Source organism: Arthrobacter sp. Hb9-2 (assembly GCF_059091165.1).
Genome location: NZ_JBNHGJ010000007.1, coordinates 1 through 56,268, shown reverse-complemented (window position 1 = coordinate 56,268; position 56,268 = coordinate 1). Strand labels below are relative to the sequence as shown.

The window sequence follows — 56,268 nt, the reverse complement described above, 5'->3', positions numbered from 1 at the left end:
ACTCGAAGAGCTTGACGCGACCATGAAGCGGCTCAACTCTTCCCTGCCGGCCGGCACCACGATCCTGCTCACCGCGGACCACGGCATGCTGGACGTTCCTGAGCAGCAGCGCATCGATTTCTCCGCTGAGCCTGCCTTGGTGGAAGGGGTCCGGCATACCGCAGGGGAGCCGCGAATGGTCCATCTCTACCTTGAACACGGTGCAGGGGAGGACGTCCGGGACCGCCTGCTCTCGGCATGGCAGGCACGCTTCGGAGGGCAGGTCTGGGCATTCACCCGCGAGGAAGCACTCGCTGCGGGCCTGTTCGGCACGGTCCGTCCCGCCGTCGAGGGCAGGATCGGCGACATCATGATCGCGGCGAGGGACGCCGTCGCCCTGTACGACACACGCCGCGTCCGTCCCAGCGCCATGGAAGTGGTGGGCCAGCACGGCTCGCTCACCAAAGCCGAGCGGGAGGTCCCCCTGCTCTGCTTCACGGCCGGCGGCAAGAGTTCCCGCCGTGGCTGAACTGGTCTTTTTCTCCGGCACCATGGACTGTGGAAAGTCCACCCTGGCCCTGCAAATGGACCACAACCACCGGGCCAGGGGACGCGGCGGAGTGCGCTTCAGCCGCAACGACCGCGCCGGTGAATCGCGCATCTCCAGCCGCCTGGGCCTGCAGACTGACGCGGTGGAAGTGGTGGACAGCACCGACTTCTGGGAGGAAGTCATGCTGCGGCGCACGCAGGGGCAGCGGGTGGACTACCTGATCTGCGACGAGGCCCAGTTTTATACGCCCGAGCAGGTGGAACAGCTGGCGAAAGTCGTGGACGAGATCGACGTCGACGTGTTCGCGTTCGGTATTACTGCCGATTTCCGTACCCGGTTATTTCCCGGTTCCCAGCGGCTTGTGGAACTTGCGGACAGGGTGCAGGTGCTGCAGGTGGAGGCGCTGTGCTGGTGCGGCCGGCGCGCCACCCACAATGCCCGGACGGTCGACGGCGTGATGGTCACCGAAGGTGCGCAAGTTGTGGTGGGCGACGTGGACATGGCGGGAGACTCCGCCGCGGCACCCGTCGGCGGCGACCACGTCCCCGTTGTGGGCTACGAAACGCTCTGCCGCAGGCATTACATGCGGCGTGTCACCGCGCATGGCGCCGCTTTGATGGGCCAGCAGGACCCGCTGTTGCCGTTCGAAGTCGACGCCTGCCTGTGGCGTGGATCGGGCGGAGCCGGACCTGCCGGGGCTACCCGGGCTTAGAGCCGGAACACGGTTGCGCTTCTGGCACCGGCACCTGAGGCAGGTCTGACGCCACCTCCTGCCCGCTGGGAGTTGCTGAGCTTTGGTACCAGAGCCATTTTGCCGCTTGCTGCTCCTTCGTCGCTCCCATCCAAGCTACCCAAATGACCACGGCACCTTCGCTGGACTTCGGGCGAGGCCAGCTGCGGCCTGCGGGCCACGCCGCGACGCGCGGTTACTGGCTGCCTTGACGCGCCGTTTCCCTAGAAAAATCGGAAAGTTTTTTCCTGAGCCCTGGGTAGGGCCCTGTTTTGTCAGACCCCCTCGCCAGGACGGGGGTATGGAAACGAACGTGGCAGTGGTGCAGGCGGAGGCGGCCCTTGTGGCTGCTGTCGCTGCGTTTGTTGCGGTGCTCGCTGGTGGCGATACTGCTGTTTCCGGTGCCGCTGATCCCGGGTCTGCCGCTGGGTTTGATGATGATCCGTTGCAGCGGGTTGCTGATGGGGCTTTGGATGTCCTGGCAGCGGTGGCCCGGTCAGAAGCGAAGCTGGCGGCCCTGAAGGCACAGGCCGTGGCAGTGTTCGCGGAAGCCACGAAAGCGTTGAACGCTCCTGCTTCGTCTCCGTATGAGGCGACGGCGCAGGAGCGGAGCCTGGTCGCGGAGGTGGGGTGTGTGCTGGCAATCGGTGACCGGGCCGCCGGTGCCTTGCTCGCCGACTCCCATGCCCTCACCACTTCCCTGCCCCGGACCCTGGCTGCTTTGCAGGCCGGGACGATTTTCTGGGCGCACGCCCGGACCATGGTGGACCAGACCGCAAGCCTAGACCGTAACGGGGCGGCTGCGTTGGAGGCGCACTTCCTGGACCCGGACACGCCGAAACCGGGAGCAGCCGCCACGGTCGGGGAGATGCCGGCGTACCGGTTCAAAGCCAAGGCCCGGGCCTGGCGGGAACGCCATCACCCGGAGAGCCTGGAGAAGCGGCACGCCAAGAGTGTGGCGGACCGGCGGGTCGAGTACTGGCTTGATGGTGACGGGATGGGTTGGGTCGCCGCCGCGTGTCTGCCCGCGGACCAGGCGTTGGCGATCTGGGACCGGCTCACGGCGGCAGCGCGGGGCTTGCAGGGCCCTGCCGAATCCCGGACCCTGCCCCAGCTCCGGGCGGATGTGGCTGCCGGCTGGCTTCTGGGCACTACCACCCAGGTCCCCGCACCCCGGGCACAGATCCTGGTCACCGTGCCCGTGTTCTCGTTGCTGGGCCTGACCGATGAGCCGGCGGTGCTGGACGGGTCCGGCCCCATCCCCGCGTCGATGGCACGGAACCTCGTCGGTAACGGAGCGGACTCGTTCTACCGGGTACTGGTGGACCCCCGGGACGGGGCACCGTTGGAGATCGGCCGGACCAGCTACCGGCTGACCAAAGCCATGCGGAACTGGCTGCGGCTGCGGGACGGCAAATGCCCGTTCCCGGGCTGCAGCAACAACTCCCTGGACAACGAAGCCGACCACCTCCTCGCCTGGCACCAAGGCGGCACCACCGGAATATCCAACCTCGGCCAGCCCTGCCGCAAACACCACAAACTCCGCCACACCAGCGGCTGGAAACCAACACCAGCCACCACAACCGAACCACCGGGCTGGACCTCACCCACCGGCCGGCACTACAAAAGCGAACACCAGAACTGGGAACCACCAGTGTGGCCGGAATGGCTGGCGCCGGAGTGGATGGCGGACGGGCAACACGCTGATGGCGGCGTTCAACGCCAACGAATGTCTCATCCGGCTTTGCCCCATCTGGACCTCGAGCTATCCAATATGTGTAGCAAAAATCCAGGCCTGCCGGAACAAGGCATGCCTTCTTCCGAAACCGAATATCAGGACCCGCACCTTGAGGACCTGCCGGACTTCGACATTCCTGAGGACCCCGGCCTGCCCGAAGGCGAACTGCCCGAAGACCCATTCGCCGAGTGGCACCTGATGCTGGCCTTAGCGGCCCACGCCTAGTCAGGAAACACAGAACCCATTGAAACCTCAGGCTCCGACATTTTGCAGCTGGAGCGCTAGTCGCCCCGCGTACCGAAGACGATCTCGTCCCAGGAAGGGACGCTGGAGCGCTTGGGTCTGCCCGGCTGGCGCTCAGGGGCGCCCGTCTCCGGAAGCTGGCCCGTAACAGGGGAGTTGTCTTCGTTGCGCGGAGCTTGCCGCCGAGGATTCCCGCCCAGCAGCTCGTTCAAGCCTCCGCCACTAACAGGACTGCCGTCGGTGTTGCCACTGCCATCACGGGTGCCGCTGGCGTCCGCGTCCCCGGTTTCGGGGCTGCTGCCGGAAGGCCTGCGGGGGGACGCCACAATGGTGATTTCGCGTGTATCAGTACTCACGCCGTCGTGCAGCTTCAAAGCGTCTTCCATGGCGTCCCGGTGCGGGGGAATGAGGCTAAGCCGGGACAGCATCGAAGGCCTGGCGTCGCGGCGTCGGGTAAAGGAGTTGGCCTGCGCGGCAGGGGCTTCGGGGGTGTCATCCTGCGACTCGTCGCCGGACTCTTCCGGTTCAGGTGTTACTTCCGATGGCCTGGGGTGGGCAGCGGGAACGCCGTGGGTCAGGAGCAGGGCCAAGGCGTCGTCAGAATCCTCGTCGACGCCCAGTCGCTGCCCGCGGCGCGAACGGAGCATGTCCAGGAGTCCGTCCGATTCCTTGCCGTCCGCCGGCTCGGCTTCGGGACCAGGCCGGGGTGAAGAGCGCGCAGAGTCGGCGTCGGCTTCGAAGTCGAAGGGGCGGTCGGAGACTGCAGAGAGCCTGCGGGCGGGGACGGGTCCATCCAAGGGCTCGAGTTCGCTGAGCTGCTGCGCCCACCGGTTCGCGTTCTGCAGGGATCTCCTGCCAGGACTGAAAGTCCACAGGGCAGGCGGCTCCTCACCGACGCCGGCCGTACCGCCGGTGTTGGCCTCGAAGCTGGCTGAAACCGTCCAGGTTCCGTCCTGGCGCCGCCAGGAATCCCACTCCACAGTGGACGGATCAATGCCATGGGCGGACAGCCGGTGCGTCACCATGTCACCGAGCGACGCCGGATTGTCCCCAAAAGCGGACCGGTAGATGTCGTGACCTGGCGAGGGCGAGGCGACCTCGACCTTCCGTGCCTGCTGGGCGACGTACTCGCGCTCCGCCAGGACGGGTCCCTCGTAGCGTTCCACCTTGGCCAGCGGCAGGCCGGAGAGTTCCGCCACGTCCGCAGCAGTCGCACCTGCCCGGATCCGCGCCTGGATGTCCCTTGGCGACATGGGAACGGGAGACCGCTCGGCCGGCGGCCTTCCGGCCGACCTGGTCGCGGTCCTCAGCGCTTCGTCGATCGGCAGCTGGAACATCTCGCCGCCGGCACCGCTCAACAGGAGATGCGCCCCGTCGTCGTGTACGCCTACAAGCCGTAGATCCTGCATACAAATCCTCCACCCTGGCATTACTATCAATCGAAACTCTGCCACCCGCTGATCCCGTTTTGGCTCAAGGGGCAGGGCGCGCCGCGATATTCCGGACCGGGCATGGCTATAGGGGCTTGCCCGAGGACGGGAGGGATCCGCCGCGGCCGGGCACAAACCAGGGACATCCGGCGTTATGAAGGGTTGTTCACAGGCAGGCAAAAGGAAGAGGGATACGGCGACCATGGCCACCGATTACGATGCGCCGCGCAAATCTGAGGAAGAGCTCGGAGAGGATTCCATCGAAGAGCTGAAGACCCGGCGCTCTGACAAGCCCGTTGCGGTGGTGGACGAGGACGAAAGCGATCTTGCCGCCGGCTACGAGCTGCCCGGCGCAGACCTTTCCGGCGAAGAACTGACGGTTCAGGTGGTTCCCGCCCAGGCAGATGAGTTCACTTGTTCTTCCTGCTTCCTTGTTCGGCACCGCTCCCAAATCGCCCGCGAAAAGGATGGGCGCTTCTACTGCAAGGAGTGCGAAGGCTGATCCCTGAGCAGGATAAAAGCAGCAGCCAGCAAGTCGAGTGAGCCGGCAAGCCGAGGTGGATTTATCACGACGGCGACATGCGGCCTGGCGGGCGGGCGGGTCACCGGCGTGACAGCGCCGCAGTCACTTCATCCGGGTGCCGCGTGGAGGTCAGCCAGTATGGGGTCTGGTCCGCGGGATCCGTAATTTCGATCCTGACCACGGGATCGATCCACCCGCGGATGCAGAGGTAGGCCAGGGCGTTCAGCCGGGTCCCGCGTTCGGCTGTTGCTTCCGGACCACGGAACGCCTCAACGGCACCCACGAACCTGCGCTCGATGGTGGCCCGGCCAACCGACAGGGAGTCGTCCGTGACCACGATGGCCGGGGTGGACAGGATCAGGAGAACAGCCATGATGGCGAACAGCACCCCGGCGGCCGTGAAACCTGCTGCTGTGCTGATGGGCGCAAATACCAGGATGCCCGCTCCTGCCACACCCGCAGCAATGATCCAGATCCATACGTTGGGCCAGAGCTTCTCCCTATAGATCACCGCAGCCCCGGTAGACGGTTTCGGGGGAACGGGCGCAGAGGAGCTTGATTCGGGCATATGCCCAGCTTTCCATCTTTGTCCAGCTATTTCATCTTGGGTGGAAGCGCTCCTGTGCCGCATCCCGTTCCCCGGCGCTGCCGCTACCGGGAGCTTGCCCTAGGACTGATTTGGGGGCGCGGGTTAGAGTGAGTGACTGTGACTGATCATCCCGCCACAGTAGATACTTTCCACGTTGAAGCCACCGCAGCCGGCACCGCTGCGCCCGCCGTGGCTTCAAGTGCTCCCACCCTGCAGGTCCAGCTGAAGATGCTGGATCCGGACCTGGAGGCCCCGTCCTATGCCCACCCGGGCGACGCCGGCGCTGACCTTCGTGCCCGCGTGGACGTTGTACTCCAGCCGGGGGAGCGGAAGCTGGTCCCAACGGGAGTGGCCATCGCCCTTCCTGAAGGCTTCGTCGCACTGATCCATCCCCGTTCGGGCCTGGCCACGAAGCACGGGCTTACCATCGTGAACGCACCTGGAACCGTGGACGCCGGCTACCGCGGCGAGATCGCTGTCACCCTCCTGAACACGGATGCGAAGCAAAGCATCGAACTGGCCCGCGGCGATAGAATTGCGCAGATGGTAATTCAGCGCGTGGAGTACGCGCAGTTCATCCTCGTCAACGAATTGAGCGAATCGGTACGTGGCACTGGAGGTTTCGGCTCCACCGGCGGCTTCAACCTGCCGGAAGCCTGACCCTTATCTCTTCCCTCACCCGTTCTGCCGTGCCGGCGCTTGCACGCCGGACGGCAACAGAGCACGACGGCGGGACCCCCACGGGCCGGACCGGCAAAACTTCACACATAAGGAGAAACCCCAATGGTCTTTGGGCTCGGCAGGAAAGCCAAGAAGGAACAAGCAGCCGAACCGGACGAATTGTCCGCTGAGGCAGAGACTGCGGAAGAGGCAGTGGACAGTTCCGGAAGCCGCTCGAACGGCCCTTTCGACGAATCTGAAATTAGCAGCCGCGATGGCTATGTTGACTTGGGCGCGCTCCTGATCACCCCCAGCGAGGGACTCCAGCTCCGGCTCGAAGTGGAAGAGGCCACGCAGCGCGTCGTCGCGGTCACCCTGGACCTCAACGGCTCCAGCCTCCAGCTCCAGGCCTTCGCAGCACCCAAAAGCGAGGGGCTCTGGGACGAAATCCGCGAGCAGATCGGCCAGTCCGTGGGAGTCCAGGGCGGACAGGTCGAGGAGGTCGAAGGCACGTTCGGAACCGAACTCGTGGCCAAGCTGCCCGCCGGACTGCCGGACGGCAGCCAGGGCTACCGGGTGGCACGCTTTATTGGAGTGGACGGCCCCCGCTGGTTCCTGCGCGGCGTACTGGGTGGACCCGCGGCACTGGAACGCCCTGCGGCCGAACCCCTCGAAGCGCTGTTCCGCCAGGTGGTTGTGATCCGTGGCGACAGCCCCATGCCGCCGCGCGACCTGCTGCAGCTCCGGCTGCCCAAGGACGCCACCACCACGCCACCGCCTGCTGCCCCCGCACTTCAGGAACCTGAACGTGGTCCTGAAATTACACAGATTGGCTGACAACGCGCCCGGGGGAGCTCCGCTGAACGGAAGCGACGATGTTCCACTCAGCCGGCTGCCGGACAAAGGCCGTGTGGTCTGCCGGGGCCGCATCGAATCCGTGACCTATGTTCCGGCGGACCAGACGGCGGCCTTCAGCGCCATGGTCTCTGACGCCGATCCCCGCGACGCGGAAGCCGGGGCCGCGGCCAGTCCCCGGGGGCGGCTTCGTGTGGTGTGGCTGGGGCGGCGGCGCGTGCCGGGCATCGACGCCGGCACCGAAGTGCGGCTCAAAGGGATGCTGTCCCGTGTCGACGGGCTGCCCACCATGTTCAATCCACGCTACGAAATACTGTCCCGCCAGGAGAACGAATGACTGCGTCTGAGCCCAACCCGTCCTCCGGTGCAACAGGTCCGAACGGCGCAGCCCCTCAGGGCACCGGTCCGAAAGGCGTTGACCAGGACAAGCTGCCGGACGGTGTGGGCCAGGAACCCTCCCCTGTAGCTGGCCTCGCTGCAGACTACGCCGCAAAAGCAGGGCTGCACCGGACCCATGACGGCCGGGTGGATGTGCTGCGCAGCGCCGGCGGTGTCCAGGGCATTGCCGAAAGCATCCTTCCGGGACTGCTGTTCCTCGTGACGTACACCATCACCCAGGACCTCACAATCTCGCTCGTGGCTGCGCTGGCTATCGCCGCAGTGTTCACTGTGGTCAGGCTGGTGCAGCGGCGTCCCCTGACACAGGCGCTGGCCGGCGTCGTGGGTGTGGGCATCTCCGCCTGGCTCGCCAACACCACCGGAAAAGCCGAGGACTTCTACCTGCCGGGCTTCTTCACCAATGCGGCTTACATCGTGGCAATGGTGATTTCGATCCTCGTAAAGTGGCCGGTGGCCGGTTTGCTCTTCGGGTTCATCCGCAACGAGGGCCTGGACTGGCGCAAGGACCCGGCCCGGCTCAAGGCGTACCGGCTGGGCACCTGGATCATCGTGGCAGTCCTGGTGCTCAGGCTTGTGGTGCAGGTTCCCCTCTACCTCATGGGACCGGAAGGGTTTGCGGCGCTGGCCACCACCAGGCTCCTTATGGGTGCGCCCCTGTACATCCTGGGAATTTGGATCGCATGGCTCGTCACCAAGCCGGCCCCGGTTGACGAGGCGGCGGACGGCGCGCCTGCGAAAGGCTAGCCGCCTACCCGTCGAACCCGTCGTCCTCGGGGCCTTGCTGCTCCAGGTGCCCCGCGTCTTCCGCAGGCCTGGGCTGCGGAGCTTCAAAGGATTCGGGGGAGAGTAGTCCCCGCAGCTCGTCCTCGGCGGCGATAGTGGTGACGAAAAACAGTTCGTCACCGCCGTCAATCACGTCGTCCCGGCTGGGCGTAATCGGGGCGTGGTCCCGAAGGATGGCTACCAGCGTGGAGTCCTCCGGCCAGCGGATGTCCCCTACGGTCCGCCCGATCACGTGTGAATCATGCGGAACGGTGAACTCCACCAGCGAGGACACACCCGTTTGGAGGGTGAGGAGCCGGACAAGGTCGCCGATCTCCACAGCTTCCTCCACCAGGGCCGTCATCAGCTGCGGCGTGTTGACCGCGACGTCCACGCCCCAGGAATCGTTGAACATCCAGTCGTTCTTTGGATTGTTGACCCGGCCCACGGTTCGGCCAACGCCAAATTCGGTCTTGGCCAGCAACGAAACAACAAGGTTCACCTTGTCATCACCGGTGGCCGATACCACCACGTCCGCGTCCTCAACCCTGGCGCCCTGCAGCGTGCTCAGCTCGCACGCGTCGCCGACCAACCAATGGGCGCCGCGGAGTCCGCTCCGTCCAATAACCTCCGGCTTCAGGTCGATCAGGAGGATTTCATGCTTGTGCGCCAGCAATTCCCTGGCGATGGACGAACCGACACTGCCGGCCCCCACGATCACGACTTTCACTGAAACTCCTTGGCGGGGGCTTTGGCCAGGATCTGGGCCACCTGGGCGCTGCGGTCAACCTGCAGCATTGCGTGCACGGTATCGCCGTCCTGGAACGCGGTACCGGCGTCGGGCAATAATCCTTCGCCGAACCGGGTGAGATAGGCAATGCGGATGTTCGCCGCTTTTTCGATGCTGCTGATCCGGTGGCCGATCCAGCCGGCGTCGAGGTCAAGCTCGGCGAGCACCAGGCGTCCGGAAGGCTCCCGGAAGTCACCGGCCAGGTGCTGTTCCGGAAGGATGCGGCGCAGCACCTGGTCCGCGCTCCAGCGGACCGCCGCCACCGTGGGAATCCCCAGGCGCTGGTAGATCTCGGCCCGGCCGGGATCGTAGATCCGGGCCACGACGTGCGGCACGTGGAACGTCTCCCGGGCAACCCTGGTGGCCAGGATGTTGGAATTGTCGCCGCTCGAGACCGCGGCAAAGGCGTACGCGTCGGCCACGCCGGCCTGCTTCAAAGTGTCCCGGTCGAAACCGACCCCGGTTACCTTGCGCCCGGTGAAACCCTGGCGGAGCCTGCGGAAAGCGCGGTCGTCCTGGTCAATGATGGCTACGGAGTGCCCGGCGTCTTCGAGCGTATGCGCCAACGTCGCCCCCACCCGGCCACATCCCATGATCACGAAATGCGCCACCAGTATCTCCTCTGTATCTTTCCCCACGGTCCTGCCGCTAGAACTCTACCGTCAGCGTCCCGGATCCGGCTGTCCACAGGCTGTCATGACACAGCCCGGGAATCAGACTAGCTTTGTGGAGTGCTGACAATATTGAACGCCGCGAAGCGCGTGCTCGTGGGCAGGCCGTTCCGGAACGACCGGATGGCCCATACGCTGCTTCCCAAGCGGATCGCACTTCCGGTCTACGCATCCGACGCACTGTCCTCCGTTGCGTACGCGCCCGATGAGATCCTGCTCACCCTGGCGCTGGCAGGTGTCAGCGCAGTGGCGTTTTCCCCCTGGGTGGGACTGGCCGTCATGGTGGTCCTGCTGACGGTCGTAGCCTCCTACCGGCAGAACGTCCACGCGTACCCTTCCGGCGGCGGGGATTATGAGATCGCCGGCGAAAACCTGGGGAAGTACGCCGGCCTCACCGTGGCATCGGCCCTGCTGGTGGACTACGTCCTGACTGTGGCGGTCTCAATGTCCTCGGCGGCCTCCTATGTCACCACGGCCATCCCGGCCCTTCACGGTCAGCAGGCCCTGATCGCCACGATCGGTGTGGTGATCCTTGCGCTGGTGAACCTGCGCGGCGTCAGAGAAGCCGGCAGCGTGTTCGCCGTACCCACCTACATCTTCATGGCATCCATCCTGGGCATGACGGCGGTGGGCATTTTCCAGGCGGCCACCGGGCAACTGGGGGAAGCACCCTCCGCGGCATTCACCATTGTTCCGGCGCCCGGCTTCGACGAAGGACTGGTGGGGCTCGCAGGCGCCTTCCTCCTGCTGCGTGCCTTCTCGTCCGGCGCCGCGGCACTCACCGGTGTGGAAGCAATCAGCAACGGCGTGCCGAATTTCAAGCCGCCGAAAAGCAAGAATGCGGCCACCACGCTGCTGCTCCTGGGCGTGATCGGCGCATCCATGCTCGCAGGCATCATGTACCTGGCCAACGCCACCAAGGTCCACATCGTGCTTGACCCCGCCACCGAGTTCCTGCTGAACGGCAGTCCGCTTCCTGAGGGCTACATCCAGACCCCTGCCATCAGCCAGATCGCCCAGACCATCTTCGGCCCCGGATCCGTCCCGTTCTACATTGTGGTGGCCGCCACCGGCATCATCCTGGTGTTTGCCGCGAATACCGCCTTCAACGGCTTTCCGGTGCTCGGCTCCATCCTCGCCCAGGACGGCTACCTTCCGCGCCAGCTGCGCACCAGGGGCGACAGGCTGGCCTTCAGCAACGGCGTCCTCGCCCTCGCCGCAGGCGCGCTGGTGCTCGTCCTCGCTTTCAACGCGGACGTCACCAAGCTCATCCAGCTGTACATCGTGGGCGTCTTCATCTCGTTCACGGCCAGCCAGCTGGGAATGATCCGGCACTGGGGCCGCCAGCTTAAGCTGGCCAGGGACAAAGGCGTCCGACGGCGGATGTTCAAGTCCCGCGCCATCAACAGCATCGGCTTCGGCATGACCGCCCTGGTCCTGGTCATCGTCCTGGTCACCAAATTCGAGCAGGGCGCCTGGCTTGCCCTGCTTGCCATGTTCGTCCTCTTCCTCATCATGTGGAGCATCAGGGCCCACTACGACAACGTGGCCAGGGAACTGGCGGTGGATGAGGACTCGTCCCCGCGTGCACTGCCCACCCGGGTGCATGCCGTGCTGCTGGTGTCGCATGTTCGCAAGCCCGTTCTCCGGGCCCTGGCCTACGCGCGGGCGTCCCGGCCGTCAAGGCTGGATGCGGTGACGGTGGACATCGACCCCGAAGAAACCGCAGGCACGGTAGCCGACTGGGAGAAGCTTGACATTCCCGTGCCGCTGACTGTGCTGGCCAGCCCCTACCGCGAGACAGTCACCCCCATCATGGAGTACGTCAAGCAGATGCGGCGTGACTCCCCGCGGGACCTGATCGTGGTCTACATCCCCGAATACGTCGTGGGCAAGTGGTGGGAACAACTCGTCCATAACCAGACCGCACTGCGCATCAAGACCCGGCTCCACTTCGAACCAGGCGTTATGGTCGCCAGCGTTCCCTGGCAGCTGAAATCATCCGAAGAAGCAAAGAACCTGCAGGACATCCAATGATTGCAAAGACACAAACCCAGCCGGCACTGACCGGAGAAGCGGGCACGGAAGTAGTGCTCGACGTCGGACCGGTGGCTCACGGCGGCCATTGCGTCGCCAGGCACGAAGGCCGCGTCATTTTTGTCCGGCATGCCATCCCGGGCGAAAAAGTGCGGGCGCGGCTGACGGACGCCGACGACAAGGCCAAGTTCTGGCGCGCCGACGTTGTTGAGGTGCTCGAAGCCTCACCGGACCGCGTGGACCACTTCTGGCGCCCTGCAGATTCGCGCCGCGCCTGGAGCCACGGACGTCCGCCTGTCGGCGGTGCGGAGTTCGGCCACATCACCCTGGCCCGCCAACGCAGCCTCAAGGCAGACGTGCTTGCTGAACAGCTCAAGCGGCTCGCCGGCGTCGAACAGCTCCCGGACGGCTGGGACGGATCGGTGGAAGCCGTGGGCCGCCCCACCCCGGCGCCGGATGCAGGGGCCGAGGCAACAGGCGCCGGCCGCGACGGCCTCCGCTGGCGGACGCGGGCAAGTTTTTCGGTCACCCCCGGCGGCAAGCTCGGTATGCATGCGCACCGGTCGGGGCACATCATCCCCATCCATGAGATGCCGCTGGCCATCGACGCCATCAACAACCTTGGCCTGTGGGACCTCGACCTGCAGGGCGTTGACCGCGTCGAGGTGGCCGCACCGGCGAATGGTTCGCGGCCTTTGGTGCTGCTGGCAGCGGCCGAGGGAACCAGGCCCAAACGCCTGAGCGCGATTGCGGCCCAGCTTCCGGCTGACGTTTCCGTTGCCTCCTTCGACCCCACCACCGAGGAGGTGCAGCAGGTGCGGGGCCGGTTGTGGGTGCAGGAATCCGCCGCAGGCCACGAGTACCGCGTGACCGGCGCCGGGTTCTGGCAGATCCACCGCGACGCGCCCGGGACCCTTGTGGGGGCTGTCACAGAATTCCTGCAGGGCGGCGGCTTTCTCCACCCCGGCGCGGTGGTGGCCGACCTTTACGCGGGAGCCGGCCTCTTCACTGCCGTCCTGGCCGATGCGGTGGGGGAGACGGGTTCCGTCCTCTCTGTGGAGGGCGCTCCCGGAACTAGCCGGGACGCGCGGAAGAACCTGCACGCGGCACCCCAGGTGGAGATTGTCCAGGGCCGCGTCGAGCGGGTCCTGCGCCAGAAACCGCGGGACTTCGACGCCCTGATCCTGGATCCGCCCCGGGCCGGCGCAGGAAAGGCCGTGGTGAACCAGCTGGTTGCGGCGCGCCCGCGCGCCATTGCCTACGTGTCGTGTGATCCGGCGTCGTTCGCGCGGGATGTGGGTTACTTCCGGCAGGCAGGTTGGGAGCTTGCAGGCCTTCGGGCCTTCGACCTTTACCCCCACACCCACCACCTGGAGACAGTTGCGCTGCTGACTCCAGGTCCCTGATACCGGAACCGGGATCGACTACTATGGCGGTAGTAGTCCCACGTCGCGCTCCGTAATCACGGCCGGCCGTGTGCAATTTTCAGGCCCCGCACTAATTAGGGCCTCCTAACTAGCAGGCGGTCAACCGCGCGACAAAGATGAAACTGTTGCGAGAGGAGTCCTGCGATGAGCACTGTGGACAGCTTCGGTTCAAAAGGCAAACTTAATGTAGCCGGAACCGATTATGAAATTTTCCGGTTGAACTCCGTTGAAGGTTCAGAAAACCTTCCGTTCAGCCTCAAGGTATTGCTTGAAAACCTGTTGAGGACCGAGGACGGCGCGAACATCACTGCCGATCACGTCCGCGCCTTGGCAGGCTGGGATCCCAACGCCCAGCCCGATACAGAAATCCAGTTCACGCCAGCCCGCGTGATCATGCAGGACTTCACCGGCGTTCCCTGCGTGGTTGACCTGGCGACCATGCGTGAAGCGGTCAAGGAACTGGGCGGCGACCCCAAGCGGGTGAACCCCCTGGCACCGGCAGAGATGGTGATCGACCACTCGGTCCAGATCGATGCCTTCGGCAACTCCGGCGCGCTGGAGCGCAACATGGAGATCGAATACCAGCGCAACGGGGAGCGTTACCAGTTCCTGCGTTGGGGCCAGACGGCGTTCGATGACTTCAAGGTGGTTCCCCCGGGAACCGGCATCGTGCACCAGGTCAACATCGAGTACCTGGCCCGCACCGTGATGACCCGCGAGGTTGACGGCGCCCTGCGCGCCTACCCGGACACCTGCGTTGGCACCGACTCACACACCACCATGGTCAACGGCCTGGGTGTGCTCGGCTGGGGCGTCGGCGGCATCGAAGCCGAGGCCGCGATGCTGGGACAGCCCGTCTCAATGCTGATCCCGCGCGTTGTGGGCTTCAAGCTGACCGGATCCATCCCTGCCGGCGCCACCGCAACCGACGTGGTGCTCACCATCACCGAACAGCTCCGCAAGCACGGCGTCGTGGGCAAGTTCGTGGAGTTCTACGGCGAAGGCGTGGCCGCTGTGCCGCTCGCCAACCGCGCCACCATCGGCAACATGAGCCCGGAATTCGGTTCCACGGCTGCAATGTTCCCGATCGACGACGTCACCCTGGACTACCTGCGCCTCACCGGCCGCTCAGACCAGAACGTGGCCCTTGTTGAGGCTTACGCCAAGGAACAGGGCCTCTGGCACGATCCTTCCCGCGAGATCAAGTTCTCCGAGTACCTCGAACTGGACCTGTCCACGGTTGTTCCGTCCATCGCCGGCCCCAAGCGCCCGCAGGACCGGATCGAACTGACCGAGGCCAAGGACGAGTTCCGGCACGACCTGAAGAACTACGTCTCGCACGAGGCCGACGCCGGTACCCTGGACGAATCGCTTGAGGAGACCTTCCCGGCCTCCGACTCGCCTTCCTTCACCGCCGGAACCACGCACATCTCCGACACAGACCGGGAGCCCCCGAAGTACTCGGCAGGCCACGGGGGAGCGGGCCGCATCTCCCAGCCCGTTCCGGTCAAGATGGCTGACGGCCGCGAGTTCGAGCTGGACCACGGTGCAGTCACCATCGCATCCATCACGTCCTGCACCAACACGTCCAACCCGTCGGTCATGCTGGCCGCCGCGGTCCTGGCCCGCAACGCCGTCGACAAGGGCCTCACGTCCAAGCCGTGGGTCAAGACCTCTGTTGCACCGGGCTCCAAGGTTGTAACGGACTACTACGAGAAGTCCGGCCTGACCCCCTACCTGGAGAAGCTCGGCTTCTACATCGTGGGCTACGGCTGCGCCACCTGCATCGGCAACTCCGGCCCGCTGGAAGCCGAAGTGTCGGAAGCCATCCAGGCGAACGACCTCGCCGTCGCGGCTGTCCTCTCGGGCAACCGCAACTTCGAAGGCCGCATCAACCCGGACGTCAAGATGAACTACCTGGCCTCCCCGCCGCTGGTCATCGCCTACGCCCTGGCGGGTTCCATGGACTTCGACTTTGAAACCGACGCGCTGGGCCAGGACCAGGCCGGCAACGATGTCTTCCTTAAGGACATCTGGCCGAACCCGGTTGAGGTCCAGCAGGTCATCGATTCCTCGATCGACAAGGAAATGTTCGCCAAGGGCTACGAGGGCGTCTTCGAGGGTGACGACCGCTGGAAGGCGCTCGACACGCCCGCCGGTGACACCTTCGCGTGGGATCCGAACTCCACCTACGTCCGGAAGCCTCCGTACTTCGAGGGCATGCAGGCACAGCCTGAGCCGGTCAAGGACATCACGGGCGCCCGCGTGCTCCTGAAGCTGGGCGATTCGGTCACCACCGACCACATCTCCCCGGCCGGTTCCTTCAAGTCCGACACCCCTGCCGGCCAGTACCTGCTGGCCAACGGCGTGGAGCGCAAGGATTTCAACTCCTACGGTTCCCGCCGTGGCAACCACGAGGTCATGATCCGCGGAACGTTCGCCAACATCCGCATCAAGAACCAGATCCTGGACGGCGTCGAAGGTGGCTTCACCCGCGACTTCACCCAGGAAGGCGGCCCGCAGGCCTACGTCTACGATGCCGCGCAGAACTACCAGGCAGCCGGCACCCCGCTGGTGGTCCTGGCAGGCAAGGAATACGGTTCCGGTTCCTCCCGTGACTGGGCTGCCAAGGGTACCGCCCTGCTGGGCGTCAAAGCTGTCATCGCCGAGAGCTACGAGCGCATCCACCGCTCCAACCTCATCGGCATGGGCGTCCTGCCGCTGCAGTTCCCGGCCGGCGAATCCGCTGCCACCCTGGGCCTGTCCGGCACGGAGACGTTCTCGGTTGAGGGCGTGACCGCCCTGAACGAGGGCACCACGCCGAAGACGCTCAAGGTCACCGCAACTGGCGAGGACGGCAACACGACGTCGTTCGACGCCGTCCTGCGTATCGATACCCCGGGTGAAGCGGATTACTACCGCAACGGCGGCATCCTGCAGTACGTGCTGCGCCAGATCTCCGCGAACTAGCGGTAACTGCTTAGCAGGCACCACCTTCCGAAGCCCCGGCCGGTCACCGACCAGCCGGGGCTTCGGCTTTGCTGGTGCGTCTGGTCCTGCGGACCGAGGCGTTAGAGTTAAACGGCACGTCTACCACCCGAAGGAGGGGTCATTGGGAATCTTGGACACCATCCGGAATCCGCAGGACCTGAACGAGTTGTCCGAAGAACAGCTGAAACAGCTGGCTTCGGAGGTCAGGGATTTCCTGATCACGAACGTCTCCCAGACGGGCGGGCACCTCGGTCCCAACCTGGGCGTGGTGGAACTGACGCTTGCCGTGCACCGCATCTTCGACTCGCCCCGCGACAGCATCGTTTTTGACACCGGCCACCAGTCGTATGTCCACAAGCTGCTGACCGGCCGCCAGGATTTCAGCACCCTGCGCCAGGAGGGCGGCATCTCCGGCTACCCGTCCCGTGCCGAATCCGAGCACGACATCGTGGAAAGCTCGCACGCCTCATCGTCGCTGTCCTGGGCCGACGGTATCTCCCGCGCCCGCCAGCTCACCGGTGAAGGCGACCGGCATGTCGTTGCCGTCGTCGGAGACGGTGCCCTCACCGGGGGCATGGCCTGGGAAGCGATCAACAACATCGCCGCGGACAAGCGGCGCCGCGTGGTCATCGTAGTGAATGACAACGGCCGCTCTTACGCCCCCACAGTGGGTGGCTTTGCCGACTACCTCGCGTCCCTGCGCCCCACCATTGATTCCTTCCGCACCACGCCGGCGTACGAACGCGCCTTGGACTGGTGGAAGAAGAAGCTCCAGGACGGGGGCCCAGCGGGCCAGTTCACCTACAAGAGCCTGCATGCCATGAAGAAGGGCATCAAGGACTGGTGGGCGCCGCAAGGCATGTTCGAAGACCTCGGCATGAAGTACATCGGCCCGGTGGACGGCCACAATCTCGAGGCCATGGAGCACGCACTGGCCACGGCAAAGCACTACGCAGGGCCCGTGATCGTGCATGCCATGACCGAAAAGGGCCACGGCTACGCTCCGGCGCGCGCGCATGAGGCGGACCAGTTCCACGCTGTGGGCATCATCGACCCCGAAACCGGGGAACCCACCGGCACCGCCGGGGCCCAGTCCTGGACCTCCGTTTTCGCTGACGAGATCGCTGCGATCGCCGATGAGCGGAAGGACGTCGTCGGCATCACCGGCGCCATGCTCATTCCCGTGGGCCTGCACAAGTTCGCGGCCCGGCACCCGGACCGGGTGATCGACGTCGGCATCGCCGAACAGCACGCCCTGACCTCCGCGGCCGGTATGGCCTTCGGTGGCCTGCACCCCGTGGTTGCCGTCTACGCCACCTTCCTGAACCGGGCCTTCGACCAGCTCCTGATGGACGTTGCCCTGCACAAGGCCGGCGTCACTATCGTCCTGGACCGCGCAGGCGTCACCGGGCCGGACGGCGCCAGCCACCACGGCATGTGGGACATGTCCATGGTCCAGATTGTCCCGGGCCTCCACTTGGCCGCACCCCGTGACGCGAGCAGGCTGCGCGAGGAACTCCGCGAAGCCGTGGCAATCAGCGACGCTCCCACAGTGGTCCGCTTCTCCAAGGGATCCGTCGGCGCCGAAGTCGAAGCGCTGGAACGCCTCAGCGACGGCGTGGACATCCTGTCCCGCAGGCCCAGCGGTTCCACGGAGAATGACGTCCTGATCATCTCCGTGGGCGCCATGTCCGAGCTCGCCCTCGACGTAGCCAACCGGCTTGGCGCGCAGGGCATCAGCACCACGGTGGTGGACCCGCGCTGGGTTCTTCCCGTTCCGCGGTCCATCATCGCGCTGGCATCGCACCACCGCCTGGTCATCTGCATCGAGGACGGCGTGCGTGCCGGCGGCGTGGGTTCACGGATCCGCCAGGAGATGCGTGCAGCCGGCGTGGACACCGCCCTGAACGAGGTGGGCCTGCCGGTTGAGTTCCTGGACCACGGCACCCGCAGCCAGGTCCTGGAACGTGTGGGCCTGACTGCCCAGCAGATAACGCACGACGTCGTTGCCCAGGTTCTCGGGACAAAGGTCCCCTTTGCGCGTCCCCTGCCAGGCCAGCAGCACCCCACCACCGGCAGCCTTCCGATCCTGTGAGGGGCGAGGACCTACTGAAGTATCCGGGTGTGGTGGCCGAGCCGGAAGCTGAGGACCAGGCCGGACCAAGCCGCGAACCGCGGCACCTTGAGCCCGGCCAGCTGGTGGTCGCCCGGAACCGGAAATGGAACGGCAAGGCGCACTGGGTTGTCCCCGGGCGCTACCTGGGCGAGGACCGCCACGGCTGGTGGATCTTCCAGGGAACCAACGAATTCTGCTCCCGTCCCGGTGCCGCCTTCTACACCAGGTCCGACGCCGTCCTCCTGGTCCCGCGCGAAGGCGACTGGGTGGCCACGTTCTATGACGACGCCCACCCCGGCGGTGTACGGATCTACATCGACCTGGCCGTGGCACACGAATGGCACCGGATCCGGCCGGGCGTCACGGAGTTCCACGTGATCGACATGGACCTGGACGTGGTCCGGACAACAGGCCGCGGCGTGTTCATCGACGACGAGGACGAGTTCGCCGAACACCGCGTGTCCATGGATTACCCCGCAGCCCTGGTGGAAACACTCGAGGCCTGCGCGGACCAGCTTTACCAGGCCGTCGAGGCACAGCAGGCACCCTTCGACGGCACCGACGTCGAATGGTTTACAAAGGGACGGTCATGAGCGGCATTGTAAGGGTCTACAAACGCGACGAAGAGGGCACCCTCCATTTCCGGGAGGCCTGGTTCGATGAGGATTACAACCAGTTCGTGATGAATTACGGGGCTGTGGGGCACCAGAGCAAAACCGAGGAGACCGACGTACCGGACCCGGAGGCAGCCGAGGGCCTTTTGGACGCATTTGCAGTCCAGTGCGCTGAGGACGGCTACGCGGAAATTCCGGACGAGGAACAGTTCTGGGTTGTGGCCCAGTTCGCGCTGAAAACCCGGGAGGGCACCGACAGGGACCGCTACCTCGAAGAAAAGGCAACGGACGCGCTGATCAGCCATCTCGCCTGGCGTGGACTCGGCACGGTGGAACGCTCTGAATTCACTGACTACAAACTCAACATCTTTTGTCTCTGCCCGGACGTCAACAAGGCAGTCGCCGCCATCAAGGTCTGCAGCCGCGGCGAGGACCTGGACTTCACCAAGCTCAGCATCGGCGCAGCGCCCTACAGCGATCCGCAAAACTTCAAGCTCAAGCACTCGGCCAAGCCCGCCAACACCTTCAGCCTCTAGGAGCGTATGTGACCACCTACCGCCGCGTCGGAAAGTCCGGCCTCACCGTCTCCACCGTCGGGCTGGGCTGCAACAACCTGGGCCGTGCGAACACTGCCACCGAGACGCAGGGGGCCACGGACGCGGTGGTCCGCGCGGCGGTGGATGCCGGGATCACCCTGTTCGACGTCGCCGACACCTACGGCCGGGAGCCTGGCCTCAGCGAAACGATGCTCGGCAAGGCCCTCGGCACCAGGCGGGCCGAGGTCGTCGTGGCCACCAAGTTTGGCATGGACATGAAGGGGGCCAGCGGCCCGGACTTCGGTGCCCGTGGCTCGCGCCGCTACATCATCCAGGCGGTGGAGGCCTCGCTGCGGAGGCTGGGCACCGACTGGATTGACCTTTACCAGTTCCACACCCCGGATCCGCTCACTCCCATCGACGAAACCCTGTCCGCCCTGGATGCCCTGGTCACCAGCGGCAAGGTCCGCTACATCGGACACTCCAACCGGGCCGGCTGGCAGATCGCGCAGGCGGAGTACGTGGCCCGCGAAATGGGTAGCGCCCGCTTCATCTCCACCCAGAACCACTACAACCTCCTGGACCGCAGGGCCGAGCTTGAGGTAACGCCGGCCGCAGCGGAGTTCGGACTGGGCGTCCTGCCGTATTTCCCCCTCGCCAATGGCCTGTTGACCGGCAAGTACGCGCCCGGCCACGCCCCGGACGGCTCCCGGCTGAGCCACACCCGCACACATTTGGTCCACGACGCCGACTGGGACCAGTTGGACAGCTTCAGCAGCTTTGCCAGGGAACGCGGACTGACCGAGATCCAGGTTGCGTTCTCCTGGCTGGCAGCACAGCCGGCCGTGGCCAGCGTCATCGCGGGCGCCACAAGGCCCGAACAGGTCCGGCAGAACGCGGAATCAGCGGACTGGCTTCCCACGGAAAAGGACCTCGCCGAGCTGGACAGTATTTTCCCTGCCGCCCCGAAGGTAGCTCTGTTCTAGGACCGTCATGACCGCCTTCCTGCTGGACGTGGACACGGGTATCGACGACGCCCTGGCCCTGGCCTACCTTGCCGCCCTGCCTGACGCCGAGTTCGTCTGCGTCACCGCCACCCCCGGAAACGTTGACGTGGACCAGGTGGCGCGCAACACCCTGGCCCTGCTGGAAATTTGCGGCCGCAAGGGAGTGGAAGTGGCCATAGGTGCGCGCGAGCCGCTGGCCATTGAGCTGCTGACCACTCCCGAAACGCACGGTCCGCAGGGCATCGGCCACGCCGTCCTGCCGGAACCGGCCGGCCAAGTCTCGGAGCGGAACGCCGTCGACCTGTGGGTGGAGCACGCGAGGGCCCGTCCGGGGGAGCTCACCGCCCTCATCACCGCACCCCTGACCAACTTCGCGCTGGCCCTGCGGAAGGAACCCCGGCTGCCGGAACTGTTGGCCAAAGTGGTGATCATGGGCGGCAGCTTCTACCACCAGGGCAATACAACGCCCACCGCGGAATGGAACACGCACGTGGACCCGCACGCGGCCAAGGAAGTCTATGCCGCGTTCCAGGGCCGGCCGCTGGAAAAGCTTCCCATCGTCTGTTCACTGGACACCACGGAGCGGATGGAGCTCCACCCCGCGCATGTCCGCCAACTGGCTGAGGCGGCCGGGGCAACGGTGCCTGAACTGGTGCTGCCGGAACAGCCCGAGGGCCAGCCCAGCACGTCGGACAACACCTTGATCCGGCACCTGTCCGATGCGCTGCGGTTCTATTTCGAGTTCCACCGCCACTACGACCAGGGTTACCTGGCCCACGTCCACGACTACTTCGCCGCAGGAGTTGCCGCCGGCACGCTCGACTTCGAAGCCCGTCCGGCAACTGTGGACGTGGAAACCGGCTCCCGGATGCTGATCGGCACCACCGTGGCTGACTTCCGCGGGCTCTGGGGCCAGCCGCCAAACGCCCGTGTGGTGTCCACCAACTATCCGGAAGCTGCGTTTCGGGAGCTGGTGTCCGCCGTCGGGGGCCTCGCCCGGCGTCTGGGCTGAGCCCAACAACTTCGTAAAGCCCCCGGACTGCCGCGGTAGAATAGTCCGCGGACCGGACAGGCGCAGCTGCCTGGCGGCAGCTGCCGAGGTGACATAGGCAGCGTTCCATTCCGGCCCCGGATTCCCGGGCCGGCCGTGCGCACCCCGAAGGAACTCCATGTCATCGCTCTCCCTGACGCTTCCATCTCCGGCACCGGCCGCCGCCCGCAAACGCCGGCTGCTGGAAATCCTCGGTGCCCTGGCCATCGCCGGCACCTACATCTACCTGGTCCTCAACCAGCCCACCGACATCACTGGCGGGCCGGGAAGCGCCTCCGCCCTGATCGCCCTGTCCGGTTTCCTCGTGGGCGCCGTTCTGCTCATCGTTGCTGTCCTGCCGGCCCTGCCGACGTCCACCGTGGTGCTGATCCCCGTTGCCCTGGTGCTGAACATCGTGCTCGGCCAGTTCGTGGGCAGCACCCTGGTCCCGTTCTACCTCGATGCGATCGGTACCGTACTGATCGCGGTCCTCGCGGGGCCGGCGGCCGGCGCGGCAACCGGCGCGTTGAGCAGCATCGTCTGGTCCTTCTTCAACCCGACGGTGCTGCCCTTCGCCGCCGGTGCCGCACTTATCGGCTGCCTCGCGGGCGTGGCTGCACGCTACGGACTCTTCCGCCGTTTCTACCTCGCGCCCGTAGCCGGATTCGCTACCGGGATCATCGGCGGCGTCGTGTCCGCCCCGGTGGCGGCCTTCGTCTTCGGCGGCACGTCCGGGGTTGCCACCGGAGCCATCGTCAGCGCCTTCCGCTCCATGGGGGACACCCTGCTCGCCGCCATCACCAAGCAGGCCCTGATCTCCGATCCCATGGATAAAGCCATCGTGTTTACCGTGGTGGCCGTGCTGGTCTACGCCCTGCCCCGCCGTGCAACGCTGCAGTTCCCGTTTGTCCGGCGGCACCGTGTGCTGGCCGGACGGACTCCCGGACAGGACTCCTGACCTCCTGCCCATGCGACTGCATCCGCTGACGTCCCTCGCGGCTGCCGGCAGCACGGCGGTGATGACGACGGCGGCAGCCAGTTGGCCGCTGTCCCTCGCCGTGATCGCGGGCGCCCTCGGCCTTTCGGCCGTGGTAGGCACGCTCCGGCGGCTCCTGCCTGCGGCAGCTGCCGTGCTGGTGCCGCTGTGTTTGTCGTTGCTGGTCCTGCACGGCCTCTTTTTCCCGGAAGGGCAAATCATCCTCGCCCAGTGGGGCCCTGCGCGCGTCACCGCTGAAGGGCTTTCCTTTGCATTTGAGCGGGCGGCGCAGGTTTCGGCTGCCGTCCTGGCCCTGCTGGTGTTCTCCTTCAGTGTCAGCGTGCCGGACCTGGTCGCGGCGCTCTCCGCGAAAGGCGTGCAGGGCCGGTTTGCCTTCGTGCTGGCGTCAACCCTGACCCTGCTCCCGGCCATCACGTCCCGGCTGGACCGTATCCGGCAGGCCCAGGAATCCCGGGGGCTGGTGATCCGGCGCGGCCTGTTGCACCGGGTCGCCGCATTCCGGCTCCAGGCGGTTCCGCTGGTCTCTGCTTTGGTGGAAGACGCTGCCGTCCGCGGCGCGGCCCTGGAAGCACGCGGCTTCGGCGGCACCGGCCACCGCACCAGCTACCGGGACGTCCCGGATCCGGTTGTGGAGCGTTGGCTCCGTGTCCTGCTGGTGCTGGCCGCGGCGGCTGCCGTGGCGGCCCGGTTGTGGCTGGCGGGTGGCTAGGTGAAGACCTCCAGTGCCCTCGCCGCCAGCATCCGGAGTTTTGCCTTCCACGACGATGACGTGCCAGTCCTGCGCGGCGTGGACGTCTCATTTGCCCCCGGGACGTACACCGCGATCCTCGGCAGGTCCGGAAGCGGTAAGTCTACGCTTGGCCGGCTCCTTGCGGGCTGGTTGTCTCCCGGGGCAGGCGGAAGCCTGGCAGGACACCTCGAACTCGCGGGAACCCGCCTGCACTTCAACGGAACCGCGCACGACCCCCGCATCGACCCTGCCAGGTGGGGTGAGCGGGTGGGTTTCGTTCCGCAGGACGCCTCCACCACCCTTTCCACGGTCCGCGCCACTGTGGCCGAAGAACTGGCGTTCGGCCTGGAGAATGCCGGTAGGGGCCGGGCCGCCATGCGCGAAGCCGTAGATCGCACCGCGGGGGTGCTGGGACTTGCCGGGCTGCTGGAACGTCACCCGGGCACGCTTTCCGGCGGCCAGCTGCGGCGCCTGGCAATCGGCTGTGCAGTCATACTGGAGCCCGCGGTGCTGGTCCTGGACGAGCCCTTTGCCTCCCTTGACACAGCCGGGGCGGGCGAGCTAGCGCTGCTGCTCCGCAAGCTCGTGGACGGCGGGACCGCCGTCGTCGTCCTGAGCCAGGCGATCGATGAGGTGCTGCTCGAGGCCGACGGTTGGATTGTCCTGGACGCGGGCACCGTCGCGGTGAGCGGCGCACCCGCAGAACTGATGACGGCGCCGGAGCGTCTGCCAGGCGGCATTCGGCGTCCGGTTGCGAACAGGAATTTCAACATGCCGGCCTCCCGGGCAGCCGCCCGCCAGGTGAGGGCTGCTGCTGCCCCTGTCCTGGAGCTCCGCGGCGTCCTCTTCTCCTACCCGGCCACAGCAGGCCGCGGCAGGAAAGCCCGGGCAATCAGTGGTAAAGCCGGCGGGCAACAGCACGGCACCGTGCTGCAAAGCATCGACCTTGTGCTCCAGCCGGGGGAGATCGTTGCCGTGACCGGACCGAACGGTGCGGGTAAATCCACGCTCTTACGCCAATTCAACGGACTGCTGCAGCCCACGTCCGGCTCCGTCCTCGTTAACGGGAAGGACATTGCCGGACTGCCGGTTGGGGAGGTGGCCGCTTCCGTGGGGCTTCTCTTCCAGAACCCGCGCGACCAGCTCTTCGAACGGACTGCTGCCCGTGAGGTCCGGTTCGGCCTCGACCGCCGGTTCGGTGCAGGCGAGGCGGCGGAAAGAACCGCTGCTGCCCTGGCCGCCGTTGGTCTCTCCGGGGCTGCCCAGGACCACCCGGCCGAGCTGCCGGCCTCCGGGCAGCGGCTGCTGGCGCTGGCCACGGTCCTTGCCCGCAGGCCGTCGGTTATCGCCCTGGACGAGCCCACGGTTGCCCTGGACGGTGACGGCCTGGCTGTGCTGGACAAGGCAGTACGGTCCGCCGCAGCGGCGGGTGCCGCCGTCGTCCTGGTCACACACGACGTTCCCTACGCCCGCACCGTGGCGGACCGCCTGTTGACGCTCGAGGGCGGGCGGCTGCCGGGAGGCTGACGCGGTCAAGGCAAGCGGCCCCGTCCAAGGCAAGGGGCTCCGTCCGGAAGAACCGGACGAAGCCCCTGCGCTGGTGAACGAACTCCTGGGCGGGGCAGGCCAAGCTCAGCTGGCGGGCCGGCCTGCTGGGGTCCCGGCGGGCCGGGACGCCACACCCGGCGGAAGGAACCGTTTGCCGTTGACCCGCTCGGAGGCGCCCACCCGGTCAAGGTAGGGTGTGATGCCGCCCAGGAACATCGGCCAGCCGGCGCCGAGGATCATGCAGAGGTCGATGTCTTCCGGCCCTGCCACCACCCCTTCCTCCAGCATCAGGCCGATTTCCTCGGCGAGGGCATCCTGGGTGCGGCGCAGGACTTCGTCGGCGCTTGAGGGGCTGGTCCCGAAGGACATCAGTGACAACGTGGACTGTGGAATCTCCTGTGCGCCGTCCGGACCGGGGGCCCACAGGCTCTTCACTCCGTTGTCGATCAGTTTCTGCAGGTTGGCAGAAACGGTAAACCGATCACCAAACGCGGCGTGCAGCGACTCCTGGACGTGCTGGGCAACGGGCAGCCCCACCATGGCGCCGAGCGTGAAAGGCGTCATCGGCAGGCCCATGGGCCGCAACGCGTTGTCCGCCACCTCGGCGGGGGTTCCCTCATCAAAGGCGGCCGTCACTTCGCCCATCAGCCGCAGCAGAATCCTGTTGACGACGAACGCCGCGGCGTCCTTGACAAGCACCCCGGTCTTTTTGAGGGACTTGGCCAGCTCAAAGGCGGTGGCCAGTACGGCGTCGTCGGTCTTGGGGGCGCGGACGATTTCCAGCAGCGGCATCACGGCCACCGGGTTGAAGAAGTGGAAGCCCACCAGCCGTTCCGGGTGCCGGAGGTCCTCTGCCATGGCCGTGACGGACAGGGAGGACGTGTTGGTGGCCAGAATGCATTCCGGCGTAACAATGGCCTCGAGCTCGGCGAACACCTGCTTCTTGACGTTCAGCTCTTCAAATACGGCTTCGATCACGAAGTCGGCATCGGCGAAAACGTCCTTGGAAACGGAACCTGTGACCAGCGCCTTCGTGCGGTTGGCGGCGTCCTGGCTGATCCGCTTCCTGCCCAGGAGCTTGTCCACTTCGGCGTGGACGTAGCCCACCCCTTTGTCCACCCGGGCCTGGTCGATGTCTGTCATGACCACCGGCACCTTGAGCTGGCGGGCGAAGAGCAGTGCCAGCTGGCTGGCCATCAGGCCGGCGCCAACGACGCCCACCTTCGTGACGGGCCGGGCCAGCTTGCGGTCGGGGGCGCCGGCCGGGCGCTTGGACCGCTTCTGGACCAGGTCCAGGAAGGCGTAAACGGTGGCGCGGAACTCGTCGGTCTGCATGAGTTCGGCGAGGGTTTCGCACTCCAGCGCCGCGGACTCGGTCTGGCTCATGGTGCGGTTGGCTTCGAGGATGTCCAGGACCCTGGCTGGCGCCGGTGCTGCGTTGGACGTTTTGGCTTCAACCAGTGCCCGCCCGGCAGCTACGGCCGCCGCCCAGCGGGCTGCGGTGTCCGGATCTGCGGGGTCGACGGCGTTGGGGCGTTCCGCCGCCACCTCGCCTGTGATGACTTTCGCGGCCCAGGCGAGGGACTGCTCCAGGAAATCCGCAGGCTCGAACATGGCGTCGGCGATGCCGAGCGAGAAGGCTTCCGGGCCGCTGAGGGTCCTGTTGTTGCTCAGGGGGTTTTCGATCATGACCTTCACGGCGTTTTCCGGGCCGATCAGTCGGGGCAGAATGTAGACGCCGCCCCAGCCAGGCACCAGCCCTATGAAAGCTTCCGGCAGCGCCAGTGCCCCCGCTCCCGTGGACACTGTGCGGTACGTGGACTGGAGGGCTATCTCCAGGCCGCCGCCCAGCGCTGCGCCGTTGATGAAGGCGAAGCTGGGCACGCCCAGGTTGGCCAGGGTGCTGTAGACCTCGTGGCCCAGCTGCGCCATCCACAACCCGTGCTCGCGTTTGTCCAGGGTCTTAACAGTAGAAAGGTCGGCGCCGGCCACCAGGTAATAGGGTTTGCCCGTGACACCCACTCCCACGATGTCGCCCCGGCGTGCCCGCTCCCGGAGTTCCTCGAGCACCGTGCCCAGTTCCACCAGCGTGTTGGGCCCCAGTGTGGTGGGCTTGGAGTGGTCCAGGCCGTTGTCCAGCGTAATGAGGGCGAACGTGCCGGGGCCGGGCTTTCCGGCCGGGCCCGGGAGTTCGATGTCCTGGACATAGGAGTGCGTCACGGTTTCATGGGGGAAGAGGTCGGCAAGCTTGGTGAAATCTGCGGCGCTCATGCTGCTCCTTCGGAAACGGCTTCGGTGATGGCGGATTCCGCTGGCCGGGCTCCGCTGTAGTCGGCGTGGTGCGGGTTCTCCCAGATAACAGTGGCACCCATTCCCAGTCCCACGCACATGGTGGTAATCCCGTAACGGACCGAGGGGTCTTCCTCGAACTGCCGGGCCAGCTGGTTCATGAGCCGCACTCCGGATGAAGCGAGGGGGTGGCCCACCGCGATGGCTCCGCCGTAACGGTTAACCCGGGGATCGTCGTCGGCAATGCCGAAGTGTTCCAGGAAGCTCAGCACCTGGACGGCGAAGGCTTCGTTGATTTCGAACAGCCCGATGTCCCCGATGGAGAGCCCCGCATTCTTCAGGGCCTTCTCCGTGGCGGGAACAGGACCGATGCCCATCACCTCGGGCTCAACGCCGGCGTAGGCGTAGCTAACCAGGCGCATGCGGACCGGCAAGCCCAGTTCGACGGCGGCTTCGGCCGATGCCAGGATGGCCGCAGTGGCGCCGTCATTCAGGCCTGCCGCGTTTCCTGCGGTGACACGGCCGTGGGCGCGGAACGGGGTGCGGAGGCTGGCGAGGTCAGCCCGGGTAGTGCCGGGGCGCGGCGGCTCATCCACCGTGTTCAGGGTCCAGCCCTGGCCGGGCTTCAGGGTTGCTACCGGCACCAGGTCCGGCTGGATCTTGCCGTCGCGGCGGGCTTCTTCAAACTTCTCCTGCGACGCCACCGCGTATGCGTCCGTCCGTTCCTTGGTGATGGAGGGAAAACGGTCGTGCAGGTTCTCGGCGGTGTTGCCCATGTTCAGCGCTGCCGGATCGACCAGCCGCTCGGACATAAACCGCGGGTTGGGGTCCGCCCCGGAGCCCATGGGGTGGTTGCCCATGTGCTCGACGCCGCCGGCGATCACAACGTCGTAGGCGCCAAAACCGATCCCGCCTGCGGTGGAGGTTACGGCCGTCATGGCCCCGGCGCACATGCGGTCGATGGCAAACCCCGGAACAGTACGGGGGAGTCCCGCGAGAAGGGCCGCTGTCCGTCCGAGGGTCAGGCCCTGGTCCCCGCTTTGGGTGGTGGCCGCGATGGCCACTTCGTCGATGCGTGCCGGCGGCAGCGAAGGGTTCCGGCGCAGCAGCTCGCGGAGGCACTTCACTATCAGGTCATCGGCCCGGGTGCCGGCATAGATGCCTTTTTCTCCCGCCCGGCCGAAGGGCGTGCGGAGGCCGTCGACAAAAACGACGTCCCGGACAGTGCGGTTGGACGCGCTGCTTCCGTTGTTGCTCACGTGTAACTCCTCATCGAGACGTAGGCGTCAGTGCGCGCCGCATGGCGGCAGGCAGCTGAACGGCAGTACCCCCGATGTTACTCGCGAGTAACTTAGGCCGCAAGGCCCGGCATTTAAAGGACGCTCTCGCGCTTAATGCACAATTTTGGCAAACGCTCTCCCACTCTCTTTGAGAAAGTGAGAGAGCGCTGTCAATATTTGTGCATCAACTGAGAGAGCGTTTGGGTTTGGAGGGCCGTGGCCGTCAGCGGGACCTATTGGCGGGCTGCCGGAGCGGCGTCCGGTTTGGGTTCCTTCGGCGGCAGCGGCTGCGGGTTGAGGAAGGCGTGCGTGATCAGTGGCGCCGCAAGTTCCACCTGCCATGCGCGTGCGCCGAGGGCACGCAGTTCCGCCGCTACTGATTTTTCGCTGATCTCCGCAGGGGGCCGCCACGCCACCCGGCGCAGGTAGTCGGGGGTCAGTAGGTTCTCCAGGGGAAGGTTCAGCTGGTCGGCTTTCTCCTGCAGCAGTGGCCGGGCGGTGGCCAGCCGTGCAGCAGCCTCAGGGTCGCGGTCGGCCCAGACCCGTGGCGGCGGCGGCGCATTAGTGGCCAGGTGCAGCGGCGGAAGCTCCTCCAGGTCCCGGGCCGTCGCGATGCAGCGCAGCCACCGGGGAGCTTCGCGCTGCGCCGCCCGCCCGTGGAAGCCCTTGGTGCCCAGCAGTTGGGGCACCGTGGACGGCATGGCCTTGGCCGCAGCCACTAAGGCAGAGTCCGGGATGAGCCTTCCAGGGGCAACGTCCCTCTTCTGCGCCAGGGAGTCCCGTTCCAGCCACAGCTCCCGGACGGCCGCCAGCTGCCGCCGGTCGCGGATCTGGTGAAGGCCGGACGTTTTCCGCCAGGGGTCCACGCGCGGCGGAGCGAGTCCGGCATCCAGGATCGCGGCGAACTCCTGCTGCGCGTACTCCAGTTTGCCGTCGGCCTCCAGCAGTTCAATGAGCTCTTCGCGCAGTTCGGTCAGGACCTCGACGTCCAGTGCGGCGTACCGGAGCCAGGGTTCGGGAAGGGGCCGGGTGGACCAGTCGGCGGCCGAGTGCTCCTTGGCCAGCCCGAATCCCAGCAGCTGTTCGATGACGGCGGCAAGGCCTACCCTGGGCAGGCCTGCCAGGCGGGCGGCCAGTTCGGTGTCAAAAAGCTTGTCCGGCCACATGCCGAGTTCAGACAGGCAGGGCAGGTCCTGGCTCGCCGCATGCAGGATCCATTCGACGCCGCGGAGGGATTCGTTGATGATGGCCAGGTTGTCGAACGGTTCGGGGTCGATCAGCCAGGTTCCGGCGCCTTCGCGGCGGATCTGGACGAGGAAGGCACGCTGCCCGTAGCGGAAGCCGGAGGCGCGCTCTGCGTCAACGCCGGCCGGACCAGTCCCGGCGGCGATGGCGGCTGCGCACCTCTCCAGCCCGGCTTGCGTTTCGATGACCAGCGGAACGCCGTCGCGGGGCGAATCGAGCTCGACGATTTCGGGGATGGAGCTGTCAAAGCCTTCCACCGTGATCTGGGGTGCGGTATCAGCAGCCGGAGCGCCGGCCGTGGTGTTTTCCGGATTGTTAGGGGTCATGATGCCTTTAGTTTACCGGCCGGCCGGTTCCGGACTGCCTTTCGGACCGCGCCGCGCCCGCCACTGGACATCCGGCTAGTTCCGGCGCCGGTGCGGGAGCGGGGTGACACCCTCGGGGAGCGGCGGTAAACCGGCGAAAGTGCACACCATGTCGGACCAGGCTTCGAGGTGTGCCGTCACGTCCGAGGTCGCGGGGGTCCAGGAGGCGCGCAGCTCGATGTCGATGGAGCCGGGCCGCTCCGCAAGTGTTCCGAAGCTCTCGGACAGGACCCTGGTGGCTGTGCCGCCGGCCGCTCTGTACGGTGCCTTGTGGTTCTCGAGCGCCTCCACCAGCCACGTCCATGCCACCGTTCCCAGCATCTCGTCGTTGCCCATCTCCGGCTCCAGCTGGGCCCGGATGTAGGTGACGATGCGGAACTCGCCGTCCCAGACTGCAGAGCCTTCGGGGTCGTGGAGCAGGATGAAGCGGCCCGTGGCCAACTCCGTGTCGTCGTCGTCCGCTGTTCCCGACGCGGCCGCCAGCGCCATGGCGGCCGGGCCGTGCAGGGGAGTCGCGGTGCCCGGCCCCGGTGCCAGGACTTCCGCGCCAAGCGCTACGGCGAAGGGCGCCAGCCGTGCAGGCGCCGGAATCTCCGCCAGGTGGAGTTCCCCGCGGCACTGGGCTTTCCTGAGGGTTCCCAAGGCGTGGAGAAATTCCGGGGGAACCTTGTCAAGTGCGTTCACCTTCGCAGGTTACGCAACCATGCTGGTGACGGCGGGAAGGCTCGCCGTCACCAGGCGCCGTCTAGCTGGACTGCCCGCTGCCGTCAACGCGGAGCTCATGGCGGATTGCTGCCACGAAGGCATCAATGTCCTCCTCGGTGGTATCGAATGAACACATCCACCGGACTTCTCCGGCGGCCTCGTTCCAGTCATAGAAACGGAACGATTTCCGCAGCCGGTCCGCCACCCCTTCCGGCAGGATGGCAAAGACGCCGTTGGACTCGGTTTTCTGCGTCGGCTGCACGCCGTCAATGGTGTCGACGGCGTTGCGGAGCCTCGTGGCCATGGCGTTGGCGTGGGAGGCGGACCGCAGCCAGAGGTCACCTTCCAGGAGGGCGATGAACTGGGCAGACATAAAGCGCATCTTCGACGCCAGCTGCATGTTCATCTTCCGCAGGTACACCAGCCCATGGGCGGCCTCCGGGTTCAAGGCCACCACCACTTCACCGAACAAGAGCCCGTTCTTCGTGCCGCCAAAGGACAGAATGTCCACGCCGGCGTCGCGGGTGAAGGCCCGCAGCGGGACCTGGAGGTGGGCCGCCGCATTGGCCAGCCGGGCGCCGTCCATGTGCAGCTTCATCCCCTTGGCATGTGCGTGGTCCGCGATGGCCCGCACCTCTTCCGGCGTGTAGCAGGTTCCGAGCTCCGTGGTCTGCGTGATGGAGACGGCCAGCGGCTGGGCGCGGTGCTCGTCGCCCCAGCCCCAGGCCTCACGGTCGATCAGTTCGGGTGTGAGCTTGCCGTCCGCGGTGGGGACATGCAGGAGCTTGATGCCGCCAATCCGTTCCGGCGCGCCGTTCTCGTCCATGTTGATGTGGGCGGTGGAGGCACACACCACGGCGCCCCAGCGGGGGAGCAGCGACTGCAGCGACAAAACGTTGGCGCCCGTTCCGTTGAAGACCGGGAAGCATTCGATGCCGGGCCCGAAGTGTTCCTCCATCAGTTCCTGCAGCCTGGCGGTGTAGTCGTCTTCCCCGTACGAGACCTGGTGGCCGTCGTTGGCGGCGGCAAGGGCCGCGAGGACCTCCGGATGTACCCCGGAGTAGTTGTCCGAGGCGAATCCGCGGATGGTGGGATCGTGCAGCCGGGTTCCGGCGGCAGTTTCTGCTGTTGTTGTCATGGCTTTGCTCACGCTTTCAGTCTAAATACAGTCGGGCGCCCTGCAGGCAGGGAACCGACTCTCAGGGGGCCAGCACGAGCCGGCTGCCGTTCAGGCCGCCGGCCGGGGTGTCGAAAAGTCCGACGACGGCGCGGGCCAGGTCTTCGACGTCAGTTGCGCCGGGAAACTTCCGCTCCGGGTGGTTCCGGCGCATCTCATCGTCCACGAGGGCCTTGACCACCAGGACGACGGCGGCCGCCTCCCCGCGACCGGTGTTCCCGGCAGAAGCGTTGGCGGCAGGGTCATTGCCGGCAGTCTCCTTTCCGGCAGCGGCGTTGGCCCGCCGGAAGCCGTCCGCCATGGCCATGGTCCACGCTTCGGCTGCGGCCTTGGCAGCAACGTAGCTGGCAGAGGCCGCCGTCGGCTTGGCCACGGCGGTGGAGGACACCATCGCGAAGCGGCCGTAAGGGGAAGCAGCGATATCGTCGAAGAAGATGCGGGACACGTTCCGGAGCGTGGTGATGGCGCCGCGTTCCAGGAAATCCCAGTCCTCGTCTGTCTGGTCGGCAATGCCTGTGGCGCCACGCCAGCCGCCCACCAGGTGGATGACGGCGTCAATGGTGCCGGCAGAGGATGACACGTCCTTGCGCAGTTGCCGCACGTCCTCCAGCCGGGACAGGTCGCACACAAGGCCCGTGACGCCGTCGCCCGCCTTTTCCGCCGCGGCGTCGATCCTTGCCTGGTCCGAACCCACGGTGAAGACCCGATGGCCGGCGGCGTGAAGCGCCCGGGCGACGGCGATGCCGGACGCTCCGCTGCCGCCGGTCACCAGGACGTTCAGGCGCGGGGCACCAGGCGTCCCGGCTGCAGTCCCGTCCGGTGCCTGGTTCCCCGACTCTTCTGTCACAGTGCGGAAGCTCCGGTGATGCCCGCAGTCGACTCAATGACAGGGCGCATCTTTTTCTCCAGTGCTTCGTAGAACATGGACAGCGGGAACTCGTCATCCAGCACCTGGTCCGTCAGGCCGCGCGGCGGACCGGCCAGGGCCAGCGCGTCAGGGCCCTTCGCCCAGACGGAAGCCGGGTTGGGCGTAACGGTAGCCGAAACCAACTCGTACGCCGCAATCCAGTGCGCAGTTTTCGGGCGGTCGATGGAGCGCCAGTACAGTTCGTCGATGCTGGCACCCAGGGCGATGACGGCGTCAGCTACTTCGTCCCAGTCGATGGTGAGCCGGGTGTCGGTCCAGTGCAGGACATGCTGCTGGTGTAGCCAGGCGAACAGGAGCTGGCCGCCCAGTCCGTCGTAGTTTCGGACCCGGCTGCCAGTAATGGCAAAGCGGAAAATCCGGTCGAAGATGATGGCGTACTGCACCAGCTTGGCATGGCGGCGGGCTTCCGGATCGGCGTCCTCGTCCTTCTCGATGCGGACAGATTCACGGAAGGCCGTCAGGTCGCAGCGCAGCTCTTCGAGGGAGTACAGGAAGTAGGGCATCCGCTGCTTGATCATGAACGGATCGAACGGCAGGTCGCCGCGCATGTGGGTGCGGTCGTGGATGAGGTCCCACATCACAAAGGTTGCTTCCGTCAGGTCCTGGTCGGCGAGCAGTTCCGCGGCACCCTCGGGAAGTTCCAGGCTGGTGGTCTCGGCGGCCGCCTTGAGCACGCGGCGGAACCGGGCAGCCTCGCGGTCAGCAAAGATGGCGCCCCAGGTGAAGGTGGGGGTTTCACGGACGGCAACGGTTTCGGGGAACAGCACCGCGGAGTTGGTGTCATAACCTGCGGTGAAATCCAGGAACCGGATGGGGACGAACAGCTTGTTCGAGTATTCCCCTGCCTCCAGGCCGGCGATGAACTCAGGCCAGATCACCTCGATCAGGACTGCCTCGACCAGCCGGTTGCTGCTCCCGTTCTGCGTGTACATCGGAAAGACCACCAGGTGCTGGAGCCCGTCGCGGCGCTGTTCCTGCGGCTGGAAGGCCAGGAGCGAAGACAGGAAGTCCGGGACGTTGAAGCCGTTGGCTTCCCAGGCGGAAAAGTCCGCGCAGACTGCGTCCAGGTAGGCGGCATCATGCGGAAAGGCGGGGGCCAGGACGCGGACGGCGTCCACGATGTCACCCACGTACCGGGAGGCTTCTGCATGTGCGCCGGCGTCAGGGATGGAGCCATCCTTAACCTGCAAAGACTGGAGGGAAGAGGCCGCGGCCTTAAGCCGGAGCCAGTCCTGGTTGTCCGCGGTTATGCCGGTGGGGGCGGTGATTAGTGTTTCGGTCATCGTCGGCTGCCTTTCTGGTCGCTTGCTAGCTACGGTGAGCGTAGCAAGCAACCAGCAGGACTAATGTCAAAAGGCGCTTAGCCTAAGAAAGCCTTGTGCTCGAGAGACTCTGGACGGCTTGCAGGCCCAGCGTTCAGCAGTGTCAGGCTTCCGTACCCGCGCCGCTGGCCTGCGGTTTTTCCTGCGGGACGAGTTTCAGGGAGACGGAGTTGATGCAGTAGCGCTGATCCGTGGGCGTGCCGTACCCCTCGCCGTCGAACACGTGCCCCAGGTGGGAATCGCAGGTGGCGCAGCGGACCTCCACGCGGTCCATGCCCAGGGTCCGGTCATGGATGTAGCGGACGGTGCCTTCAGCCAGTGGTGCCCAGAAGGAAGGCCAGCCGCAGTGGGAATCGAACTTTTCGTTGCTGGTGAAGAGTTCGGCGCCGCATGCGCGGCACTGGTAGACGCCCGCCGTATGGGTGTCCCAGTATTCACCGGTGAAGGGGCGCTCAGTCCCGGACTGCCGGAGCACGTGATATTCCTCCGGCGTGAGCTCCTCGCGCCACTCGGCGTCGCTCTTTTGCACGGTGGGCTCGGCGGCGGGGGACCCGGGAGCCGGATCCGTGGCCTTGTTACCGAAGATGCTGTTTCCCAGGATGTTGTTACCGAAGATGCTCATAGCCTTGTCAACGCTCAGGAGTCGCCGATAAATCCCGAACCTGCGTACAGGTGCAGGACGGGGAGGCCCAATTGGTCCTGTGCCTTATTGGCCCAGTCGGTGTGGAAGGTATCTGCCACTGCGTGCGGCCTGGTGATCACCACGGCCTGCGCGGCGCCGGTTTCCTTGACTTTGGCTACCAGGCCCTGGACCGCCCCGCCGTCCACTACTTCGCCCGTGACGCCTCCGCCCAGTCCCGCCAGCGAGGCCAGTGACACTGCCAGCGTTTCGGCTGCCTGCGCCCGTTCCGTGGCGGGGTCCGGAGCGTGGGATGTCAGCTCCCGGAATGCCTTGGCAATGTCCAGCATGGAGAGGTTTTCGAGGAAGTCCACCAGCAGGTGCCGCTCAGTGTTTGCCGGTACCAGCACCACGAGCCGGGTGTCTGAACCATCCACCAGGCGCTCGATGTTCAGGCGGTCGTCCGCCCCCAGGGGTTCTTCGGTCAGGATGACGATGGGATCACTCATGGCCTTAGCCTAGTCCCGTGCCCGTGGTGCTGCACTCCTTCGCCGGTGCAGGCAATTGCCACCGGGCGACCGGAAATACGGGCTCTGGGTGGTTGGACGGTAAGAATAGTTTCATGGCAATTTTTCAGCAGACCGGTCCTGCCCCAGCTCCCCGTACCCCGGATACCGGGGCGGGCATGTCGCTGCGGACGAAGTGGGCTATTGGCGGAGCCATCGGGGGCGGGGCATTGGCGGGGTTGCTGGCCACCGGATCGTCGGCGTTGGCCGTGTATTTCGCCCGCCGCGTCATCACGCCGGCCAGGCAGCGGGCATCGGACCAGGAAGTGCTGGCCGTGATCCGCGACGGCCAGAGGCAGCAGGTGATCCTGGCTGCCAATGAGGACACCACCGTTGACGGTGTGTACGGATTCTTTTTCGACGGCGGCAAGGGGCACGCGCGCATCGGCCGCATCGTCTCGTACTCGCCGGCTGAACGTACGGTGTTGCGCGAAGTTGAAGCGGTCTACGCGGGAGACCTCACTGCCGCGCGCTGGGGGTGGTGGAGCGGCGCCGTCTACCCGGACCCCGCCGCCGCCGGACTTCCGGCAGAGGACGTGGTGATCGAAGTGGACCGGGGGCAGGCACCCGCCTGGCTGGTCCGCGCCGGTGGCACCGCACGCACCTGGGCTGTGATGGTCCACGGACGCGGGGCCAGCAGGCAGGAGGCGCTGCGCGCCGTCGGGCCCGCGCTGGAGCTGGGCCTGACCAGCCTTTTGGTGTCCTACCGCAATGACGGGCTCGCCCCATCGGCCGACGACGGGCGCTACGGCCTGGGTTCCACGGAATGGCGGGACATCGAGGCAGCGATTGAATACGCACTTGCCAACGGGGCCGAGGAGATTGTCCTCTTCGGCTGGTCCATGGGCGGTGCCATCTGCCTGCAGGCTGCTGACTTGTCCCGCTACCGCCATTTGATCCGGGCCATGGTGCTGGATGCACCGGTCACCGACTGGGTCAATGTGCTCGCCCACCACGCGCAAATCAACAGAATCCCGTCACTCGTTGGCCGCTACGGGCAGCTTATGCTGGGGCACCCGCTCGGGCGCCGGCTCACGGGACTCTCCGCGCCGGTGGACCTGAAGGTCATGGACTGGGTTTCGCGTGCAGTGGAACTGCGGACTCCCACGTTGATCATCCACAGCGTGGACGACGAGTACGTGCCCTACGGGCCGTCCGCGCTCCTGGCTGAGCGGAATCCGGACATGGTGACCTTTGAGGCTTTCAACCATGCGCGGCACACGAAGGAGTGGAACGTTGATCCTGCACGGTGGGAGAGCGTGGTGAAGGCATGGCTGCGGCAACAGCTTGCGCCCCGCCTGAATCCGGGTGGGATCCAGGCGGGATAAGGCAGGGGTCCGAACCGGCAAGTGCTGGAGGACAGCTTCCGTAGGTGCCTTGGGTTCTTAGACGCCGAGTCCTACGAGGCGGACAGCGAGCTGATGGGAGCGGTGACGGCGTCAGTGAGGCGAATGAGGTCGGCAGGTGCGAGCTCGATGTCCAGGCCCCGCTTACCACCTGACACCAGAAGCGTTTCCAGCGCCAGCGCGCTGTCATCAAGCACGGTAGGGGAGGGAAGCCGCTGGCCGAGCGGCGAGATGCCGCCCAGCACATAGCCGGTGCGGCGCTGGGCTGCAGCGGGGTCGGCCATGGCGGCCTTCTTGGCTCCCAGTGATGACGCAAAGGCCTTAAGGTCCAGGGTGCCGCTGACGGGTACGATTCCGACCGCTAGCCTGCCCTCCACCTCGACCATCAACGTCTTGAAAACCTTCGACGGATCAATGCCCAGCACCTCGGCTGCTTCCGCCCCGTAACTGGCAGCGGAAGGGTCGTGAGCGTAGGGGTGCAACACAAAGGGAACCCCGGCTGCCGCCAGTACGGCGGTGGCCGGAGTTCCCTGTGATGCGTTTTTGCGTGCCATTGATGCCCTGCGTGGCTAGGAGCGCACCGCGGACGAAGCCGCGACCTTGCGCTTGATCCTTCCCAGCATTGCCGTCATCCCCCGCATCCGCAGCGGGGTGATGGCGCGGGTAAGGCCCAGCAGTTCAGGCATGTCATCAGGCACCGAGAGGATTTCCTCGGCGGACAGCCCGTCCAGGCCTTCGTGCAGGACGCCCGCAAAGCCGCGCGTGGTGGGAGCCTCTGCAGGAGCCTTGAAGTAGAGCCGAACGGTGCCGGACGTGCCTCCGCTCTGCTCCGTCTCGATGGTCAGGAACAGAGGGGACTGGCACTCCACCACCTGCTCGAGCAACTCGGGGTGGTCCTTGAGCCGCTCGGGCAGGTCCGGCAGTCCCTGGGAGAACTCGAGCAGCAGCTGCAGGCGCTCGGGCTCGGACAGGGCCTGGAAGTCGTCCACAATGGCCGCCAGGGCGGAAGGCAAGGCTTGAGTAGTCATCATTCCAAGTCTACGCAGGTAGCGCTGGCCGTGCGCCGTCAGACCCCGACGGCAACGGGAAAGGATCCCCGTTCCGCGCCCTTGGCGATGGGCACCCGCACGGCATTGCCCCACTCGGTCCACGAACCGTCATAGTTGCGGACAGAGTCAAAGTCCAGGAGGTACTTAAGGGCGAACCAGGTGTGGCTGGAACGCTCGCCGATGCGGCAATAGGCCACGACGTCGTCGCCCTCGCTCAGGCCCGCCTCACCCAGGTAGAGGGCTTCGAGTTCTTCACGGCTGCGGTAGGTTCCATCGGGAGCGGCTGCCCGCGCCCACGGAATGGAGGCAGCAGTGGGAATGTGGCCGCCACGCAACGCACCTTCCTCAGGGTAGGCCGGCATGTGGGTGCGCTGGCCGGTGTATTCCTCAGGGGAGCGGACGTCGATAAGCGGCTTGCCCAGGTGGGCCAGGACATCTTCCTTGAAGGCGCGGATCGGAGCATCGTCGCGCTCAACAACCGGGTACTCGCCCCTGGCCGGAGCGGGCTTCTCGGTGGTCAGCTCCCTGCCCTCGGCAATCCACTTGTCCCGGCCGCCGTCGAGCAGCCGCACGTCCTGGTGGCCGAAGAGGGTGAAGACCCACAGTGCGTAGGCAGCCCACCAGTTGGACTTGTCACCGTAGATGACCACGGTGCTGTCGCGCGAGATGCCCTTCGACGCCGCCAGCTCAGCGAATGCGGCGCCGTCCACGTAGTCGCGGGTCACTTCATCGTTCAGGTCGGTGTGCCAGTCGATCTTCACTGCGCCGGGGATGTGTCCGGTTTCGTACAGGAGCACGTCTTCGTCAGACTCCACCACGATCAGCTGGCCGCTGGCCACGGCTCCGTTTTCGATGGCCGCAGCAAGCCATTCAGTGGAAACCAGGCGCTCGGGGTGCGCGTAGGCTGCGAACTTCTCGTTTTGTTCAACTGGGTAGGACATATCTTTGCCTTTCATCGAGAACACGGCTGATCCGCGGGACCGGCATGGGGACCTCCTCCCACCCTAGCCACGGTCCACGGCGATGTCCGTTTTCAGTTAACAGGAGGAAATGTTGCCTTCGTCACGCTGGCCGGCCGGGTAGCTCCACGCCACCCGAAGCGGGGGTTGGTTGCCGGTATCCTTTCTGGGGACGAACCACCAGCAGAACGGACCACCTTGGTACAGATCGAACAGCTTGCCGCCCGAACTCCGTCAGTATCGGTGGATGAGCTCCTGAAGGGTTTCTTTCCCTCGCCGCGTTTCGGCCAGGTCTCCTTTGCGAGTTACCGCCCGGATCCCAAGCAGCCCAGCCAGTCCCATGCAGTCCGGGCCCTTGAAGGATTTGCCGGCGGCGTCGGGGCAAATGACGGAGGGGGACTGTTCAAGAAACTGTTCGGCAAGAAGGACACGTCCCGTGCAGGGATCTACCTGGACGGCGGGTTCGGCGTAGGAAAGACGCACCTGTTGGCCTCCCTATGGCACGCATCTCCGGGGCCCAAGGCTTTCGGCACATTTGTGGAGTACACCAACCTGGTAGGCGCCCTGTCCTTCCGCAAGACCGTGGATGCGCTGAGCGGTTACAAGCTCGTTTGCATTGACGAATTTGAGCTCGATGATCCGGGCGACACCGTGCTGATGTCGCGGCTGATGCGCGAACTTGCCGACGCCGGCGTCAAGCTTGCTGCCACCTCCAACACCCTGCCTGGCTCGCTGGGTGACGGCAGGTTCGCCGCGGTGGATTTCCAGCGCGAAATCCAGGTCCTGGCAGACCAGTTCGACGTTATCCGTATCGATGGGGAGGACTTCCGCCACCGCGGACTGCCGGCAGCCCCGGCGCCCCTTAAGAACAGTGAGCTGTCCGCGCACATGAAAGCGGAGTTCGACGGCAAGACGGTGGCGCAGGACGAGTTCAGCACCCTCATCGCCCATCTGGCCGGCGTGCACCCCAGCCGCTACCGCCAGCTGATCGACGGCATCGACGGCGTGGTCTGGCGCAACGTGGCAACCATCACCGAGCAGGCCGTGGCACTTCGGTTCGTGGTGCTGGCTGACCGGCTCTATGACAAAGACGTGCCCATCCTGGCCAGCGGTGTTCCGTTCGATCAGCTGTTCACCGAGGAAATGATGACCGGCGGCTACATGAAAAAGTACTTCCGCGCTGTCTCCCGCCTCACCGCCCTGGCCCGGGAGGGGCAAAACCACGAACCGTCCTAGGGTTGCCGGCGCCAGCCACCGGCCGCCGTCGTCCGTTCCGTAGACGGAAGCCGCTGCTCCATAGGTGGGAAACTGTGCCGGACGGTGCGGCCTTAAACGCCAAAGGTGCGGGTGCCGCCTCCCGGCGGGACCCGCACCCCCTTGACGTACTAGGGCAAAGCCCTGGCCAAATCCTTTTTACGGAGCCTTGTCAACCGGCGGAACCGGGTTGACCGGCGGAACCGGCCCGGGGGCAGGTGCCTGGCCCGGAGTTCCGTTCTGGTCAACGAGCTTGGAAGCGCCATGCTGGATCTTGTTGACGTGACCTGAGTACTTGCCTCCGGTCTTGGTGTCGACGAAATCGCCGGCCTTGGTGATGCCGTTCTTGATGACCTGCTCGTTACCGCGGATAAGACCCTGAGCCTTGCCCTTTAGGTCGCCAATCAGTCCCACGAGCACCTCCCTTCAATCGCGGAGCCAGGTCGCTCCTCCGCATCCGATCCTAGCCCTGCAGGCGGAGCCGTGCCAAGGAAATCAGGGGCTTTGGGCGTTCGCCCGCAGCGGATCGAGTTGCTGCCTCCTGTGCGGGGCAATGGCCGCAGGGCAAGAAAAAAGCAGCTCCGGGGAGCTGCTGAATGTGGGCGATACTGGGATCGAACCAGTGACCTCTTCCGTGTCAGGGAAGCGCGCTACCGCTGCGCCAATCGCCCGGAACCGGAAGCCCGGCTTATGGGATTGTAAGGAGTAAGAGAGCGGACGACGAGATTCGAACTCGCGACATCCACCTTGGCAAGGTGGTGCTCTACCAGCTGAGCTACGTCCGCATATGAAGTACGTTCCGGCCGGGGCCGGTCGAACTGCATGAAGCAAGTTTCCTTGCTTGGTGGGCGATACTGGGATCGAACCAGTGACCTCTTCCGTGTCAGGGAAGCGCGCTACCGCTGCGCCAATCGCCCATGTTTATCCGGAACACACCGGAAACCATGGTTTTCACCGAGGTGGGTACGGGATTCGAACCCGTGTATACGGCTTTGCAGGCCGCTGCCTCGCCTCTCGGCCAACCCACCGTGTAAGCGCCGATTCAAAAGAACCTTTGCCGTGACAGTGTCCTGCGAGCGGACGACGAGATTCGAACTCGCGACATCCACCTTGGCAAGGTGGTGCTCTACCAGCTGAGCTACGTCCGCATTTTGGAGGGCCGATTCGCTGCCGTTCCCGGCATTTCCTCGCTTTCCAACGAGTAAAAACAATATAGGAGGTTCCGGGATTCTCCAAATCGCGCCAGCTTCATGAATGGCCAATGGCGCTGGTTCCCTGCAATGGCGCGGAATTCGCTGAGTTACAGACGTGTAATTCCCGACGGCGACCGGTGGTGCTGGGTGCGATGGCTGAGGTTGGACAGGGCTGGCATGCGAATCACCCTGCGCAGGCCTGCCCCCTTTTGTCCTGTCCGTTCACGGCTTTGGTGCCTGGCCGGGTGCCCCTTTTGCTGCCGGTTTGCGGTCGGGTGGTGCCGATTTCCGAAATGGCTGCAGGGTCGGCTAACATTCAAATGCATCAGGGCGATTGGCGCAGTGGTAGCGCGCTTCGTTCACACCGAAGAGGTCACTGGTTCGAACCCAGTATCGCCCACCGCATATTGGTCCGTTTCCGCTCATCTGCAGCGGAAACGGACCTTTTTTGTGCGCCTGGACACGATGTCAGCCCCCTGTGAAAGAGTCTTTCCTATGACTGCTCCACTTCTTGCCCACGCCACGGAATACGGGCGGATGTACGCCCGGTCCACCTCCGAGCATTACTCCGTGCCGTCCATCACCACAGTGATCGGCCAGCAGCCGCACGGGCTCGACGGCTGGTTTGGATACATGGGTGCCAGCAGCCTGGCGAAGGATCCGCTGCTCGCCGACTGCCTCGGCAGCCCTGCCAAAATCAAGCAGGCCGTCAACCGCGCGGCCAAGGCAGCGGAAACGTACCGGGACGAGGCCGCCAGGCGCGGGGACCGCGTGCATTACTACTGTGAGCAGGTGGCCCTGCGGGCGCTGGGCCGGCCGCATGCCATGAAGGAAGCCCGGGAGGCACTGGCTGCCAACGGCGAAGAAGCCTTCGCCGTCCGCTTTGATGAATGGTGGGAGCTTTACCGGGTGGAACCCATCGCCCCGGAGATCACCGTCTGGAACAACGCCGTAGGCTACGCAGGCACCCTCGACCTCGTTGCCCGGATCAACGGCAGGGTCTGCCTCATCGACTACAAGACCAAGGGCACCACCCGGGACGGGCTGGTCAAGCCGCTGGACGACAAAGTGGTGATGCAGCTGGTGGCCGGCATGAAGGCGGAAGAGAGCCTGGTGGATCCGGAGGCCGGGACCTGGGAGCCCTGGAAGTACGGTGGCAACCCCGTCCTGCTGGCCGTGGCCATTGGGGAGACCGAGGTCCGTCCGGTCCGTGCCAACCCTGAGGTCCTTAAGCACCACTGGTGGAAGTTCTGCGCCCTCCGGCGTGTCTGGGAATTGTCGGCGGACACGATTACCGCTGGCGCCGCGCTGCTGCCCATTGCCCCGCCGCCGCTCGCACAGGTACAGACCGTCTAGGCGTTGCCTGCACCCAAGGTGTCTGCGCCTAAACTGGATAGGTTCCCGTTACCGCCAACTGTAAGGAAAAACAGCGCATGGCTATTCTGAATATCCGCATCATTGGCGATCCTGTGCTCCGCACAGTTGCCGATCCTGTGACGGAATTCGGGCCTGAGCTGGCCAAGCTGGTGGCGGATATGACGGAAACCATGGAAGACGTTGACGGTGCCGGCCTGGCCGCGCCCCAGGTGGGGGTGAGCCAGCGCGTCTTTACCTACCGCATTGACGGCGTGGAAGGGCACATCATCAACCCTGTGCTGGAAAACAGCGAGGATTTCCAGCCCGACCAGGTGGAAGGCTGCCTGTCCATCCCCGGTCTTGGCTTCCCCGTGCGCCGTTTCCGCTCCACCCGTGTCACCGGCGTGGACATGCACGGAAACCCCGTCACGGTCGAGGGCGAGGGCATGCTGGCGCGCTGCTTCCAGCATGAGAACGACCATCTGGACGGAATCCTCTACACGGACCGCTTGGAGGGCGAGGACCGGAAAGCTGCGCTGCGCTCCATCCGCAACGCCAACTACGACTCCGTCACCGAACGGACGACGGCGAAGCGCGCCAAATCCGTCGGCTCAAGTTTCGGCGGCGCTGCCTCCGGGTCCAGCTTCGGTGCCGGCCCGGCTGGTGCCAACGGGTGAGGGTCCTTTTCGCGGGGACTCCCGCCGTCGCTGTTCCGTCCCTAAATGCGCTCGTCGAAGCAGGTTTCGAGGTTGCTGCAGTCCTGACAAGGCCGGACGCGCCAATAGGGCGCAAACGCGTGCTGACGCCCTCGCCGGTAGCCGCCCGTGCCGCGGAGCTCGGCATTGAGGTCATTCACGCAGCCCGGATTGACGCGGAAACCACCGCCAGGATTGCTGCCGTTAGCCCCGATGTGGCTGCGATCGTCGCTTACGGGGGGCTGGTTCCCGCCGCCGCGCTCGATATCCCGCCGCACGGCTGGATCAACCTGCACTTCTCGCTCCTTCCCGCCTGGCGTGGCGCCGCTCCGGTGCAGCGTGCCGTCATGGCCGGTGACGACGTCACCGGGGCGGTGACGTTCCAATTGGAGGAGGGCCTGGACACCGGGCCAGTTTTTGGCACCCTCACGGAAACGGTGGGGCCGGAAGATACCGCGGGGGAGTTGCTGGAGCGGCTGTCCCACAGCGGGGCAGTGCTCCTGGCCCAAACCCTCTCTGCCATTGACGCCGGCAAGGCAGCAGCCGTTCCGCAATCCGGCGAGGTTTCCCTTGCCCCCAAGCTGACCCTCGATGACGGCCGCCTCGACTGGAAACACCCTGCCCTGGCAATCGGGCGGCAGGCGCGGGGTGTCACTCCCGAGCCCGGAGCCTGGACCGTGATGGACGGCCAGCGCATCAAGCTGGCTCCCGTACGGCTCCGGCCGGACGTTTCCGGCCTCGCGCCCGGATACGTCTCGCTGCAGGGCAAAAGCGTGCTGGTAGGAACCGGCTCCCATGCTGTTGAGCTGACCCGGATCCAGCCGGCCGGCAAAAAGATGATGGCCGCTGCCGACTGGGCACGCGGTATGGCTTCCCTTGAAAGCGTGGTGTTCGAATGAGCGGGTCCGGCGGCAATCAAGGCGGTCGCGGCAAAGCCGGCGGCGGAAAGGAAGGCGGCGCCGGAAGCGGCACCGGCGCCGGAAGCGGCACCGGAGCCGGAAGCGCCGCGGGCGGCGGGAGCGGCGGCCAGCGCGGTGGCCGCGGCCAAGGAGGGCCCCGTGATTCGAGCAACCGAAACGCCAAGGGGCGGGAACGGAACCGCAGCGCCCAGCGCAGTTTCACCGATAACGCCCCTTCCCAGCGGACCCGCAGGGCAGATCCTGCCCGACTGGTGGCCTTCGAAGTCCTTCGCGCGGTAGCCGCCGAGGACGCGTATGCCAACCTTGTGCTGCCCGCACGGATTCGGCACCACGGGCTGGACAGACGGGACGCGGGCTTCGCCACTGAACTCAGTTACGGGGCGCTCCGCGGCCAGGGAACTTATGACGCCATCCTTGCCCGGTGCGTGGACCGGCCGCTGGAACAACTGGACCCGGCCATCCTCGACGCCCTTCGGATCGGAGCGCACCAACTGCTGGCCATGCGCGTCCCGGCGCACGCCGCACTGGACCAAACCGTGGGCCTGGCCCGTGCGGTAATTGGCGCTGGACCATCGGCGCTCATCAATGCCGTCCTCCGGAAGGTCACTGCGCACACCCTCGAGGAATGGCTTGAGCAGTTGGTCGCCGGAGAAACTGACGAGACCAAGGTGGCCTCCCTCCGTTACGCCCATCCGGAGTGGATCGTCCGGGCCATGCGCCAGTCACTCGTGGCGCACGGGCGCTCTGCCTCAGAAATCAACGACCTGTTGGAAGCGGACAACGCGGCGCCGGTGGTCAACCTGGTGGCCCTGCCCGGCATCGGCAGCCTCGACGAGGCCCTGGAAAACGGAGCCACGCCCGGCGAACTGGTGGAAGGCTCGGCATTGTCCAGCGGCGGAGACCTGGGGCGGCTTGCCTCCGTCCGGGAGGGCAGCACCAGGGTGCAGGACGTCGGCTCGCAGCTGGTGGCGCGCGCCATGGCAGCTGTTGACCTGGGCCGGAACAGTGGCTCGGATGGCGAAAGCCCTGGTGAGGCGTGGCTGGACCTGTGCGCAGGGCCGGGTGGCAAGGCAGCACTGCTCGGTGCGCTGGCCAGCCAGAGGGGCGCAACCCTGCTGGCGAATGAACCTGCACCGCACCGCGCCAAGCTCGTGACGCAGGCGCTTTCGGCCGTACCGCGGGAAACATGGCAGGTCCGTACGGGTGATGGCCGCGAGGTGGGCACGGAGAAGCCTGAGTTCTTTGACCGGGTACTCGTAGACGTCCCCTGCAGCGGGCTGGGCGCGCTCCGGCGGCGGCCGGAGTCCCGCTGGCGCCGCACGCCCAAGGACCTGGCAGACCTCGGCCAGCTCCAGCGCGATCTCCTCAAATCTGCCCTGGCCGCCGTCCGCCCGGGTGGAGTGGTTGCCTACGTGACCTGCTCGCCCCACCCGGCCGAGACCACGGCCGTGGTCACGGATGTGCTCCGCAAACGCGATGACCTTGAACTGCTGGAGGCCGGCCAGGCTTTGGACAGCGTCAGCCTGCCGGGCAAGCTCGGCGCCGGGCATGATTCGACCGCGCAGCTGTGGCCGCACGTCCACGGCACCGATGCCATGTTCCTGGCCCTGATCCACAAGAAGCCCTGAGTCCCGAAACCCTAACCCCGCGAAAAGCCCTGATCCGCAAAAAAATCTTGGTTTCTTGGAGGCCCTTGTTCGCCAAGGCCCTGACCGGGAAAGAGACCTGATCCGTGAAAGGTTCCCACTGTGACGCAATGCTGCATCAACCCGAGCATCCTGTCCGCCGATTTCGTCAACCTCGAGGCTGAGCTGCAGCGGATCAGCAACGCGGACGCGGTGCACGTGGATGTGATGGACAACCACTTTGTGCCCAACCTCACCATCGGCCTGCCGGTGGTGCAGCGGATCCAGGCCGTAAGCCCGGTGCCCCTCGACGCGCATCTGATGATTGCCGATGCCGATCGTTGGGCACCCGGTTTCGCAGATGCCGGCCTGGCATCAGTCACCTTCCACGCAGAGGCCGCCATTGCGCCCATCAAACTCGCCCGCGAACTGCGGGCCAGGGGCGCCAAAGCAGGAATGGCGCTTCGGCCCGGTACGCCCGTTGAGCCGTACCTGGACATGCTCCCCGAGCTGGACATGCTGCTCATCATGACGGTGGAGCCGGGATTCGGCGGGCAGGCGTTCCTGGATGTGACCCTGCCGAAAATCCGGCGTGCCAGGCAGGCCATCGACGGTTCGGGGATCGGCGTCGCCATCCAGGTTGACGGCGGCATCACCGAAGACACCATCACCCGTGCAGCCGAGGCCGGCGCCAACGTCTTCGTTGCAGGTTCGGCTGTGTACGGTGCGGAGAATCCCGCCGCGGCCATCGACCGCCTGCGGGAGGCAGGAAGCCAAACGTTACGCACGGCGGCGGAATAGCAGGGAGTCGTACGCCGTTATGGCACAATAGCAACACACATACGTGCTCCGGGGTCGGTGTAAGTCCGAACCGGCGGTGATAGTCCGCGACCCGCGAGCCGGTGGTTTTCCTTCGGGAGAATCCCGGCGGACGGTTGAACCGGTGAAATTCCGGTACCGACAGTTAAAGTCTGGATGAGAGAAGCACGTACAGCTGTTTCTGCGGCGTCATGAGACGCCGCGGCCTTCTGCTGTCGTATACCCCCGGAGCCATCGCGGTTCTAGAGGGAAGGAACGACACAAGCACTATGAACCTGCTGCGATGGCTCTTAAACGCCACAAATCCCGCTGCCGCCATACCCGGCAGCACCACCATCGAGGCTCCCGCATGACGGCCGGAGTTGTTACTGCCTTTACTGCCGCCGAGACCGCTGCGATGGATATCGCCTTGAACGCAGCCCTGCAGGGGCCCCGCGGCGCGAACCCCCTGGTGGGGGCCGTCGTCGTCGATTCAGAGGGCCGCGAACTCGTCACGGGATACCACCGAGGGGCGGGTACCGCCCACGCCGAAGCAGACGCGATAGCCCAGGCGGCTGCCGCAGGGCTTGATCTGTCCGGCTGCACCATGGTGGTGACCCTGGAGCCCTGCAACCACGTCGGCCGCACGGGCCCTTGCGCCCAGGCGATCATCGCCGCCGGAATCACCGACGTCGTCTATGCCGTGGACGATCCCCACGACCCGGCCGCGGGCGGGGCCGCCACCCTGAGGGAAGCGGGCGTGCGCGTGCGCAGCGGACTGGCTGCCGGCGAAGCACTGGACCTGAACCGCCGATGGTTTGAGGCAGTGGCGGCAAAACGACCGTTCGTCACGCTGCATATCGCGCAGACGCTCGACAGCCGGATCGCAGCAGAGGACGGTACCAGCCAGTGGATTTCCAGTCCCGAATCCCTGGCGGACAACCATGCAATCCGCGGCCGCATCGATGCGATCCTCGTGGGAACCCAGACCGTGTTGGTGGACAACCCCCGCCTAACTGCCCGCAACGCCGCAGGAACCCTTGCCCGGAAACAACCGCTGCGGGCCGTGATGGGACTGCGTGACATCCCGGCGGACGCCGCCATCCGTGGAAGCGACGGCCTGGTAACGCACCTTCTGACCCGCGACCCCCGGGAGGCGCTCTCCTCCCTTTACGGGTCCGGCATCCGCCACCTTATGGTCGAGGGAGGATCGCGCATCCTTAGCGCATTCCTCGCGGCCGGGCTCGTTGACGAACTCATTGTCTACCTGGCGCCCACGCTGCTTGGATCCGGAACCCCGGCCCTCACCGGCCTGGGAATCACCACCCTCGCCGACGCGCAGCAGTGGGAATGGGACCCGTCCGACGGCGGCGCTGTCCGGACGCTGGGCCGGGACCTTCGACTCCACCTTCGACCGCAACGCGCCGTTGCCCTGGAACCACAAACCACACTTCACCCACAACCGTCCCGCGCCACCGCGGAGCAAGCCCAGGGAGGCTACTGATGTTTACCGGAATTATTGCCGAGCAAGGGCACGTTTTGTCCGTCGAGCGGGACGGAGATGCCGGCGCCACCGTCCGGCTGTACGCGCCGGGCTCCACCGAAGGGCTCGCCCTGGGCGGGTCCGTCGCCGTCAACGGCGTTTGCCTCACCGCCACCGAGATAGACGGCAAGGAATTCAGCGTGGACGTCATGGGGGAGACCCTGGTCCGCAGCACCATCGGCGAGTTGGCTCCCGGTGACGCCGTCAACCTCGAGCGCTGTGTCCCGGCCGGCGGCAGGATGGACGGGCACGTAGTCCAGGGCCACGTGGACGGCGTCGGCGTGCTGCTGGAACGCGAGCCGCTAGGCAACTGGGAAAGGCTTCGTTTCGGGGTGCCCGGGAACCTGGCCCGCTATATCGCGGAAAAGGGATCCATTGCCATCGACGGCGTCTCACTCACCGTCACCGCCGTCAGCCCCGCAGCTGAGCAGAGCCCCTGGTTCGAGGTGGGGCTCATTCCCACCACTCTTGCCGAAACCGGGCTCGGTGCCAAGAGCACCGGCAGCCGGGTGAACCTGGAAGTGGACGTCCTGGCCAAGTACACCGAACGCCTCCTTGCGTTCAGCACCCCAGCGCCCGCCGCTGTTGAAGGAGGAGCACGATGAACGCCGCAGTCCGGTTCGAACCCGCAGTTGCCCCCGCCGCCGCCAGCACCCGGACGGACAAAGCCCCAGGGTTGAACACCATAGAGGAAGCCGTCCGGGCCATCGCCGCCGGCCGGCCCGTGCTGGCCGTGGACAACGAGGACCGGGAGAACGAGGGCGACATCATCTTCGCCGCCCAGCACGCCACTCCGGCATTAATGGGATGGACCATCCGGTACAGCTCCGGCGTCATCTGCGTACCGCTGTCAGGCGACCGCGCGGACGCCTTGGCGCTGCCTCCCATGGTGGCGGTCAATGAGGACGCCAAGGGCACTGCCTACACCGTTTCCTGCGACGCCGCCATCGGCGTCAGCACAGGAATCTCCGCGACGGACCGGGCCCTCACGGCCAGGGTCCTCGCGGATCCGCAGTCCGAACCGTCGTCCGTGACCCGCCCCGGGCATATTTTTCCGCTGCGTGCGGTTGACGGTGGTGTGCGGGAACGTCCTGGCCACACTGAGGCCGCCGTGGACCTGTGCCGCCTGGCCGGCCTGGAAGCTGCGGCTGTCATCGCCGAAGTTGTTTACGACGATGGCGAGATGATGCGGCTGGATGGGCTCCGTGCCTTCGCCGCGGAACACGGATGCCCCCTGATCTCAATCCAGGACCTGGTGGCGTACCTTGAGGCAGCGGGCACGTCGGCTGACAGCAACACCCGGGCAGGACGCCAGGGCGGAGAAGAGGAGATACGATGACGGCTTCCGAAGCTTCGGGAAACGGCCACCACCTGCGCGATTCGGGCAACGGCCACCACAGGACCACGCCTGCCAACGGCCGTCACCAGGCAGAGTCCGGCAACGGCCCGGTACCCCATCCCGTCAGCGGCGGACCTATCGTCCAGCTGCCCACGGCTTTCGGCGACTTTATCGCCCAGGCATGGATAGACCTGGAGACCGGTGCCGAACACCTTGCCGTCAGTTCCCCCAATCCGCCCAAAGACGGCCAGGCCCCGCTGGTCCGGCTGCACTCCGAGTGCCTTACCGGCGATGTCTTCGGTTCCTACCGCTGCGACTGCGGCGAGCAGTTGGCCTACGCGCTGGAAATGATCCGTGAACATGGCGGAACCCTGCTGTACCTGCGCGGACAGGAAGGCAGGGGCATCGGCCTCGCCAACAAGATTAAGGCTTACGCGCTGCAGGAGGCCGGGTTCGACACCGTGGAGGCCAACGAACAGCTGGGCCTGCCCGTGGACGCCCGGTGCTACAAAGCAGCCGCCCAGGTGCTGGCCGAGATGGGGCTGCACGAAGTCCGGCTCCTGAGCAACAACCCGGACAAGCAGAACAGGCTGGCGAAGGCCGGCGTCAAGGTTGTTGAAATGGTCCCCACCGAGGTTCCGTCCCGCGACCAGAACATCCGGTACCTGCAGACCAAGAAGGACCGCATGGAGCACCGCCTGGTTCTGGGTACCCACGTAGGCCTCGCAGTGCCCGTCACAACCCCTGATACTTCCTTTGCCCACGAGCAAGACTGACCCACCAACAAGACTGAACGGAACAGCACTTACCTATGAGCGGACACGGCGCCCCCGATATCGACCTCACCACCCTCAACCTGGCCGAAACGTCACAGCTCCGGCTGGCCATCGTTGCCGCCAGCTGGCACACCCAGATCATGGACGGGCTGCTGGACGGAGCCCTGCGCGCAGCGAAGGACGCTGGCATCGCCGAGCCCACGGTCCTGCGCGTCCCGGGCAGCTTTGAGCTGCCTGTCGCTGCCGCGCGGCTGGCACCGCACTTCGACGCCGTCGTGGCCCTCGGCGTCGTCATCCGCGGCGGTACGCCGCACTTCGAGTACGTCTGCCAGGCGGCGACGTCGGGCCTCACCGACGTGAGCGTGCGCACCGGAGTTCCGGTGGGCTTCGGCGTCCTGACGTGCGACACCGAACAGCAGGGCCTGGACCGTGCCGGCCTCCCCGGCTCAAAGGAAGACAAAGGCCACGAAGCCGTTACCGCGGCACTTGCCACCGCCGTCGTCCTCAAGCAGTACGGCAACTAGCACGCCGGCGCAGGCGGGCGCGTGTGTGTTCACTCACATCGCGCCCGTCATGCAACGGCCCGACAGGCGCCCTTCGTGCCGCAGCAAGTAGGCTGGAGGGCGTGAAGAATTTCGAGACGCTGTTCGCTGAACTCAGCGAGAAGGCAGCCACCCGCCCGGAAGGCTCCCGCACCGTCGCTGAATTGGACTCCGGTGTCCACGGCATCGGCAAGAAAGTTGTTGAGGAAGCAGCCGAAGTATGGATGGCTGCCGAATATGAATCCGATGAAGCCGCGGCCGAGGAAATCTCCCAGCTGCTGTACCACCTGCAGGTTTTGATGCTCGCCAAAGGCCTGACCCTGGAAGACGTCTACAAGCATCTGTAGCCACCGGTCCGGCGCGCCTTTGCCGCCGGTGCCCGCCGTGGCCCGCATTGCCTGAATACCTAGACCTCCTGAATCCAGAAAGATTTCCCATGCTGCGAGTAGCCGTCCCCAACAAGGGTTCTTTGTCCGAAGCCGCCTCTGCCATGCTGTCCGAAGCCGGCTACCGCCAGCGCCGCGATACGCGCGAACTGGTCATGGTGGACCCGGACAACGACATCGAATTTTTCTTCCTCCGTCCGCGCGACATCGCCGTTTACGTCGGGCAGGGAACGCTCGACGTCGGCATCACCGGCCGTGACCTGCTGCTGGACGCCGAGGTGGAAGCCGAAGAGCTGCTGCCGCTGGGCTTCGCTGCCTCCACCTTCCGCTTCGCCGGGCCGGTAGGGGATTTCGCCAAAGTTGAGGAGCTGGAGGGCAGGCGGCTGGCCACAAGCTATGACGGCCTGCTCCGCGGCTACCTCGCCGAACGCGGCGTCAACGCCAAAGTGGTCCGCCTGGACGGTGCCGTCGAATCCTCCGTGCGGCTTGGGGTTGCGGACGCCATCGCGGACGTCGTCGAAACCGGCAACACCCTCAAAGCGGCCGGGATGGAGATTTTCGGCGAGCCGATCCTCAAGTCCGAAGCCGTCCTGATCCGGCGGACCGAAGAAGGCGGTGCCGCAAACGGCACAGCCAAGGAAATCGAGGTCCTGATCCGCCGCCTGCAGGGTGTCCTGGTGGCCCGCCAGTACGTTCTGATGGACTATGACATCCGCAAGGAACTTGTTGAACAGGCCGCTGCCCTGACGCCCGGCCTGGAATCACCTACGGTCTCTCCGCTGCGCGACTCGGACTGGGTTGCCGTGCGGTCCATGGTGCCCAAGAGGGAAACCAACCGAATCATGGACGAGCTGTACGATCTTGGCGCCCGCGCCATCCTGGTCAGCAGCATCCACGCCTGCCGCATCTGATTCCGCACGCACCGCTGCACCAACGCACCCCAGAATTTCAGGAGTTCCCATGGCAGTAGCCGTACGCGTCATTCCGTGCCTCGACGTGGACGCCGGGCGCGTCGTTAAGGGCGTCAACTTCGAGGGCCTCCGCGACGCCGGCGACCCGGTGGAGCTGGCCCACCGGTACGACAACGCCGGCGCCGACGAGCTGACCTTTTTGGACGTCACCGCATCCTCGGGCAACCGCGAAACCACCTTTGACGTGGTCCGCCGGACCGCCGAGGAAGTATTCATTCCGCTGTGCGTGGGCGGCGGGGTCCGCGGCGTGGCAGAAGTGGACAAGCTTCTCCGCTTCGGCGCGGACAAGGCATCCATCAACACGGCAGCCGTGGCGCGGCCCGACGTCATCGACGAGATCACCCGGCACTTCGGTTCCCAGGTCCTGGTCCTGTCGGTAGATGCCCGCCGCACCCGCCCCGGGTCCCAGCCCACGCCGTCGGGATTCGAAGTAACCACCCACGGCGGCCGCACCGGCACGGGGATTGACGCCATCGCGTGGGCAAAGGAAGCGGCGGACCGCGGCGTGGGGGAGATCCTGCTGAACTCCATTGACGCCGACGGCACCAAGGACGGCTTCGACCTGGAACTCATCCGCCTGGTCCGGGCTGCCGTCAAGGTGCCCATCATCGCTTCCGGCGGCGCGGGGGAGCCGGCGCACTTTCCGCCCGCCGTCGCGGCCGGCGCGGATGCAGTTCTGGCCGCATCCATCTTCCACTGGGGACCGGATGACATGATGTCGCAGGTCAAAACGGCCATCAGGGAAGCCGGCTTCGAAGTCAGGTAACAGTTCCGGATAAAAGCAACGTGAGGTCATTTCCTGCCCAAAAACCTCGGATTATTGGGCCGTAAGTGACCTCGCGTTGGGCTTTAAAGCCCTACTTCAGCGGACTGCAGGAGGGCGACGGCGTCCGGTTGGCCTTCGAAGGTGACCAGGGCATGGCGGGTGCGGCCGTGGGCGTGCATCAGCAGTTCGCCCGGCTCGCCAACGATGGCCACCGAAACCGGTGCGCGCTTGGCAACGTGCCGCGGTCCCGAGGGCCGGACCAGGACGATGCCAAGATCGACTCCCCGGTAGAGGATGGCGGCGCGCTTGACGAGCTCATCCCACAGGGCGTCCGAATAGGCTTCGTCCAACGCCCGCGGTGCCCACCGGTCCACGGCGCGGCGCACGTCTTCTGTATGCACAAAGTACTCAATCAGGTTGGCGCTCTCGTCCAGTCCCTTGATGTTCATGGGCGAGAGGGCCGGCGGCCCGGCACGGAAAGTGTTCACCAGCCGGGCGTAGGCATCCGCGGTGGTGATCTTCGCGGCCAGCTTGGCCGTGGCCTGGTCTGATGCCTTCGCCAGGCGCTTGATGATCAGCCCCAGCCCCACGGCGGCTTTGCGTTCGCGCAGGTAAAGGTGCGCAGCAAGGTCCCGGGTGCGCCAGCCTTTGCAGAGCGTGGGCGCGTCGGGACCCGCCGCAAGGAGGGTTTCGGCCAGGACTTCTCGGGACGGGTCGACGAAATGCATCACTTGTGAAACTAGCACGAGAGCCGCGCAGTTGGGCAGCGTGGCCGGCGGGGCACGCGTGCCGTTGTTCACACAGGAATTGGGGCATGGCCAAGGCACTAGACTTGACCTGATGTCTGAGCAGCCCGCCCCCGCCCCAACCACTGATTCCGTCGTGCCCGCGGCGCCGCCGGAAGCACCGGACGGAACGTCGTCCGCGCCGGCAAGTCCGCTCCCGGCCGAGCTGGCCGCGGCCCTCAAGCGTGACAGCGCAGGCCTGGTGGCCGCTGTCGTGCAGCAATTCGACACCAACGAGGTGCTGATGCTGGGCTGGATGGATGACGAGGCGCTGCACCGGACCATGACCAGCGGACGGGTCACCTTCTACTCCCGCTCCCGCCAGGAGTACTGGCGCAAGGGAGACACCTCAGGGCATGTCCAGTGGGTAAAATCCGTGGCCATGGACTGCGACGGCGATGCGTTGCTGGTGCGCGTGGACCAGGTGGGCGCCGCATGCCACACCGGCACCCGAACCTGCTTCGACGGCAGGGACCTGGCCGTCAGCACAGGCCACGCAAGCTGACACTCTTCACCGCAGGTTGCTGCGGAACGCGGGGGAGGGCTGGCCACCCCTGCAAGCACACCACCAGGCGCCGCGCAGCCGGCCCTATGAGAACAGGCGGAACAACATAGCCATGCAGGACCTTGGAATCATCAGCCCGGGCCTTGAGGAGTTCCGGGAACTGGCCGGCCACAGCCGCGTCATCCCTGTACGGCTCAAGGTACTTGCCGACGCCGAGACGCCCATTGGTTTGTACCGGAAGCTTGCGCAGGGCCAGCCCGGAACGTTCCTGATGGAGTCCGCTGCAGTGGGCGGGGCATGGTCCCGCTACTCGTTCATCGGCGCCAGGTCACGGGCAACACTGACCACCAAGGACGGGAACGCGCACTGGCTGGGCGAGCCGCCAGCGGGCGTCCCGGTGGACGGCAGCCCGGTGGATGCCGTCCGCGACACCATCGAAGCCCTCCGCACGGACAGGTTCGATGGCTTGCCGCCCTTTACCTCCGGCCTGGTGGGTTTCCTGGGCTGGGAAACCGTGCGGCACTGGGAACGCCTGGTGAGCCCGCCCGAGGATGACCTGCAGCTGCCGGAGATGGCGCTGAACCTCGTCACCGACATGGCTGTGCACGACAACGTTGACGGCACGGTGCTGCTGATCGCCAACGCCATCAACTTCGATGACAGCTCCGAACGTGTGGACGAGGCCTGGCATGACGCCGTGGCGCGGGTCAAGGCTCTCCTGGCCAAGGTCAGCACCCCGGTGGCGCAGCCCGTCTCGATCCTGGCGCCGGCGGCGCTGGACTTCGCCTCCAGCGTCCAGGAGCGCTGGGATGAAGCCGAGTACCTGGCTGCGCTGGACCGCGGCAAGGAAGCCATCGTGGACGGCGAGGTGTTCCAGGTTGTGATTTCGCGCCGCTTCGAGATGGAGTGCAAGGCCTCCGCCCTGGATGTGTACCGGGTGCTGCGCAACACCAACCCCAGCCCCTACATGTACATCTTCAGCCTTGAGGACGCCGAGGGCCGGGAGTACTCGATCGTCGGGTCTTCGCCCGAGGCCCTCGTGACCGTCACCGGTGAAGAGGTCATCACGCACCCCATCGCCGGATCCCGCCCGCGCGGCAAAACCGTCGAGGCGGACAAGGCACTCGCTGAGGAGCTCCTGGCGGACCAAAAGGAACGGGCAGAACACCTGATGCTCGTGGATCTCTCCCGCAACGACCTTTCCAAGGTGTGCGTGGCCGGAACCGTGGATGTCACCCAGTTCATGGAGGTGGAACGCTTCAGCCACATCATGCACCTCGTCTCCACCGTGGTGGGCCAGCTCTCGCCGAAGGCCAAGGCCTACGACGTCCTGAAGGCTACGTTTCCGGCCGGAACCCTGTCCGGAGCCCCGAAGCCCCGCGCCCTGCGGCTCCTCGACGAGCTTGAACCGCACCGCCGCGGCATCTACGGCGGAGTGGTGGGCTACCTGGATTTCGCCGGCGACATGGACATGGCCATCGCCATCCGCTCCGCACTGCTCCGTGAGGGCCGGGCGTACGTCCAGGCCGGCGGAGGCATCGTGGCTGACTCGGTGAACCCCACCGAAGCCCTTGAGACTGTCAACAAGGCTGCGGCTCCGCTCCGCGCGGTGCACACGGCCGGCTCGCTGCAGAACATCTCGGCGGACACCTTGCCGGGCGGGACCGGTTCCTGATGTCCGGCCTGGATCCGGCAGCAGGCCAGGCGGCCACCGCCAAAAAGAACTCCGGCACCCCTGCCTGGGCACGAAAGTCGACGTTGGTCCTGCTCGTCGCCGTCCTGGCGTTGGCAGTATTCGGCACCACCACCCAAACATGGATGACGGTCACGCTTGACCCCAATCAGGTGGGCCAGGCCGGTGCCGTGCAAACGGCGCTGGAGGTCCAGGGCAGCAAGGCCGCCACTGCCGTCACAGCGCTGGCCCTGGTGGCTCTCGCGGGCGGTCTCGCCGCCGCGATCGCCGGCAGGATCGCACGTTGGATCATCACGGCCATCATCGTCCTGGCGGCGGC

General features: G+C 65.9%; 55 protein-coding genes, 6 tRNA genes and 1 riboswitch (1 of these 62 only partly in view). Of the genes, 38 read left to right on the top strand and 23 right to left on the bottom strand.

Going from position 1 to position 56,268, the window contains the following annotated elements; all coding sequences use genetic code 11:
* From AC5RV1_RS06295 to AC5RV1_RS06285, 3 genes are all read left to right on the top strand, one after another.
* Positions 1-508, top strand: the 3' end of a protein-coding gene (locus AC5RV1_RS06295) for an alkaline phosphatase family protein (RefSeq protein ID WP_493948737.1). It extends 716 nt beyond the left edge of the window; the window shows 508 of its 1,224 coding nt (coding positions 717-1,224); its start codon lies beyond the left edge, outside the window; its stop codon occupies positions 506-508.
* The gene (locus AC5RV1_RS06290; protein WP_493993912.1) at positions 501-1,241 is read left to right on the top strand and encodes a thymidine kinase; all 741 of its coding nucleotides are present in this window, start codon (positions 501-503) and stop codon (positions 1,239-1,241) included. The genes AC5RV1_RS06295 and AC5RV1_RS06290 overlap by 8 nt, the downstream gene beginning before the upstream one ends.
* 319 nt (positions 1,242-1,560) lie before the next feature.
* Positions 1,561-3,222 carry an HNH endonuclease signature motif containing protein gene (locus AC5RV1_RS06285; RefSeq protein ID WP_493993911.1) on the top strand — a complete coding sequence of 554 codons (1,662 nt, stop codon included), beginning with the start codon at positions 1,561-1,563 and terminating at the stop codon, positions 3,220-3,222.
* 56 nt (positions 3,223-3,278) lie between these two features.
* On the opposite strand, the gene sepH is transcribed toward AC5RV1_RS06285, so the two are convergent.
* Entirely contained in the window at positions 3,279-4,649 is a 1,371-nt protein-coding gene (gene sepH, locus AC5RV1_RS06280) for a septation protein SepH (protein ID WP_493993910.1), read from the bottom strand.
* A gap of 223 nt (positions 4,650-4,872) precedes the next feature.
* Between sepH and AC5RV1_RS06275 the strand changes: the two genes are divergently transcribed.
* Complete coding sequence (locus AC5RV1_RS06275) at positions 4,873-5,172, top strand: DUF4193 domain-containing protein (protein ID WP_163163146.1); 300 nt, start codon at positions 4,873-4,875, stop codon at positions 5,170-5,172.
* Between the two features lie 100 nt (positions 5,173-5,272).
* Here the strand turns inward: AC5RV1_RS06275 and AC5RV1_RS06270 are convergent, their stop codons facing one another.
* Positions 5,273-5,761: a DUF3093 domain-containing protein gene (locus AC5RV1_RS06270; RefSeq protein WP_493993909.1), complete on the bottom strand. Its 489-nt coding sequence runs from the start codon at positions 5,759-5,761 to the stop codon at positions 5,273-5,275.
* A gap of 138 nt (positions 5,762-5,899) precedes the next feature.
* Here AC5RV1_RS06270 and dut point away from each other — a divergent pair, with 138 nt between their 5' ends.
* The 4 genes from dut (at position 5,900) to AC5RV1_RS06250 (ending at position 8,440) form a co-directional block, all read left to right on the top strand.
* Positions 5,900-6,442, top strand: coding sequence for a dUTP diphosphatase (gene dut / locus AC5RV1_RS06265; protein WP_493993908.1), 543 nt, complete (start codon positions 5,900-5,902; stop codon positions 6,440-6,442).
* A 123-nt stretch (positions 6,443-6,565) separates the two neighbouring features.
* Positions 6,566-7,279 carry a DUF3710 domain-containing protein gene (locus AC5RV1_RS06260; RefSeq protein WP_493993907.1) on the top strand — a complete coding sequence of 238 codons (714 nt, stop codon included), beginning with the start codon at positions 6,566-6,568 and terminating at the stop codon, positions 7,277-7,279.
* Positions 7,272-7,634 carry a single stranded DNA-binding domain-containing protein gene (locus tag AC5RV1_RS06255; protein WP_493993906.1) on the top strand — a complete coding sequence of 121 codons (363 nt, stop codon included), beginning with the start codon at positions 7,272-7,274 and terminating at the stop codon, positions 7,632-7,634. The genes AC5RV1_RS06260 and AC5RV1_RS06255 overlap by 8 nt, the downstream gene beginning before the upstream one ends.
* The gene (locus AC5RV1_RS06250) at positions 7,631-8,440 is read left to right on the top strand and encodes a DUF3159 domain-containing protein (RefSeq protein ID WP_493993905.1); all 810 of its coding nucleotides are present in this window, start codon (positions 7,631-7,633) and stop codon (positions 8,438-8,440) included. The genes AC5RV1_RS06255 and AC5RV1_RS06250 overlap by 4 nt, the downstream gene beginning before the upstream one ends.
* 4 nt (positions 8,441-8,444) lie before the next feature.
* Here the strand turns inward: AC5RV1_RS06250 and AC5RV1_RS06245 are convergent, their stop codons facing one another.
* Together AC5RV1_RS06245 and AC5RV1_RS06240 are read right to left on the bottom strand one after the other, a co-directional pair.
* The gene (locus AC5RV1_RS06245) at positions 8,445-9,188 is read right to left on the bottom strand and encodes a potassium channel family protein (protein ID WP_493993904.1); all 744 of its coding nucleotides are present in this window, start codon (positions 9,186-9,188) and stop codon (positions 8,445-8,447) included.
* The gene (locus AC5RV1_RS06240) at positions 9,185-9,859 is read right to left on the bottom strand and encodes a potassium channel family protein (RefSeq protein ID WP_163163158.1); all 675 of its coding nucleotides are present in this window, start codon (positions 9,857-9,859) and stop codon (positions 9,185-9,187) included. Before AC5RV1_RS06240 ends, AC5RV1_RS06245 begins: the two co-directional genes overlap by 4 nt.
* Before the next feature lie 120 nt (positions 9,860-9,979).
* Here AC5RV1_RS06240 and AC5RV1_RS06235 point away from each other — a divergent pair, with 120 nt between their 5' ends.
* The 11 genes from AC5RV1_RS06235 (at position 9,980) to AC5RV1_RS06185 (ending at position 24,931) form a co-directional block, all read left to right on the top strand.
* Positions 9,980-11,956, top strand: coding sequence for an APC family permease (locus AC5RV1_RS06235; RefSeq protein WP_493948727.1), 1,977 nt, complete (start codon positions 9,980-9,982; stop codon positions 11,954-11,956).
* Positions 11,953-13,362, top strand: a complete 1,410-nt coding sequence (locus AC5RV1_RS06230) for a class I SAM-dependent RNA methyltransferase (RefSeq protein WP_493993903.1) — start codon at positions 11,953-11,955, stop codon at positions 13,360-13,362. Before AC5RV1_RS06235 ends, AC5RV1_RS06230 begins: the two co-directional genes overlap by 4 nt.
* A 165-nt stretch (positions 13,363-13,527) precedes the next feature.
* Positions 13,528-16,353 (top strand): aconitate hydratase, encoded by a 2,826-nt coding sequence (locus AC5RV1_RS06225; RefSeq protein ID WP_493993902.1) that lies wholly within the window; start codon positions 13,528-13,530, stop codon positions 16,351-16,353.
* Positions 16,354-16,495: 142 nt separating this feature from the next.
* Complete coding sequence (gene dxs / locus AC5RV1_RS06220; protein WP_493948724.1) at positions 16,496-18,469, top strand: 1-deoxy-D-xylulose-5-phosphate synthase; 1,974 nt, start codon at positions 16,496-16,498, stop codon at positions 18,467-18,469.
* Positions 18,466-19,083, top strand: coding sequence for a DUF402 domain-containing protein (locus tag AC5RV1_RS06215; protein ID WP_493993901.1), 618 nt, complete (start codon positions 18,466-18,468; stop codon positions 19,081-19,083). Before dxs ends, AC5RV1_RS06215 begins: the two co-directional genes overlap by 4 nt.
* Complete coding sequence (locus AC5RV1_RS06210; RefSeq protein WP_493948722.1) at positions 19,080-19,640, top strand: hypothetical protein; 561 nt, start codon at positions 19,080-19,082, stop codon at positions 19,638-19,640. The genes AC5RV1_RS06215 and AC5RV1_RS06210 overlap by 4 nt, the downstream gene beginning before the upstream one ends.
* 8 nt (positions 19,641-19,648) lie before the next feature.
* A complete protein-coding gene (locus AC5RV1_RS06205) occupies positions 19,649-20,626 on the top strand; it encodes an aldo/keto reductase (protein WP_493993900.1) in 978 nt (325 codons plus the stop codon).
* A 7-nt stretch (positions 20,627-20,633) separates the two neighbouring features.
* The gene (locus AC5RV1_RS06200) at positions 20,634-21,659 is read left to right on the top strand and encodes a nucleoside hydrolase (protein WP_493948720.1); all 1,026 of its coding nucleotides are present in this window, start codon (positions 20,634-20,636) and stop codon (positions 21,657-21,659) included.
* A 157-nt stretch (positions 21,660-21,816) separates the two neighbouring features.
* Positions 21,817-22,635 carry an ECF transporter S component gene (locus AC5RV1_RS06195; RefSeq protein ID WP_493993899.1) on the top strand — a complete coding sequence of 273 codons (819 nt, stop codon included), beginning with the start codon at positions 21,817-21,819 and terminating at the stop codon, positions 22,633-22,635.
* A gap of 10 nt (positions 22,636-22,645) precedes the next feature.
* Positions 22,646-23,383, top strand: a complete 738-nt coding sequence (locus AC5RV1_RS06190) for an energy-coupling factor transporter transmembrane component T (RefSeq protein ID WP_493993898.1) — start codon at positions 22,646-22,648, stop codon at positions 23,381-23,383.
* On the top strand, positions 23,384-24,931 hold the full coding sequence (locus AC5RV1_RS06185; protein ID WP_493993897.1) for an ABC transporter ATP-binding protein: 1,548 nt from the start codon (positions 23,384-23,386) through the stop codon (positions 24,929-24,931).
* 105 nt (positions 24,932-25,036) lie between these two features.
* Here the strand turns inward: AC5RV1_RS06185 and AC5RV1_RS06180 are convergent, their stop codons facing one another.
* The 9 genes from AC5RV1_RS06180 to AC5RV1_RS06140 form a co-directional block, all read right to left on the bottom strand.
* A complete protein-coding gene (locus AC5RV1_RS06180; RefSeq protein ID WP_493993896.1) occupies positions 25,037-27,223 on the bottom strand; it encodes a 3-hydroxyacyl-CoA dehydrogenase NAD-binding domain-containing protein in 2,187 nt (728 codons plus the stop codon).
* Positions 27,220-28,500: a thiolase family protein gene (locus tag AC5RV1_RS06175; protein ID WP_493993895.1), complete on the bottom strand. Its 1,281-nt coding sequence runs from the start codon at positions 28,498-28,500 to the stop codon at positions 27,220-27,222. Before AC5RV1_RS06175 ends, AC5RV1_RS06180 begins: the two co-directional genes overlap by 4 nt.
* A gap of 254 nt (positions 28,501-28,754) precedes the next feature.
* A complete protein-coding gene (locus tag AC5RV1_RS06170) occupies positions 28,755-30,092 on the bottom strand; it encodes an HRDC domain-containing protein (RefSeq protein ID WP_493948715.1) in 1,338 nt (445 codons plus the stop codon).
* 75 nt (positions 30,093-30,167) lie between these two features.
* Positions 30,168-30,815, bottom strand: coding sequence for a DUF3000 domain-containing protein (locus AC5RV1_RS06165; RefSeq protein WP_493993894.1), 648 nt, complete (start codon positions 30,813-30,815; stop codon positions 30,168-30,170).
* Between the two features lie 61 nt (positions 30,816-30,876).
* Positions 30,877-31,974: a threonine aldolase family protein gene (locus tag AC5RV1_RS06160; protein ID WP_493993950.1), complete on the bottom strand. Its 1,098-nt coding sequence runs from the start codon at positions 31,972-31,974 to the stop codon at positions 30,877-30,879.
* Between the two features lie 61 nt (positions 31,975-32,035).
* Positions 32,036-32,794, bottom strand: a complete 759-nt coding sequence (locus tag AC5RV1_RS06155) for an SDR family oxidoreductase (protein WP_493993949.1) — start codon at positions 32,792-32,794, stop codon at positions 32,036-32,038.
* A 62-nt stretch (positions 32,795-32,856) separates the two neighbouring features.
* Positions 32,857-34,224, bottom strand: a complete 1,368-nt coding sequence (locus AC5RV1_RS06150; protein ID WP_493993893.1) for a DUF6421 family protein — start codon at positions 34,222-34,224, stop codon at positions 32,857-32,859.
* A gap of 142 nt (positions 34,225-34,366) precedes the next feature.
* A complete protein-coding gene (msrB, locus tag AC5RV1_RS06145; RefSeq protein ID WP_493993892.1) occupies positions 34,367-34,885 on the bottom strand; it encodes a peptide-methionine (R)-S-oxide reductase MsrB in 519 nt (172 codons plus the stop codon).
* A 14-nt stretch (positions 34,886-34,899) separates the two neighbouring features.
* A complete protein-coding gene (locus tag AC5RV1_RS06140; protein ID WP_493948711.1) occupies positions 34,900-35,391 on the bottom strand; it encodes a hypothetical protein in 492 nt (163 codons plus the stop codon).
* Positions 35,392-35,567: 176 nt separating this feature from the next.
* Between AC5RV1_RS06140 and AC5RV1_RS06135 the strand changes: the two genes are divergently transcribed.
* Positions 35,568-36,776 (top strand): alpha/beta hydrolase family protein, encoded by a 1,209-nt coding sequence (locus AC5RV1_RS06135; protein WP_493948827.1) that lies wholly within the window; start codon positions 35,568-35,570, stop codon positions 36,774-36,776.
* A gap of 71 nt (positions 36,777-36,847) precedes the next feature.
* Here the strand turns inward: AC5RV1_RS06135 and ybaK are convergent, their stop codons facing one another.
* From ybaK to AC5RV1_RS06120, 3 genes are read right to left on the bottom strand one after another with little or no spacing between them, the layout of a single operon-like run.
* On the bottom strand, positions 36,848-37,348 hold the full coding sequence (gene ybaK, locus AC5RV1_RS06130) for a Cys-tRNA(Pro) deacylase (RefSeq protein ID WP_493948709.1): 501 nt from the start codon (positions 37,346-37,348) through the stop codon (positions 36,848-36,850).
* A 15-nt stretch (positions 37,349-37,363) separates the two neighbouring features.
* The gene (locus tag AC5RV1_RS06125) at positions 37,364-37,822 is read right to left on the bottom strand and encodes a SufE family protein (protein WP_493993891.1); all 459 of its coding nucleotides are present in this window, start codon (positions 37,820-37,822) and stop codon (positions 37,364-37,366) included.
* A 38-nt stretch (positions 37,823-37,860) separates the two neighbouring features.
* On the bottom strand, positions 37,861-38,784 hold the full coding sequence (locus AC5RV1_RS06120) for a sulfurtransferase (RefSeq protein WP_493993890.1): 924 nt from the start codon (positions 38,782-38,784) through the stop codon (positions 37,861-37,863).
* A gap of 216 nt (positions 38,785-39,000) precedes the next feature.
* Here AC5RV1_RS06120 and zapE point away from each other — a divergent pair, with 216 nt between their 5' ends.
* On the top strand, positions 39,001-40,038 hold the full coding sequence (gene zapE, locus AC5RV1_RS06115; protein WP_493993889.1) for a cell division protein ZapE: 1,038 nt from the start codon (positions 39,001-39,003) through the stop codon (positions 40,036-40,038).
* Positions 40,039-40,215: 177 nt separating this feature from the next.
* Here zapE and AC5RV1_RS06110 read toward each other — a convergent pair whose 3' ends face one another.
* The 6 genes from AC5RV1_RS06110 to AC5RV1_RS06085 all read right to left on the bottom strand — a co-directional run bounded on the left by AC5RV1_RS06110 (position 40,216) and on the right by AC5RV1_RS06085 (position 41,204).
* Positions 40,216-40,470 carry an antitoxin gene (locus tag AC5RV1_RS06110; protein WP_493993888.1) on the bottom strand — a complete coding sequence of 85 codons (255 nt, stop codon included), beginning with the start codon at positions 40,468-40,470 and terminating at the stop codon, positions 40,216-40,218.
* 185 nt (positions 40,471-40,655) lie between these two features.
* A tRNA-Val gene (locus AC5RV1_RS06105) sits at positions 40,656-40,727 on the bottom strand.
* 41 nt (positions 40,728-40,768) lie between these two features.
* Positions 40,769-40,841, bottom strand: a tRNA-Gly gene (locus AC5RV1_RS06100).
* Positions 40,842-40,898: 57 nt separating this feature from the next.
* Positions 40,899-40,973, bottom strand: a tRNA-Val gene (locus AC5RV1_RS06095).
* A gap of 40 nt (positions 40,974-41,013) precedes the next feature.
* Positions 41,014-41,084 (bottom strand) — tRNA-Cys (locus tag AC5RV1_RS06090).
* A 47-nt stretch (positions 41,085-41,131) separates the two neighbouring features.
* A tRNA-Gly gene (locus AC5RV1_RS06085) sits at positions 41,132-41,204 on the bottom strand.
* A gap of 373 nt (positions 41,205-41,577) precedes the next feature.
* Between AC5RV1_RS06085 and AC5RV1_RS06080 the strand changes: the two genes are divergently transcribed.
* The 14 genes from AC5RV1_RS06080 (at position 41,578) to hisF (ending at position 52,966) form a co-directional block, all read left to right on the top strand.
* Positions 41,578-41,649, top strand: a tRNA-Val gene (locus AC5RV1_RS06080).
* A gap of 95 nt (positions 41,650-41,744) precedes the next feature.
* Entirely contained in the window at positions 41,745-42,605 is an 861-nt protein-coding gene (locus AC5RV1_RS06075; RefSeq protein WP_493993887.1) for a cytochrome, read from the top strand.
* A gap of 77 nt (positions 42,606-42,682) precedes the next feature.
* Entirely contained in the window at positions 42,683-43,282 is a 600-nt protein-coding gene (def, locus tag AC5RV1_RS06070) for a peptide deformylase (RefSeq protein ID WP_493993886.1), read from the top strand.
* A complete protein-coding gene (gene fmt / locus AC5RV1_RS06065; protein WP_493993885.1) occupies positions 43,279-44,199 on the top strand; it encodes a methionyl-tRNA formyltransferase in 921 nt (306 codons plus the stop codon). Before def ends, fmt begins: the two co-directional genes overlap by 4 nt.
* Positions 44,196-45,848 carry an RsmB/NOP family class I SAM-dependent RNA methyltransferase gene (locus tag AC5RV1_RS06060; protein WP_493993884.1) on the top strand — a complete coding sequence of 551 codons (1,653 nt, stop codon included), beginning with the start codon at positions 44,196-44,198 and terminating at the stop codon, positions 45,846-45,848. Before fmt ends, AC5RV1_RS06060 begins: the two co-directional genes overlap by 4 nt.
* A gap of 120 nt (positions 45,849-45,968) precedes the next feature.
* A complete protein-coding gene (gene rpe / locus AC5RV1_RS06055) occupies positions 45,969-46,646 on the top strand; it encodes a ribulose-phosphate 3-epimerase (protein ID WP_493993883.1) in 678 nt (225 codons plus the stop codon).
* A 39-nt stretch (positions 46,647-46,685) separates the two neighbouring features.
* Positions 46,686-46,837: riboswitch (FMN riboswitch) on the top strand.
* Between the two features lie 176 nt (positions 46,838-47,013).
* Positions 47,014-48,147, top strand: coding sequence for a bifunctional diaminohydroxyphosphoribosylaminopyrimidine deaminase/5-amino-6-(5-phosphoribosylamino)uracil reductase RibD (ribD, locus tag AC5RV1_RS06050; RefSeq protein WP_493993882.1), 1,134 nt, complete (start codon positions 47,014-47,016; stop codon positions 48,145-48,147).
* Complete coding sequence (locus AC5RV1_RS06045) at positions 48,147-48,791, top strand: riboflavin synthase (RefSeq protein ID WP_493993881.1); 645 nt, start codon at positions 48,147-48,149, stop codon at positions 48,789-48,791. The genes ribD and AC5RV1_RS06045 overlap by 1 nt, the downstream gene beginning before the upstream one ends.
* The gene (gene ribB / locus AC5RV1_RS06040) at positions 48,788-49,525 is read left to right on the top strand and encodes a 3,4-dihydroxy-2-butanone-4-phosphate synthase (RefSeq protein ID WP_493993880.1); all 738 of its coding nucleotides are present in this window, start codon (positions 48,788-48,790) and stop codon (positions 49,523-49,525) included. The genes AC5RV1_RS06045 and ribB overlap by 4 nt, the downstream gene beginning before the upstream one ends.
* On the top strand, positions 49,522-50,301 hold the full coding sequence (gene ribA / locus AC5RV1_RS06035) for a GTP cyclohydrolase II (RefSeq protein ID WP_493993879.1): 780 nt from the start codon (positions 49,522-49,524) through the stop codon (positions 50,299-50,301). The genes ribB and ribA overlap by 4 nt, the downstream gene beginning before the upstream one ends.
* A 35-nt stretch (positions 50,302-50,336) precedes the next feature.
* A complete protein-coding gene (gene ribH / locus AC5RV1_RS06030; protein ID WP_493948698.1) occupies positions 50,337-50,825 on the top strand; it encodes a 6,7-dimethyl-8-ribityllumazine synthase in 489 nt (162 codons plus the stop codon).
* Positions 50,826-50,926: 101 nt separating this feature from the next.
* On the top strand, positions 50,927-51,190 hold the full coding sequence (locus AC5RV1_RS06025) for a phosphoribosyl-ATP diphosphatase (RefSeq protein ID WP_015936881.1): 264 nt from the start codon (positions 50,927-50,929) through the stop codon (positions 51,188-51,190).
* Between the two features lie 89 nt (positions 51,191-51,279).
* Positions 51,280-52,140: an ATP phosphoribosyltransferase gene (gene hisG, locus AC5RV1_RS06020; protein WP_493993878.1), complete on the top strand. Its 861-nt coding sequence runs from the start codon at positions 51,280-51,282 to the stop codon at positions 52,138-52,140.
* Between the two features lie 49 nt (positions 52,141-52,189).
* On the top strand, positions 52,190-52,966 hold the full coding sequence (gene hisF / locus AC5RV1_RS06015; RefSeq protein ID WP_163163211.1) for an imidazole glycerol phosphate synthase subunit HisF: 777 nt from the start codon (positions 52,190-52,192) through the stop codon (positions 52,964-52,966).
* A gap of 83 nt (positions 52,967-53,049) precedes the next feature.
* Here the strand turns inward: hisF and AC5RV1_RS06010 are convergent, their stop codons facing one another.
* Positions 53,050-53,694, bottom strand: a complete 645-nt coding sequence (locus tag AC5RV1_RS06010; RefSeq protein ID WP_493993948.1) for a TIGR03085 family metal-binding protein — start codon at positions 53,692-53,694, stop codon at positions 53,050-53,052.
* A gap of 112 nt (positions 53,695-53,806) precedes the next feature.
* On the opposite strand from AC5RV1_RS06010, the gene hisI reads away from it, so the two are divergent.
* From hisI to AC5RV1_RS05995, 3 genes are all read left to right on the top strand, one after another.
* The gene (gene hisI / locus AC5RV1_RS06005; protein WP_493993877.1) at positions 53,807-54,256 is read left to right on the top strand and encodes a phosphoribosyl-AMP cyclohydrolase; all 450 of its coding nucleotides are present in this window, start codon (positions 53,807-53,809) and stop codon (positions 54,254-54,256) included.
* Positions 54,257-54,368: 112 nt separating this feature from the next.
* Positions 54,369-55,931, top strand: a complete 1,563-nt coding sequence (locus AC5RV1_RS06000; RefSeq protein ID WP_493993876.1) for an anthranilate synthase component I — start codon at positions 54,369-54,371, stop codon at positions 55,929-55,931.
* Positions 55,931-56,268, top strand: a 338-nt coding sequence (locus AC5RV1_RS05995) for a Trp biosynthesis-associated membrane protein (protein ID WP_493993875.1), incomplete at its 3' end; no start/stop codon positions are given. The genes AC5RV1_RS06000 and AC5RV1_RS05995, both read left to right, overlap by 1 nt.

Coding starts and splice junctions, on each gene's coding strand:
- AC5RV1_RS06285 (WP_493993911.1), top strand. CDS start 1,561: ATGGAAACGAACGTGGCAGTGGTGCAGGCGGAGGCGGCCCTTGTGGCT.
- sepH (WP_493993910.1), bottom strand. CDS start 4,649: ATGCAGGATCTACGGCTTGTAGGCGTACACGACGACGGGGCGCATCTC.
- AC5RV1_RS06275 (WP_163163146.1), top strand. CDS start 4,873: ATGGCCACCGATTACGATGCGCCGCGCAAATCTGAGGAAGAGCTCGGA.
- AC5RV1_RS06270 (WP_493993909.1), bottom strand. CDS start 5,761: ATGCCCGAATCAAGCTCCTCTGCGCCCGTTCCCCCGAAACCGTCTACC.
- AC5RV1_RS06260 (WP_493993907.1), top strand. CDS start 6,566: ATGGTCTTTGGGCTCGGCAGGAAAGCCAAGAAGGAACAAGCAGCCGAA.
- AC5RV1_RS06250 (WP_493993905.1), top strand. CDS start 7,631: ATGACTGCGTCTGAGCCCAACCCGTCCTCCGGTGCAACAGGTCCGAAC.
- AC5RV1_RS06230 (WP_493993903.1), top strand. CDS start 11,953: ATGATTGCAAAGACACAAACCCAGCCGGCACTGACCGGAGAAGCGGGC.
- AC5RV1_RS06225 (WP_493993902.1), top strand. CDS start 13,528: ATGAGCACTGTGGACAGCTTCGGTTCAAAAGGCAAACTTAATGTAGCC.
- AC5RV1_RS06210 (WP_493948722.1), top strand. CDS start 19,080: ATGAGCGGCATTGTAAGGGTCTACAAACGCGACGAAGAGGGCACCCTC.
- AC5RV1_RS06200 (WP_493948720.1), top strand. CDS start 20,634: ATGACCGCCTTCCTGCTGGACGTGGACACGGGTATCGACGACGCCCTG.
- AC5RV1_RS06195 (WP_493993899.1), top strand. CDS start 21,817: ATGTCATCGCTCTCCCTGACGCTTCCATCTCCGGCACCGGCCGCCGCC.
- AC5RV1_RS06190 (WP_493993898.1), top strand. CDS start 22,646: ATGCGACTGCATCCGCTGACGTCCCTCGCGGCTGCCGGCAGCACGGCG.
- AC5RV1_RS06180 (WP_493993896.1), bottom strand. CDS start 27,223: ATGAGCGCCGCAGATTTCACCAAGCTTGCCGACCTCTTCCCCCATGAA.
- AC5RV1_RS06170 (WP_493948715.1), bottom strand. CDS start 30,092: ATGACCCCTAACAATCCGGAAAACACCACGGCCGGCGCTCCGGCTGCT.
- AC5RV1_RS06160 (WP_493993950.1), bottom strand. CDS start 31,974: ATGACAACAACAGCAGAAACTGCCGCCGGAACCCGGCTGCACGATCCC.
- AC5RV1_RS06150 (WP_493993893.1), bottom strand. CDS start 34,224: ATGACCGAAACACTAATCACCGCCCCCACCGGCATAACCGCGGACAAC.
- msrB (WP_493993892.1), bottom strand. CDS start 34,885: ATGAGCATCTTCGGTAACAACATCCTGGGAAACAGCATCTTCGGTAAC.
- AC5RV1_RS06140 (WP_493948711.1), bottom strand. CDS start 35,391: ATGAGTGATCCCATCGTCATCCTGACCGAAGAACCCCTGGGGGCGGAC.
- AC5RV1_RS06135 (WP_493948827.1), top strand. CDS start 35,568: ATGTCGCTGCGGACGAAGTGGGCTATTGGCGGAGCCATCGGGGGCGGG.
- ybaK (WP_493948709.1), bottom strand. CDS start 37,348: ATGGCACGCAAAAACGCATCACAGGGAACTCCGGCCACCGCCGTACTG.
- AC5RV1_RS06125 (WP_493993891.1), bottom strand. CDS start 37,822: ATGACTACTCAAGCCTTGCCTTCCGCCCTGGCGGCCATTGTGGACGAC.
- AC5RV1_RS06120 (WP_493993890.1), bottom strand. CDS start 38,784: ATGTCCTACCCAGTTGAACAAAACGAGAAGTTCGCAGCCTACGCGCAC.
- AC5RV1_RS06075 (WP_493993887.1), top strand. CDS start 41,745: ATGACTGCTCCACTTCTTGCCCACGCCACGGAATACGGGCGGATGTAC.
- def (WP_493993886.1), top strand. CDS start 42,683: ATGGCTATTCTGAATATCCGCATCATTGGCGATCCTGTGCTCCGCACA.
- AC5RV1_RS06060 (WP_493993884.1), top strand. CDS start 44,196: ATGAGCGGGTCCGGCGGCAATCAAGGCGGTCGCGGCAAAGCCGGCGGC.
- ribD (WP_493993882.1), top strand. CDS start 47,014: ATGACGGCCGGAGTTGTTACTGCCTTTACTGCCGCCGAGACCGCTGCG.
- AC5RV1_RS06045 (WP_493993881.1), top strand. CDS start 48,147: ATGTTTACCGGAATTATTGCCGAGCAAGGGCACGTTTTGTCCGTCGAG.
- ribB (WP_493993880.1), top strand. CDS start 48,788: ATGAACGCCGCAGTCCGGTTCGAACCCGCAGTTGCCCCCGCCGCCGCC.
- ribA (WP_493993879.1), top strand. CDS start 49,522: ATGACGGCTTCCGAAGCTTCGGGAAACGGCCACCACCTGCGCGATTCG.
- ribH (WP_493948698.1), top strand. CDS start 50,337: ATGAGCGGACACGGCGCCCCCGATATCGACCTCACCACCCTCAACCTG.
- hisG (WP_493993878.1), top strand. CDS start 51,280: ATGCTGCGAGTAGCCGTCCCCAACAAGGGTTCTTTGTCCGAAGCCGCC.
- hisF (WP_163163211.1), top strand. CDS start 52,190: ATGGCAGTAGCCGTACGCGTCATTCCGTGCCTCGACGTGGACGCCGGG.
- AC5RV1_RS06010 (WP_493993948.1), bottom strand. CDS start 53,694: ATGCATTTCGTCGACCCGTCCCGAGAAGTCCTGGCCGAAACCCTCCTT.
- hisI (WP_493993877.1), top strand. CDS start 53,807: ATGTCTGAGCAGCCCGCCCCCGCCCCAACCACTGATTCCGTCGTGCCC.
- AC5RV1_RS06000 (WP_493993876.1), top strand. CDS start 54,369: ATGCAGGACCTTGGAATCATCAGCCCGGGCCTTGAGGAGTTCCGGGAA.